Here is a 56,257-nt window from a genome sequence, read left to right on the forward strand (position 1 = left end):
TTGAAGACATCGGGGAGATCCGTTGGGAAGAACGCGATATCCCAACGGGCTGCTGGCTGCTTGTATAGGTGAGGTTGGCGGACGCTTACGCTGCTTCTGCGGTAAGCGCTTTTCCACCAGAACTCGCGGCTGGCGCATCGAGCCCAGTTGGCGCCCGGACCATGCCCGATGCAGTGAGTTCTGCGGATGGCTTGAAGCGTGTTTGCTGTAGTTCCAAACTTACAGCGAATTAGCGTGCGAACGTGACGTTCTTGATCTCTTTCCCAATGCTCTGCGGCGTTGTGAAGATTCCTTTGGGTGCTGCTTGGATAAACTGTGTTTGCACTTCCGGCAGCACTGCACCCACACCACCTTGGGTATACAGCGCCTGCAGCTTCGGAATAGGTTGTCCGCCTAACGAGGTAACATTCGGGTTGTTCAGGACGGCTGGCACTTCTACCTGACCGAAGACACGCTCTAGGTTGGCAGCGGAAGCAACAACTTTGATATCACCGCGCAGGGAACTTGCGAACTCGTGGGAGGCCTCGCCCCAGAGGCACCTCGACAAAGACGTCGGGTTCTGCGATGGGACGTTCGGATCGCCGTATAGGAATGAAGTTGCAGAATTCCTCGCTGTGGCCGCGTCCTGACCAAAATCTTCGAAGATTTCTCTGGCTTTCTTTTCGATTGAACTACGAACTTTTTCATCAGAAAGAAAGTGTGCTCGGGGAGTTTCATTGATGATCGGGAGCCCGGTTTCCTGCGACAGGTTGACTGATATCCTTTCGGAAGAGACATTTCCGATGGGCCTGCTATATAGAATTCCGCCTTCTTTTTCGGCTGTAGCAGCATATTGTCGTGCAATGCTTGCTATTTCTTCCAGGCTATTGGATTGTCTAATGAGTGCGACATCGCTTTTGTAGTCATTCATCTGCACATCCCCTACGAATGAGCCGATGTAACTAGCGCCCAGTCCTGCTCAAAGATCAGTTGCCCGGTGAAAAACGACTTTTTCGACTCCATTAGCACAGCTGGCCTGTCTTCGAATTGCAAACCTGCCGCAATCAACTTATTAATTAGGACCTTGACCCTCTCTAGCTCTTCAAGAGTGAATGTCTTTGTTGAGAAAGAAGGCAGTGGCATTCCGACCTGTAATTGATCTAGATATCCGAAGCGGGTGATATGGACATTGAAGTGGACCTTGTCGTCCATCCACTTTGGTTCTATCTCACCAAAGATCTCAGTTTGATCGACTTCGACCGCGAATGTGTCGTGGCCCATTTCGTCGAATCCACGAATGCCTCCAGAAAACCGTGCCCGGCCTTCTGAGAAGCTGATCCACTCAAAGGTCTCTGACATCTCAATTCCTTCTATATCAGACTATGTTGGCTTGGTAATGACAACACTTATCTAGCTGGGCAGGTGTACGGTTAGGGACTTGCAGGTTCGCCATCACAGCACAAGTAGATATCTAAGCTCGCCAGCCGATTATTTGATAAGATTACCATCTTGCCGGTTTGCCTCAACCAATAATTGCTCGTACGACTGCACACGCATACGTAGGCGAATGAGATGCCATGACGTCGCAAAGGCAAACAGCAGCGAGAAGGCCAGCACGCCCTGGATTAGGGTGATCTTGCTCAAGACCGTCCAGCCACCCCAACGCCAGTCTTTCAGTTGCAGATACAGGGCTAGCAAGACTGGCATGAAGCCCAGCTTCTCCATGCCGCCAGTGAACAACCCCAGACGGTCGTGCATGTTGCTACGACGATCGCGCATGAATGCCTCGCGCCGACGGCGTTGTTCCAGCGGAAATCTGCGAAGTGCTGCCACGATCGATTGATACTGATGGAACTCCCGCTCCATCTGTTCTGCGTGGTCTGCATAGGGGCGGCGGAACCCCCGCCATTCGCGCTTGACGGTGAGCGCTGCCGAAATCAGGAACCCTGTCAGCTCAGTCACAAGTCCGAAAACAGCTAAATAGCTGCCAGCTTTTCCGTCCAATAGAACGCCGGCCAAGATCCCAACGCCCGCACCGATCAAGCCGATCGCCAAGCTCCAGCGCTCGACTGGGCCGGCGCGGCTCTGTTCGGTCACCTGGGTGTAGTGAGCCATTGCCGCAGAGAGCGATAGAAAGCTCGGGTCTGTGAGTGTGATCGCTTCCACATCAATGTCGGCACTATGTCCGGTTACCACTTCATCCATTGAACTCATCTAGATTCCCTCGGCGATCGCGCATCGAACCAACGTCTGTGATCGTCAGTATTCCTCGGCGGCCGGCAGTACGCCACTCAAACACGCCAAGTGTCTTCTTCAGTTGCTACTGACGCGCCGCATTTTGCGTTCGCAATCTAGACTCGAGGAGCTTCGAAACTCCTTACATGGCGGTACCCACCTCCGTCAAACCAGTGGGGTTTTTGTGCCTGCATCCGGCAGGTGCAACCGACACGATGTCTGCGTCGGGAGGGCGGCTAATACAACACCCGCAAGGGGAATACGCCCGCCGGCTGTGTGCGGTTTCGAACCTCCCGACATCCCGTCGCCGTTGGTGACGGTTCTTGGGTTGTTCCAGGAGGGCGTTGCCATGTCTACCGCACCATCCCTGCCGGCATCTGTGCCGGTTGATCTGTTGCCAGCCTTCGCTCACCGCCTGCGGTGGGATATGCGTGAGGTGCTGCGCCGGCTTGCCGCATGCGCTGCGGTTGAGCAGGCGAGCGACACTCCAGCGCATCCGCTGAGTCGCCAGCTCACTGTGTTGCCGCACACCTGCAGCCGCCAGTTCGCACGCAGGACCATGGCATTGCAGCAGTGCGTCGCCGCATCCATCACCTACCGCTACCCGGAGGCGCCATGACACGCCACCGCCCACCCACGGCATCTGCCAGCGCACGGCCCACCCGCACGCGTGCGCGCCCTGCGCCACCCAAGCGGGTGCAGTGGGTGGTTGTGGAGCCCGACCGCACCAAGCTGCCACCGATGCTGCCGCCCGACCCGGACACCCTCCCGCAAGGACCCGGCACGCTACACGCACCCCGCCGCGCCCGCCGCCCGCGCCAATGCACCGTCAGCTACACGCACTATCCCGGCGCCCACGACCACGGCGGCGACCAGCACGTCCCCCACGTCCGCCTCAGCGGCCTGTGGCTAGAACAACTGGGCTTTGCCATCGGCACCAAGCTGCGCATCACCGCCAGCGCGGGGCAGGTGTTGATGGAGGTGTTGCCGCAGCGGGAGATGCCGGCCAAGGCGCGTAGCATGCGGCGGTAGACGGAACAAACAGGGCAGGTTCTTGGATATCCCCATGTCTCACGGGACCATCGTCATCTGCGCGCGCACCGCTGCCGGCGATCTGCGCAAGCGGTCCAACCAGCGCGAATCGGGTTGGATCGGCCGACGCCTGCAACGCCTCGCGGCCGACACGCAGTGTGCAATATGGCGTGCGTATGCTGTTGAAGGACGATAGCCGCTATGCGATGCCGGTGGCTTCGCAGGCCAATCTTGCCCGCCAACTGGCAGACATCGCCAGCATATGAGCAGCCACAACATCTCCGTCGCTCATCCTGCAGTTCCTTGAGTTGGACACCGTCGAGGCGTCCATGCCGCCGAACGCGCTGCGTCATCTGTGGAACGTGACCAAGGATGCCGTGCTGGCCCACACCGCTCGGAAACGGGCACGCCGCCATTGGCCTACGTGGGACGGGCTAGACAAGTTCCCGAAGAGTCACCCGCACAATGCAGCGGTGGTTTTGCGGATGCGAGCGCCGGCCTTGCATGGTGGGCCCAGAAGGATTCGAACCTTCAACCAAAGGATTATGAGTCCTCTGCTCTAACCGTTGAGCTATGGGCCCTGTTGCATCGCACTCCGATCCCGCCTCGCCATGCGTCCGGCTTGAAGGGAGCGGAGCAAGTCTACCTGCGTGCCAGCGAACTTGTCTGCTGGCTTCTGCAGGCGCGTGCGTGGGAATGGGCCGTAGGCGTTGCGAGAGTTTGTGCTGCGGCGATCAACCGCTCGATCCTGGCCCGTAGATGCCTCTCGCTGTCATGTAGACCGCGCGCGATGCAAGGCTGCGCATCAGGCATCGGCTGTTAGGCACTGCCGCTCGATCAGCTGCCGTCCGGCACGGAATCCGTCGGCGATGGCATCCTGGCAGGTGTCCAGTGTGCGGGTGTGGTCGTCGATGCGCGGCAGGCGTGTGTTGCCGCCGTCCGCATAGACATCTACCCACACTGTCCACTTGGCCGTTGGCGAGGCCTGTTCGGCGCGCACGCGAATCTCATGATCGCGGTAGGTAGTGGTCTCGAAGCGGCTTTGCCTGCTCATCGGGCGGTCTCGTTTGCAGTCGTGCGTCACTCTAGATGCCGCAGCGGAACACCGCGTGAGATTGGAAGAAACATCTACTTAATGCGCTGTTGTGGTGCGGTTTTGTCGCCAGGGCGTGAAGCCGCCTCATCCGCTTTGGTGCATTGATCGACACCGAGTCCGCACGCATGGCCGTGCCGTGCCGCAAACGCCACGGCCCCGCGTGTACGGGGCCGTGGTGTCATCACTGCATTGACGCCTAAGCGATCAATCAATGTCCAGGAACGAGCGCAGCTGTTCCGAGCGGCTGGGATGACGCAGTTTGCGCAACGCCTTGGCCTCTATCTGGCGAATGCGCTCGCGGGTGACGTCGAACTGCTTGCCCACTTCCTCCAGCGTGTGGTCGGTGTTCATGTCGATACCGAAGCGCATCCGCAGCACCTTGGCTTCACGCGGGGTCAGGCCGGCCAACACGTCGCGCACCGTCTCGGAGAGATTGATGTTGGTGGTGTTGTCGATCGGAGACTCCACATTGGTGTCCTCGATGAAGTCGCCCAGATGCGAATCCTCGTCGTCGCCGATCGGGGTTTCCATCGAGATCGGCTCCTTGGCGATTTTCATCACCTTGCGGATCTTGTCTTCCGGCATGTCCATTTCCTTGGCCAGTTCTTCCGGCGTGGCCTCGCGGCCGAACTGCTGGAGCATCTGGCGGGAAATGCGGTTCAACTTGTTGATCGTTTCGATCATGTGCACCGGGATACGAATGGTGCGCGCCTGATCGGCGATCGAGCGGGTGATGGCCTGGCGGATCCACCACGTTGCGTACGTGGAGAACTTGTAGCCGCGACGATATTCGAACTTGTCCACGGCCTTCATCAGGCCGATGTTGCCTTCCTGGATCAGGTCCAGGAACTGCAGGCCGCGGTTGGTGTACTTCTTGGCGATGGAGATGACCAGGCGCAGGTTGGCCTCGACCATTTCCTTCTTGGCCTTGCGTGCCTTGGCTTCGCCATAGGCCATCGCGCGGCTGATCTCCTTGATCTCGCCCAGGGTCAGGTAACTGGCCTTTTCCATCTCCATCGAGCCCTGCTGCTCGGAGACGATCTGGTCCTTGACGTCGCGCAGCGCGGACGACCACTTCTGCTTGCGCTTGAGTGCGTCTTCCACCCATTCCAGATTGGTCTGGTTGCCTTCCCAGGAGCGGATGAAGTCCTTGCGCGGCATGCGTGCGACGGTGGTGGCCAGGTGCAGCACCTTGCGCTCGTGGTCCTTGATGCCGTTGACCACGCCACGCAGCTGGGTGACCAGCGCGTCGGTCAGCGGCAGCGGCAGCTTGAGCGTGGTGAAGATGGCGGCCATGTCTTCGCGCGCCTTGACCACCAGCTTGTGCTCGGCGCCGTTCTTGGCATACACCTTCTTGAACTTGGCGTATTCGTTGGCCAGGTTCTCCATGCGCGTTGCCACTTCCACCGGGTCCGGGCCGGTCGGGCCGGCTTCTTCCTCGGCAGCGTCGTCATCGCCGTCTGCTTCGTCGTCGTCTTCAGCAGCGTCGTCTTCGGAGACGGCAACCGGGCCGGCGGCCGCCAGCGCCGCAGCGGCGGCGTCGGCTTCTTCGATCAGGTCGTTGAAGCCGACCACGATTTCAGCCAGGCGCTTCTTGCCTTCCTTGTGCGCTTCGTAATCGGCCAGCAGCAGTTCGGTGGACAGCGGGAATACGCCCAGCGCGGCCTGGACCTGGCTCAGGCCTTCTTCGATGCGCTTGGCGATGGCGATTTCGCCCTCGCGGGTCAGCAGCTCCACCGTGCCCATCTCGCGCATGTACATGCGCACCGGGTCGGTGGTGCGGCCACCTTCGGTATCCAGCGCGGTCAGCGCGGCAGCAGCTTCTTCGGCGGCGGTGTCGTCCACCTCGCGGTTGCCGGTGTTGCCGTCGTTGAGCAACAGGGTTTCGGCATCGGGTGCAACTTCATGGACATCGATGCCCATGCCGTTGATCATGCTGATGATGTCTTCGATCTGCTCCGGGTCGACCAGGTCGTCGGGCAGATGGTCGTTGACTTCGGCGTAGGTCAGATAGCCCTGTTCCAGGCCCTTGCTGATGAGGAGCTTGATGTCGGATTGCTGGGCAGGACGTTCGTTGGCCATGAGTGCTCGCGCCACCGGCTTTGAGATTGGAAAGAGAACCTAGCATTATACCAGCGTGAAGCCCGGTCTGCCGGATTCAAGACAGGACCGCTGGTGGACGTGGGTTTCTAGGGTCTGAGAAGGAAGGTCACCGGGCCATCGTTGACCAGGTCGACAACCATATGGGCGCCGAAATGCCCGGTTTCCACCCTGCCCTGGTGCAATTGACGGCAGATCCCTACCAATTGATTGAACGCCCGTTCAGCCTCCCCGGGCGGCGCGGCCGTACTGAAGCCCGGTCGGTTGCCGGAGCGGGTGTCGGCCGCCAGCGTGAACTGGCTGACCAGCAGCAGCCCGCCACCGGTATCGGCGAGCGAGCGGTTCATCTTGCCGGCGTCGTCGCCGAATACCCGGTAGCCGAGCAGGCGCTGGGCCAGGCGCCGGATCTGCGCATCGCCGTCGCCGGGCTCTACGCCAACCAGCGCCAGCAGCCCGGGGTCGATCTGCCCGACGATCCGGTCATCGACGCTGACCGAGGCCCGGGAGACGCGCTGGATCAAGGCGAGCATGCAGAATCCTGGGTAGCAAAGTGTGCCGCGCAGCATGCCCAGCGCTGCCCGCCCTGTCACCTACGGGCCTTCGCCGCCCACGCTGTTTAGAATTGCGGCGATGACACCTGATCTTCGCGCTCGCCTGCTCTACGCCACCGCTGCCACCGTGGGCCGCCTGCCATGGTCGCTGCTCAAGCGCGTGGCCGATACGCTGGCCTGGAGCTGGCGCAAGCTCGATGCGCGCGAAGCGCGCGTGGCACGCCGCAACCTGGAACTGGCCTACCCGGAGCTGAGCGATGCGCAGCGCGCGCAGCTGCACACGCAGATCCTGCGCTCGACCGCTCGCCAGACCCTGGAGGTGCTGCGCACCTGGACCAGCCCGCCGGCGGAGAACCTGGCGCGCCTGCAACGCAACGGCCAGGCACTCTACGACGCTGCCCTGGCCTCCGGGCGCGGGGTGATCGTGGCGGCGCCGCACTTCGGCAACTGGGAATTGCTCAATCAGTGGCTGTCCGAACGCGGCCCGATCGCCATCGTGTACCGGCCGCCTGCGTCCGAGGCGATGGACGGTTTCCTGCAGCTGGCGCGCGGCGGCGACAACGTGCGCCAGGTGCGTGCCGAAGGCCCGGCGGTGCGCCAGCTGTTCAAGGTCCTCAAAGACGGCGGTGCGGTCGGCATCCTGCCCGACCAGCAACCGAAGATGGGCGATGGCGTGTTTGCGCCGTTCTTCGGCAGGCAGGCGCTGACCATGACCCTGGTCAACCGGCTGGCCGAGCGCACCGGTGCCACCGTGTTGTATGGCTGGTGCGAGCGTGCAGGCGAGGATCTGCAGTTCGCGCTGCATGTGCAGCCGGCCGACCCGGCGGTGGCCGACCCTGACCCTGTACGCGCGGCCAGCGCGCTCAATGCCGAGATCGAGCAGATCGCCCGGCGCGATCCGGCGCAGTACCAGTGGACCTACAAGCGCTACACGCTGCGCCCGCCGGGCAGCGGCGAGGCCAACCCGTACGCGACCGAGCGGCATCCGCACTAGCGCGGCGGCGCTCCGGTCACGGTGGCGCGCACGCGGCCACAGTCTGTAAGCGGCGCGCACGCTGCAACGTTGCGCTTCAAACGTTGCGCTTCAATCGTCGTGCGGGTCGGCGGGCGTGGCCAGGATGCGCTGATAGAACGCCAGGTCCAGCCAGCGCCCGAACTTGAAGCCGGCCTCGCGCACCGTGCCGGCATGGGTGAAGCCGAACTGTTCATGCAAGGCGATGCTGGCCTGGTTGCTGGCGTCGATGCCACCGACCAGCACATGCACGCCGCGCTGCTGCGCCGCCTCGATCAAGGCCTGCAACAGCAGCCGCCCCAGCCCCTTGCCGCGATGATCGTGGTGGACGTAGATCGAGTGCTCGACGCTGTACTTGAACGCCGGCCACGCCCGGAAGGTGCCATAGCTGGCGAAGCCCATCAGGGTGCCGTCGGCGTCTTCCACCCCGATGACCGGGAAACCACCCGCCTGTTTGGTGGCGAACCAGCCGACCATGCTCTCCGGCGGGCGCGGCCGGTAGTCATACAACGCGGTCGATTGCGCGATGGCCTCGTTGAAGATGTCCAGGATGGCCGCGGCATGGCGCGCTTGGCTGCAGTCGACGATACGCATGGGATCCGCGGCGGGGGAAGGTGGTGGAATTAGAAAGCATTGCCGGGTGCTGAACAACGCGAGCGGCACACAACCAATCGGCGCCTGTCCTGCCACTCAGGGGGCAACCGTTTGGATGCAGCGTTCCATCTGCCCGTGCCACTGCCTGACGCGAACCGCGCCACAATGGCGCCGCGCGACCACCTGGCGACCGGCTGCGGCGCGACTGGCCGAGGGGCGTCGCTGTCGCGCGTGCGGTGGCGCGGCGCGCGACCGTGGCATGGCCGCGCCGGGCGCCGCATGAGCGTCTTGAAGCAGCCGTGGCAATCCCCATCTGGAGTCGTGCATGAGCAGCCCCGTCCCCTCCCCCAGCGCACAGGCCTTCGGCGATCCGGCAGCGATCCGCTGCGAGCGCGCCGCCTCCGAACTGCGCGCCGGCCGGCCGGTGCTGCTGACCGCTACCGCTGGGCAGGCGCGCGCGGTGCTGGCGCTGGACAGCAGCACCGCGCCATCGTACGCAGCATTCGCGCGCGCCGCGCAGGGGCGCCACTATCTGTTCGTGACGCCCACACGCGCGCAGGTGCTGGGGCTGACCGCACCGCAGGGCGCACGCGTGGCCTTGCGTGAACTCAGCTACGACCAGCTGGCTGCGCTGGCCTACCTGCGCGATACCCCGGTGCCAGCGCAGTGGAGCGCAGGCGATGCACTGGATGCCGGGAGCGTGGAGATTGCGCGGCTGGGGCTGCTGCTGCCGGCGCTGCTGGCAGTGGATCTGCCCGATGTGCACGACCATGCCGCCTTCGCCGGCTGCCAGTCGCTGGCACTGGACGACCTGGGCAGCGGGTGCGCCAAGTCGGCTGCTGCCGGCTACGAGCTGGTCACCCGCACCCCGGTGCCGCTGCGCGGCCTGGGCATGAGCGAATTCGTGGTGTTCCGTGGCGGCGTGGCGCAGCGCGACCAGGTGGCGATCGTGGTCGGCCAGCCCGACCTATCGGCGGCGGTGCCGGTGCGTGTGCATTCCTCGTGCCTGACCGGCGACCTGTTCGGTTCGCTCAAGTGCGATTGTGGCGACCAGTTGCGGCATGGGCTGGCCAAGCTGAAGGAGCTGGGCGGTGGCGTGCTGCTGTATCTGGACCAGGAAGGTCGCGGCACCGGCATCGCCGCCAAGATGCGCGCCTACGGGTACCAGCATGCCGGCCTGGACACCATCGATGCCGATGCGCAGCTGGGCTTCGGGCCGGACGAGCGCCGTTACGGCGGCGCGGTGGCGATGTTGCACGGACTGGGCATCGACCACATCCGCCTGCTCACCAACAACCCGGCCAAGGTCGAGCGCTTGCGCGCGGCCGGCATCGCGGTGGACGACCGCATTCCGGTCACCGGCGACATCACCCCGGAAAACGAACAGTATCTGCGGACCAAGGCCACGCGCGCCGGCCATGCGCTGGATGTGGATGCGCTGATCCTGGCGGCGCAGTAGCGCGCTTCGGACCCTCGCTCCGGCCTGGCGCGGGCGGCGGCCGCGTCGCGCGGGCGCCCAGCAGCGGCGCCTACCGCTCCCCGCCCGCAAGCGCAGCGGCCAGGCCGGCCTCGCGCTACAGCCCGGGCAGCGCATCGGCGTGCTGCCACCGCAACCTCGGTCCCGCGCGGCTGGCACAGCCCGGCCGGCAGGCTCGCGGCCGCAGCGGCGGCATCGGCGCCGCGTCGGATGCAGAGCGTCCGTGTGCCCGGCTATGCTGGCGAACCGCTTTAGCAGGCCCGCCTCGTGCACGACGCACCACCACCGCACCCCGACATCCTGGTTCGCGCAGAGCCCACGCCGCCGGTCCCGGACCATGCGCAGTGGCAACAGCTGCCGCAACGCGGTGCCTACGTGGCGGCAGTCAATGGTGCGCTGGGCGGCGGCGGCACGGCCTTGATCGCGGCCGGGGTGGCCGCGACGGTGCTGCACGTCTGGCGGTACTGGCCGGCCGTGCTGGGCGTCATGCTGGTGGCTGCGCTGCTGGGTGCCTGGTTGGCGGTCAAACGCCACCGACTCACGCTGTGGAAACTCGACACGCATGGACTGGCGCTGCAGCGCGGCCATCTGTGGCAAAGCGATACCCGGGTTCCGATGTCGCGCGTGCAGCACGTCGACCTACGCCGCGGCCCGATCGAACGCGCCACGCGGCTGACCACGCTGGTGGTACACACCGCCGGTAGCCGGCTCAACGCCGTGGCGCTGTCTGGCCTGGATCAGGCCGATGCCGAACGCTTGCGCGACCGTCTTGCGCGCCAGCTCGATCACCACGACGACGCGCTGTGAGTGCGGTCCAGCACGCCGGCGACGACGACGAGCAGCGCCTGCATCCGCTGTCGTGGGTGTTCGTGCTGCTGCAGCAGATCCGCCAGTTCCTGATCCCGCTGGTGGCCCTGATCGTCTTCGGCAGCCGCGACGGCAACCGCGACTCGGCCGATCACATCGCCACCGGCCTGGTGATCGCGGCGCTGGTGGTCATTTCGGTGCTGCGCTACTTCACCTATCGCTACCGCATCGGCCAAGACAGCGTGGCCATCCGCAGTGGGCTGCTCGAACGCAGCCGGCGCGACATTCCGTTCGCCCGCATCCACAACGTGGTGGTGCATCAATCCTTGCTGCACCGGCTGACGGGAGTGGCCGAGGTGCGGCTGGAATCGGCCGGCGGCCGCAAGCCGGAAGCGCAGATGCGCGTGCTGCGGCTGGACCAGGCACTGGCGCTGGAAGACCTGATCCGGCGCCGCGTGCACCATGCCGCGCCGCTCGCCGCGCCCATGGAAGAGCACAGCACCCTGCTGCGCCTGCCGGTGGCCGAAGTGATCCGCCTGGGCCTGATCTCCAACCGCGGCATGGTGGTGGTGGCTGCCGCCTTCGGCGTGATCTACCAGCTGATTCCGCGCCGCGTGGCGTCCAATTTCATCGAAACCAACGGCGAGCTGGCCTACCGCTATGTCAGCCAGGTGCACCCGGGCGCTGCGGTGACCGCCACGCTGGTGACGATCGCCTGCCTGGCGGTGCTGCTGGCGATGCGCGCATTGTCGGTGGCCCTGGCCGTGGCGCAGTACCACGGCTTCCACCTGAGCGAATCGGAACGCCGCCTCACCGTGGAACGCGGCCTGCTGACCCGCATCCGCAGCAGCGTGGCATTGCGGCGCATCCAGGCGTGGACCGTGTACGAAAGCCGGCTGCATCGGCTGTTCGGTCGCCGTCAGTTGCGCGTGGATACCGCGGTGGCCGGCGCGGGCGACAACCAGGACAGCGCATTGAAGGAGCTGGCACCGATCGCCGACCCACACCGCTGCGATGCCCTGTTGCAGCGCTTGTTGCCCGGTATCGCCTGGCCGCCGGCGCAGTGGCAGGCCATCGCCACCCATTGCTGGTGGCGCCTGAGCCTGCCGACGGCGTTGCTGTTGCTGCCACTGGTGGCCGCGCTGGCGTGGCAATTTGGCCATCAGGCGGCCTGGTTGCTGCTGTGGCTACCGTGGAGTGCGTTCAAGGCCTACCGGCAGGTGCAGCGCATGGGCTATGCCGTGGATGCGCGTTACGTGGCCGTGCGCGGTGGCTGGTGGAAGCGCTGGTGGCGGCTGGCCGAACTGGACAAGTTGCAGGCACTGCAGTTGCAACGCTCACCGCTGGATCGCCTGACCGGCACCGCCACGCTGTGGCTGGACACCGCCGGTGCCAGCGCCACCGGCCCGGCCTTGCGGTTGCGCTTCGTGCCCTTGGCGCAGGCGCAGGCGCTGCAGGCGCAACTTGGCGCCGCGCTGGCCCGTCGCAAGCTGCGCTGGTGATCGGGAATCGGGAATCGGGATTGGGGAATCGGGATCGGGTGGACGTTGCTGTTGGCAGCGTTATCTCGGCAGCGATCGACCAGTGGCCATCAATGCTGCGCCGGACCCCAATAGCCAAGTTCGCGCCGGATCTGTAGTCCTCGCCATCGCGCGCCCAGCGGCTTGCTGCGCAATGTGCCGAGCCTGCCGGCGATGAAGTCCTCGGTGGCGGCAATCACCCGCTCCGACGAATGCCCGTCGCGATACGGGTGGATCGCATCGGCATAGGCGGCCAGTGCGCTACGCAACTCGGCATCCGGTGCCAGCGCGCGCGCCAGCTGTTGCGGCAGTTGCTCGGGCTGCGCGAAGTTGAGCATATGCGGCTGCGGCACGCGGTTGCGAAAGGTCACCACCGGTTTGTGCTGCACCACGAACTCGGACACGATCGACGAGGTGTCCGACACCAGCACGTCGGCCGCACGCTGCGCGGCCATCACCTCTTCCGGCTCGACGAAGCGTGCATTGGCGCCGGCCAGCGCGCGATAACGATCGAACAATTCCGATGCGCACTTGGGGTGCAGTGTCAGCAACCAGTAATGCGTGCCGCGCGCGATGTCGGCGGCAATCTCATCAAAGAGCACCGGTGCCGCGCTCAACCGCTCGGTGAAGGTGGAACCGAACAGGATCGTCGGGCGTCCGTTGGCCGGGGCGCGCAGTGCGGCACTGTGTCCGCCATCGTCGCGGAACACCGGGTCGAGCTTGGGCCAGCCGGTCTCGGCCACCGCAAAATGCCCTTCGCGCGCGGCCAGCGCACGGAACGGTGCGGTGGTGGCCGGGCCTTGCGTGCAGTACAGATCGAACAGCCCACGCACGCGGAAATGCCCACGGTTGTCTTCGCGCTTTTGCACGTTGAAGCCATGGAACAGCTGCACCTTGGCGCCGGACACGAACGGTGCCACCCAGTTGGCCGCGCTGAACACCGCACGCGGACGCAAGGCCAGTGCGTCGCGCAAGCCCACTTCGCGCACGCCCGGCAGCGTCAGGCCGCGCGCGCCGCCTTCGTACCAGGCGGACACCGCATCGCCACGGGCCTGTAATGCCTGCGCCAATGGCGCCAGAATAGGCAAGGCGTAACGTTCCGTTGCGAACAGCAGGTAATCGGCCATCACATGTCCTCTTCGACCGCACCCGACCAACGGCCGCGCATCAGCGCCTGCATTATCGCGTTCAACGAGGCCGATCGCCTACGCGACTGCCTGACCTCGCTGGCATTTTGCGACGAGATCGTGGTGGTGGACTCCGGCTCCACCGATGCCACCGCCGCCATCGCCGGCGCGCAGGGCGCGCGCGTGCTGCAACGCGCCTTCGACGGCTACCGCAGCCAGAAGGCCTACTGCGTCCAGCAGGCCAGCCACGATTGGGTGCTGTGCCTGGATGCGGACGAACGCATCAGCGACACCCTGCGCGATGCCATCCTCGCGGCGCGCGATGCCGGCTTCGCCGGCGCCGCCGGCTACCGATTTGCGCGGCTGTCGGATTACTTCGGTCGCTTCCTGCGCCACGGCAACGCGTATCCGGACCGCGTGCTGCGCCTGTTCGACCGACGCCGTGGCGGCTGGCGCGGCAAGCGCGAGATCCACGAAGCGGCCAGCGTGGATGGCGCGGTCATCACCCTGGCCGGCGACCTGATCCACTACCCCTACCGCTCGCTGGCACAACAACTGGCCAAGACCCAGCGCTATGCGCAGATGATGGCCGAACACGATCACGCACGCGGCAAGCGCGCCACCTGGAGCAAGCTGGTGCTGGCGCCGGCCTGGCGCTTCTGGCGCGGCTACCTGCTGCGTGGCGGGTTTCGCGATGGCTGGCACGGTCTGATCTATGCCTACGTGCGCGCCAACTACGTGCGCCAGAAGACCATCATGCTGTGGCTGTTGCAGCACGACCAGCCCGTGCAGGACCCACCGCGCACATCGGATCGGCGTGACGATTGAATGCGGCGTGCGCGGCGGCCGGTGCCGTGGGCAATCGGCCGCCGACACTTCGGCATGCCAGGCGCCATTGGCACGCGCAGCTCAGGCAGTGCCCAGCGCTTGCCTGGCCTGCTCCGCCTGACGCACCGCAAGGCCGGTCAGCACGCCCACCATGGCCGTGTAGAAGCTGGCCGAGATCTGGTGCGCAAACATCGATTGCGTCAGCCCGCACAAGGCGTAACCGATCACGATCATCACCCCGGCCGCCGCCGGGCCGCGGAACTGCGCCTGCCCGCTGCGCCGATGCAGACGCACGAACATCCACAGCGGAATCCCATAGACCGCCAGCAGCAGGAACACCCCCGGCACGCCCTGGGTGGCGCCCCATTCGGCCAGGTCGTTGTGCGCATGGCCCAGGTGGCACCGCAGCATCCAGGTATCGCCGGCGCAGACCGGCAACTCGCGCATCGCATCGTCGAAACGGCCCACGCCCACGCCGGTCAGCGGGTGCGCCAGCAGCGTGTCCCAGGCCACATGCAGACGCTCGATGCGCGCCCCGGCCGACGAATCGGCATCGCCAACCTCATAACGCTGCAGATCGCTCTGCAATTCTCCAAGACGCATCTGCTCGGTCAGTGCCGGCACGCTGAAGACCACCGCCACCGCCACCGCCGCGCTGCCCACGAAACTCAACAACCGCAGCCGCGCGCTCTGCCAGGGTGCCTCCCAAATCAGCACGCCCAGCGTCAGCAACGCGGCCAGCCACACCCCGCGGCTACCGCTGAGCACAATCACCACCACCGCGGCGATGGCCGCACCCAGCAACCAACGCATGCCGCCGACCGGCCGACAGAACGCCACCACCACCAGCAACAGCACCGTCAGGTCGGCGAACACGATGGCGTTGGTCCATCCCTCGGCACGGTCGGCGCCGTTACCGACCTGCACCACGGCGATCAACGTGGCCGCGAACACGCCAACCAGCGCTCCACGCCATAGCCAGACCTGGCGCGGCTGCAGGGCGTAGGCCCACAGCGCCGCCCACGGCAGCACCAGGAAGCGCGAGCGGTTGTCGACATCGCGTAACGCCGGCTCGAACAAGGCGATCGACAGCAGCGACATCGCGATCACCGCCACCGTCAGCCAGCACAGCGTCCGCAACGGCCAGCGGCGCGCGCCGATACCGGCACCCAACGCGCGCCACCCAACCAGCGTACCGAGCAACAAGCACAGGCCAAACGGCAGCAGGCCACCGGGGATGCTGACCACCAACGCGGTCAGGCAGAACAGACCCAGCTCGGCGATGCCCCGTCCCGCCCGCGACGATGCGATGGAGCCAAGCGGTGTGGGCGAAGTGGACGGGGGACAAGAGAAAGTCATCGGCACTTCGATGGCAAGGAATGAAGGGAAGCGCCCATGCCCAGCAGCGGCGACGCCGGCCAAGCTAACGCTGCGCCGCATGAATCGTTGCTAGACAGCGGCAGGCGGCGACGTTTCGGGTCGGGTGGACGATTGCGCTGCGGCCGACTCATTCGGTGTCCAGGTTGCCTTGCTCGCGTGCCTCCACGGCTTTCTCCGTGGCGCTGGCCACGCAGTCGCCCTGCACGGCGTCGGCGGGCACCAGCCACCAGCGGCGCCGGTTCGCCACCCCCACCAGCACGCTACGGCTGCGGTCCACGCAACCCAGCAGTGCGGTTTCCTGCACCATCAGCCAACGACGCTGCGGGCGGGCGGCCTGCCACGCCACGCCGTCGCGCAACTGCACGTCCCAGGGCACCTTGAAGCCGAAGGTGCGTGCCGGGCGATCGGCCATCAGCAGGTTCTGTTCCTTCCAGGCCACCAGGCCAAGTTCTGCCTCCGGGCCGACGCAGCGCCCGGCCTCGCGCATCACCGCGCCGGCCGAGCTGGAGTCGTTGAAGATGGGATAGCAGACCAGGCCGAACGCCACCCACCACGCCCCCAGCAACGAGGCCACCGCCAGCGCGGAGCGCCGGACCCGCAGCAACAGCACGCTGGCCACGCCCCAGCTGCCCACTGCCAACAAGAGCCAGCCCAGTGGGTCGGTGGCTTCGCTGCCCACCCCGCGGCTGTCCATGATCTTCTGCTCGAACCCCGGGTGCCCGATCAGCATCGCTGCCCCAGCCGCGGTGAACGCCACGGTCAGCAGCACCACGAAACCGAACAGCAACCGCTGCACGCCCACCCGGCGCAGCAGGCCCGCCGCCAGGGGTGCCAGCGCCAGGCAGAACATCGGCAGCGCCGGCAGGATGTAGACATCGCGCTTGCCGCTGGGAATGGTGAAGAACACCAGCACCAGCAGCCACCACGCCAGCGGCAGCAGGTAGCGCGCATCGCGCCGCCGCAACCGCCGCCGCCACGCCGGGATCGCCCACGGCAGCAGCAGGATGGGCGGCAGCCACATCGTGGCCATGCTCTGCAGGTGGTACCACACCGGCTGCGCATGATCCCAGGAACTGGCATAGCGCTTGGCGGTCTGGCGCAGCAGGATGTCGTTGAGGTACACGCGGTACTCAGGCTGACCGGCGGTCAGCGCGGTCACCATCATCGGCACGAACCACAGCGCGATGGCGACGAAGAAGAGCAGCGGCCCCAGCCAGAACCGGCGGTCGCGCACATGCACGCGCACGCCCGGCCAGCCGCGCGCCGCGGCGATCCCGGCCGGGATCAGCATCAGCAGCGCAATGATGCCCACGCCCTTGGTGATGACCCCCAGCCCGGCGGCGAACCAGCCCAGCGCCCACCAACGCCACGCCGGCCCCATCAGCAAGTGACGCAGCAGCCCGTAATTGGCCAGGGTGATCCAGAACACCACCAGCGGATCGATCTGCGCTTTCTTGGCCTGGAAGGTGAAGTGCAGGGTGAACAGCAGCATCCATGCCGCATAAGCGCCCACGCGCCGGGTCCATAGCCGCCGCCCCAGGTCGTAGACGCAGACCAGCGTGCCCAGTGCCGCCAGCAGCGAGGGCAGCAGGAAGGCCACCCGCCAGTTGCCCAAGACCGTGTAGAACAGCGCCTGCAGCCACATCAGCATCGGCGGCTTGTCCGAATACAGCTCGTTGCCGCGATGCGGGAACAGCCAGTCTCCGCTGAGCACCATCTGCTTGGCGACCAGGGCAAAGCGCGGCTCGTCCGAGGGCCAGGGATCGCGCAGCCCCAGGCCGGCACCGATCACCAGCACTGCGGTGATCGTCAGTAACCAGAAATCCAGGGAAGGGCGGGGTTTTGACATGGTGGCCACGGGCTGGGGAGCGCTGCGGTCAGCGCACGGACGATCAGGACGTTTTTAGCAGACGCGCATAGAAAAAACCGTCGCAGGACTGCTCGCCGGGGAAGCGCTGCCGCCCCGGCCCTGCCACATGCCCGAACGGCGCACCCAGCGGTTGCGCCTGCGCACCGGGCGTGCGCTGCAGGAATGCGGCGATCTGGCCCTGGTTTTCGCGCGCGAGCAGCGAGCAGGTGGTGTAGAGCAACTGCCCGCCGGGCCGCAAGGTACGCCAGGTGGCATCCAGCAGGCGCGCCTGCAGGGCGCACAACGCATCGATGTCGTCGGCGCGGCGGTGCAGCAGCACGTCCGGTTGCCGACGCACCACCCCGGTGGCCGAACACGGTGCATCCAGCAGCACCGCATCGAAGGGCTGGCCGTCCCACCACGCCGCCAGGTCGGCGGCGTCGGCGGCGTGCAAGGCCACCAGCACATCCGGCACGGTGCGCTGCAAGGTCTGCCGCACGCGCTCCAGGCGGCGCGCATCCACGTCCAGCGCGGTGAGCTGCACGCCGGGATGGCGTTCCAGCAGATGCGCCGCCTTGCCGCCGGGCGCAGCGCAGGCGTCGAGCACGCGGGCCGAGGGATCCAGTACCAGCGCATCGGCCACCTGCTGCGCGGAGCCGTCCTGCACCGAGACCACGCCCTCCGCGAAGCCCGGCAACTGGCTCACCGGCACCGCGCCCTCCAGCCGCAACGCATCCGGCAATGCCGGGTCGGTGTGTGCAGCGATACCGGCCTCGGCCAGCCGCGCCGCATAGGCCGCCGGGTCGGTGCGCCCGCGATGCACGCGCAGCCACATCGGCGCCATCTGCGCACTCGCCACGAAGATGGCTTCGGCGCGCGCGCCCCAATCCGCACGCAGCTGCTTGCGCAGCCACGATGGCCAGCCGGCATCGTCGGCCACCGCCGGGAATCCTTCGCGCTGCGCGCGTCGCAGGAGTGCATTGACCATGCCGGCCTGACGCGGCCGGCCCAGCGCACGGCAGGCCTCCACGGTGGCCGACAAGGCCGCGTGCGCGGGCAGTTGCAGGACATCGAGCTGGGCGAAGCCGGCCATCAGCAAGGCCTTGAGTTCGGCGTCGCGCGGGGGCAGCGGGCGCTCCAGCCATTGCCGCAGCGCCACGTCGTAGGCAGGTCGGCGCCGCAATGCCGCGAAACAGATCGCCTCCACCAGCGCGCGGTCGCGCGGATCGGCCAGGCCGGGCAGCGCCGTGGCCAGCTCGGCCTTCAGCGAACGGCCCTGATCGCCTACCGCCGCCAGCACCCGCGCCGCCACCAGGCGCGAGGCGACGCCGGCCGCCCCCGTGTCGGTCGTCATCAGCGCAGCGCCGGCAGGTCGCGACGCGCGTTGAGGTAGTCGGCGGCGGTGATCGCCTTGCCGCCCTCACGCTGCAACACGCGCACCCGCAACGCGCCCTGCCCGCAGGCGATGTCGATGCCCTGCTTGCTGGCGGCCAGCAAGGTGCCCGGAGGCTGTTGATGCGCCAGCTCCAGCGCCACGGCGCCATGCAGGCGCACGCGCTCGCCGGCCAGGATCGCCTCGGCGACCGGCCAGGGATTGAACGCCCGCACGCGCCGCGCCAGCTCCTGCGCCGGCTGCGCCCAGTCCAGCCGTGCCTGCGCCTTGTCCAGCTTGTGCGCATAGGTCACGCCTTCGGCTGGCTGCGGTTGCGCCACCGGGCGGATACCGGCGCGCAGCAGCCCCAGGCCGTCGGACAGCACCTGCGCACCCAGCGCGGCCAGGCGGTCGTGCAGTTGGCCGCCGGTTTCCTGTTCGCCGATCTCGATGCGCTGCGACAGCAGCACCGGGCCGGTATCCAGCCCGGCTTCCATCTGCATCAGGCACACCCCGGTGTCGCGATCGCCGGCTTCGATCGCGCGCTGGATCGGCGCGGCGCCACGCCAGCGCGGCAGCAGCGAGGCATGCACGTTCCAGCAGCCGTGGGTCGGCGCGGCCAGCACCGCCTTGGGCAGGATCAAGCCGTAGGCCACCACCACCATCAGGTCGGCCTTAAGACCGCGCAGCGTGGCCAGCGCCTCGGGCGAACGCAGGGTCTGCGGCTGGTAGACCGGAATGCCGCGTGCGATCGCTTCCAGCTTGACCGGCGACGGCGTCAGCCCGCGCCCGCGCCCGGCCGGGCGATCGGGCTGGGTGTAGACCGCCACCACTTCATGCCGCTGCGCGGCGGCGCGCAACGAAGCGACAGCGAAGTCCGGGGTACCGGCGAAGACGATTCTCATAAGGGGATTCGGGATTCGGGAGTGGGGATTGGCAACGGCGGGAGCCGGATGACCGAGGCGGAACCGGGGCCGGTGCAGTGGGAGGCGTCAGCGCTTGAGTGGCGACAGCGGTGGCGGTGAGTGCCCCAGGGCCGGAAAGGCGGTGCAGCGGGATTCGGATGGACAACCGTGGCTCACCGGCGCGGCGTGTCCGTGCAAGCGGGCAGACGGCGCCGCATCAAAGCGCGATACCACCCTGGCATCCCGGCCCAGCGGCCCCATCCTTCCGCCTGCGCGCAATGGGGTGACCAAGTTCGGGCAATCAGCAGCGCGCGCAGAACCGCCGTTGCCAATCCCCAATCCCGACTCCCCAATCCCCGCCCTCAAGCCACATGCTTACGCAGTTTGGCCAGCTTCTTGCGCACCATTTCACGCTTGAGCGGCGACAGATAGTCCACGAACAACTTGCCGTCCAGGTGGTCCATCTCGTGCTGGATGCAGACCGCCAGCAGGCCATCGGTGTTCAGCTCCTGGGCCTGCCCCTGGCGGTCGAGATAGCGCACGGTGATCGTCTCGGCGCGGCTGACGTCGGCAAAGATGCCCGGCACCGACAGGCAGCCTTCCTGGTAGACCTGCTCGCCCTGCCGGGTGAGGATCTTGGGGTTGACGAACACCTGCGGGGCGTTCTTCTCCTCGCTGACGTCGATCACCATGAAACGCTTGTGCACGTCCACCTGACTGGCAGCCAGGCCGATGCCGGGCGCCTCGTACATGGTCTGGAACATGTCGTCGAGCAGCGTCTGGAACGCCGGGCTGACCACCTCGGCGGCGTCGACCGGCACGGCCTTGGTGCGCAGCCGCGGGTCGGGAAATTCAACGATAGGAAGCACAGCCATGCGATTACCCGTCTGGGAACACCGGCCCAGCGCCGGCAAGACAGTGTCATTCTAGCGCAATGCTTGCGTAGCGCCCCGGTTTCTGGACTATAGTGCGCGGACCTGTTGGGGAATCAGGCAAGAAGGCACTCATGTTGAACCGACTTCGTACGGTCGTCGCTGCGGCGATGCTGACCGTCGCGACCTACGCTGCCGCGCAAGCGGTGGGCGAACATCCAGACACCTATGTGGTCCGCAAGGGCGATACCTTGTGGGACATTGCCGGGCGTTTCCTGCAAAAACCGTGGCTGTGGCCGGAGATCTGGCAGGCCAACCCGCAGATCCAGAACCCGCACCTGATCTACCCGGGCGACGTCATCAGCCTGGCCTACCTGGACCGCGTCGGCAAAGGCACGGTCCAGCCCGGCCCGCGCCAGGAAGCGCCGATCAACGCCATTCCACTGGCCGACGTCGAGCCGTTCCTGAAGAACCTGCGCGTGGTCGAGGACTTCGACGAGCTGCCCTACGTGGTCGGCCTGGAAGGCGGCCGCTCGCGTGCCACCTCCGGACAGGTGGCCTATGTGGTCGGCCTGGAGGACGCGCAGCCGGGCCAGCGCTTTGCGGTGGTGCGCCCAACCGTGAAGTTCACCCTGCCCAAGCACAACGAAGACCTGGACATGGCGGGCAATACCACCGCTGGCGCCGGCAATATCTGGAAGAACTTCATCGCGCCGAGCACGCGCCGCGAGTTCCTCGGCTACGAACTGGCCCAGGTGAACGTCGGCACCATCACCCGCAGCGCGGCCGGCGGCAACTCCAAGGCAGCGACCCTGCTATTGCAGGACAGCGGCCGCGAAGTGCGTGCCGGCGACCGCATCGTGGCGGTGGAAGCGCAGCCCTACGACCTGCAGTTCATTCCGCACCCGCCGTCCGAACAGGCGCTGCAGACCGAATTGCGCGTGCTGGCCGTCTCCGACGCCTTCATCGTGGGTGGCACCCGCGATGTGATCGCCATTTCCGGCGGCGCCCGCGAAGGCATCAACAACGGCACGGTGTTCTCGATCTGGCGCAAGGGCCGCACGGTCAGCGACCGCGTCAAGCACGCGCGCTTCTCGCGCACCGATGACGACTTCGACGGCCCGTCCGGGTCCACCGTTGGCCTGCCCGACGAATACGCCTCGCACGCGATGGTGTTCCGCACCTACGACAAGGTCAGCTACGCGCTGGTGATGGAAAGCGCCAAGCCGACCGGCCTGGGGTATTTCGTCAAGCATCCTGACGCGCAGTAAGCGTCAATTCCGATGCGATCACGCGACGGCGCCTGAGGGCGCCGTCGTCGTTTGCGGCCCAGGCTATGCACATGGCCCACACCGACTCCGATCTCCGCGCATTGCTGACCTTGCTGCTGGCCGGTGGCCGCAGCCCGCCACGGCGCGCCTTGCTGGGCGACTTCGCCAGCCCCGCCGGCGTACTGGCGGCCGGGCCGGATGCCTGGCGCGCAGCCGGTTGCGATGCACTGCAGACAGCCCGCTTGCAGGCACCTGACGCGCCCGCCCTGGAAGCCGCCCTGCACTGGTGCGCGCAGCCCGGGCATCATCTGGTCGGCTGGCAGGATCCGGATTACCCCGCGCTGCTGCGTCACATCGCCAATCCACCACTGGCCCTGTTCGTGGATGGCGACCCGGCCGCGCTCTGGCATCCCGGCGTGGCCGTGGTCGGTAGCCGCTCGGCCACCGCTGGCGGGCGCGACCATGCCCGCGCGTTTGCCTCCAGCCTGGCCGGCGCCGGGCTGGGCATCGTCAGCGGCATGGCCGCCGGCGTGGATGCAAACGCGCACGAGGCCGCGCTGGCCCACGCCGACGGCATGACCGTGGCAGTGGTCGGCACGGGCGTGGATGTGGCCTATCCCGCCCATCACCAACGCCTGCGTGAGCGTATCGCCGCACGCGGCGCGGTGGTCAGCGAATACCTGCCGGGTACCGGCGCGGTGGCGGCGCACTTCCCGGCCCGCAACCGGATCATCGCCGGACTGGCGCTGGGCACCCTGGTGGTCGAGGCCGCGATGCGCTCGGGCGCACTGATTACCGCGCGCCTGGCCGCCGAGGCCGGGCGCGAGGTGTTCGCCCTGCCCGGCTCGCTGCACAACCCGCTCGCGCGCGGCTGTCATCACCTGATCCGGCAAGGCGCCACCCTGGCGCAGGAACCTGCCCAGGTCCTCGATGGGCTGCAACTGCTTTCGGGCGAATTGGCTGCGGCCTTGCGCGAGCGCCTGGCCGCCCCCACTCCTGTTTCCGCCAGATCGTCCGGCTCCGCCCCGGCACGCCGGGACCCCGACTACCAGCGCTTGTGGCAGGCACTGGGCCACGACCCCACCCCTATGGATTCACTGATCCAACGCACTGGATTGACGGCCGCAGCGCTGTCCTCCATGCTGCTCATCATGGAACTGGAGGGAGACGTGGTTGTCGAGCACGGTCGCTATACCCGCAATCCCTAGTTTCTTCACCTCCACAGCGTCGCGCGACGCAGGCCGAGGGCAATGAAAGAGAGCATTCTCGATGTACTGCTGTACCTGTTCGAACACTATTTCAGCGAAGACGCGGACCTGGTCCGCGACCGTGATTCGCTCCAGAATGGCCTGATCCAGGCCGGTTTCAGCCCCGCAGAAATCAGCAAGGCGTTCGACTGGCTGGACGCGCTCTCCGAGCAGCGGCCCAGTGTGGCGAGCCCGCATGTCGATGGACCAGTGCGCATCTACCACGGCCCGGAGCTGGACAAGCTCGATGTGGATTGCCGTGGTTTCCTGCTGTTTCTCGAACAGCAGCGCATACTCGACGCCGACCAGCGCGAGCTGGTGCTGGACCGCGCCATGGCGCTGGACCAGGACGAGCTGGACCTGGACGACCTCAAGTGGGTGGTGCTGATGGTGTTGTTCAACCAACCGGGCGCAGAGGCGGCCTATGCCTGGATGGAAACCCAGATGTTCCTGGACGAGCCTGAACCCGTACACTAAAGATTGAAGCCGCCATGGACGTGCGCGCGAGGGGACGGGGATGAGCAGTTGGTATTACGCCGGAGGCAACCACCAGCGGCGTGGCCCGGTGACCGACGAGGTCCTGCGCGGCCTGTATCGCGATCGCCAGATCGCCCTGGACACGCCGGTCTGGCGCGACGGGATGGACCAGTGGCGGCCGCTCTCTGCTTGCGCCGCCGAACTCGGCCCGCCGGTGTCCAGCGACCTGCACGCTGCACCAGCGCCACCGCCGCTACCGATGGCGGTACCTGATGCCTGGCATGCCCGCCCCGCTGCGACGACGCCCCACCCGTCGAGAAGCTCGGGCTGGCCGCTGGTGTTGACGCTGATCGCGATCATTGGCGGCTTTGTCGTCGTGGTCGCAGCCAGGATGCTGGCCGCGATCGCCGTGCCCGCCTACAAGGACTACCTGGCCCGCGCCGAGGTCACCCAGGCAGTTACCGCATTGGCACCGCTGAAGCCGCAGATTGCCGCCTTCCGTGCCCGCGAAGGCCGCTGTCCGGTCAATGCCGACGCCGGCTTCCAGCCGCCGGAACACTACGCGACCGATGTGCTGGCCAGCGTGCAGATCGGCCGCTTCGATACCGCCAACTGCGGTATCGAAGCGCTGCTGCAGTCACCGGACTCGCCCAGGATCGACGGCAAGGTCCTGTGGCTGGACTTCGATGCCGATGCCGGTCGCTGGCACTGCAGTTCCGAGATCGACGACCACCAACTTCCGCAGCAGTGCCGCGGCTGAGCGGCTGCTGCACGCACATCGCACCATCAAGGGGACATTCATGACGCAGTGGTATTACGCCGACGCACAGCGGCAACGCCAGGGGCCGGTGGACACGGACACGCTGGTCGCACGCCTGTCGCAGGGCCTGGTCGACCGTCGCAGCCTGGTCTGGCGCGAAGGCCTGCCACAGTGGGTGACGCTGGGCGATGTCGCGGCCGAATTGGGGCTGGATGCGCCGCTAGCGGCCTCCGCGCCGCCGGCCGCCGATCCCGCTGCGGTCGGCTTGGCGAAGGAGGGGGCGCCAGTGGCGGGCACATCGACCGCCGATGCCACAGAGCAGGACTGGTCGCAGCAGGCAACCCCTGTCGTGGCCAAGCCGGACGCGCCGGCCGAGCCAGCGCCAGCTGCCGCCAGCGCGCCCGTGGCGCCCGCAACTGCCTCACCGCTGCCCGGCTCACGCGCAGAAGACCCGCTGCAGACTGCCTTGCACCCGGACGCCGCGCAGCCCCTGTCCGGCGCCAGCGGCCCGGCGGGGTCGCAAAGCGATGCATCTTGGTCCAGTGCAGCGGATGCCACAGCGCCACTCCCGACCTCGGCAGCGGCATCCCCACGTCAACCGCCATCGACCACCACGCCGCTGCCAACCGCCTGGGATACCCCGGCCGGCTCCGCACCGTTCGCCGGCAGCGCAGCACCTGACGCAGCGGTCGTCTACGCCGGCCTGTGGCGCCGCGTGGCGGCCAGCATCCTGGACAGCCTGGTCACCACCTTTGCGGTCTACCTGATCGTGATCCCGCTGGTGTTCCTGCTGGCCTTCAGTGCCGGGATGAGCGATGCCGGCGCTGCGCTGGACGATGGCAGCGCGTTCAGCATTGCGCTGTTGGTGCTGGCCTACGGCATCGGCCTGGCCATCCCCACGCTGTACTTCGCCTGGATGCAGTCCAGCCGGCTCCAGGCCAGCCTGGGCAAGCTCGCCTGCGGCATCAAGGTGGTGCGCGCCGACAGCCATGGCGCCCGGGTCGGCTTCTGGCGCAACCTGCTGCGCTACGTGGCCTACATGCTAATCAGCGTGCTCACCCTGGGCATCGGCGTGATCGTGGCCGCCTTCATGGCCGGCATGAGCGCGCGCAAGCAGGCCCCGCACGACAAGGTGTGCAAGACCCTGGTGGTGGACCGCTGGGCCTTCACCGACCATCCGGAGCGGCAGTCCAAGGGACTGGATACGGTCTCGATCGTGGTGCTGGTCATTTATGCGGTGCTGCTGGTGCTGTCCATCGTGGTCGGCGCGCTCGTGATGGCGACGATCGGAATGAGCCGGAGCTAGCAGTTCGCGGTGCCGGCCGCTTGACACGGCGGCGTCCGCCGTGATCTTTCTAATCGGCCAACTGAACGCCCGGGAGCACTCCCCGGGCGTTAACGTGTGGGAAACGGCCGATCTGCTTCCCTCGACCGGCCAATTAGGCCACGCTACCCGCCCCCCGGGCTCTGCCCCAAGAAGTTGCCACCATGCCCAAGCACCTGCTCATCGTCGAATCGCCCGCCAAGGCCAAGACGATCAATAAATACCTCGGCAAGGACTTCACCGTCCTGGCCTCGTATGGGCACGTGCGCGACCTCGTCCCGAAGGAGGGCGCGGTCGACCCGGACAATGGCTTCGCGATGCGCTACGACCTGATCGAGAAGAACGAAAAGCACGTCGAAGCCATCGCGCGTGCCGCCAAGGGCGCCGACGACATCTTCCTGGCGACCGACCCGGACCGCGAGGGCGAGGCGATCAGCTGGCACATCGCCGAGATCCTGAAAGAGCGCGGCCTGCTCAAGGACAAGCCGATGCAGCGGGTGGTGTTCACCGAAATCACCCCGCGCGCGATCAAGGAGGCCATGCTCAAGCCGCGCGCAATCGCCGCCGACCTGGTGGATGCGCAGCAGGCGCGCCGTGCGCTCGACTACCTGGTGGGCTTCAACCTGTCGCCGGTGCTGTGGCGCAAGGTGCAGCGCGGGCTGTCGGCCGGCCGCGTGCAATCGCCGGCGCTGCGCATGATCGTCGAGCGCGAGGAAGAGATCGAAGCCTTCATCGCGCGCGAATACTGGTCCATCGACGCGCATTGCCGGCATCCCTCGCAGGCCTTCAATGCACGGCTCATCAAGCTGGACGGGCAGAAGTTCGAGCAGTTCACCGTCACCGACGGCGATACCGCCGAAGCGGCGCGGTTGCGCATCCAGCAGGCCGCGCAGGGCGTACTGCACGTCACCGACGTGGCCAGCAAGGAGCGCAAGCGCCGCCCGGCCCCGCCGTTCACCACCTCCACGCTGCAGCAGGAAGCCTCGCGCAAGCTGGGCTTCACCACCCGCAAGACCATGCAGGTGGCGCAGAAGTTGTACGAAGGCGTGGCGCTGGGCGATGAAGGCTCGGTCGGCCTCATCAGCTACATGCGTACCGACTCGGTGAACCTGTCGCAGGACGCGCTGGCGGAAATCCGCGACGTGATCGCGCGTGACTTCGGCACCGCCTCGCTGCCCGACCAGCCCAACGCCTACACCACCAAATCCAAGAACGCGCAGGAAGCCCACGAAGCGGTGCGCCCGACCTCGGCACTGCGCACCCCTGCACAGGTGGCGCGCTTCTTGTCCGACGACGAGCGCCGCCTGTACGAGTTGATCTGGCGCCGCGCGGTGGCCTGCCAGATGATCCCGGCCACGCTCAACACCGTCAGCGTGGACCTGTCGGCCGGCAGCCAACACGTGTTCCGCGCCAGCGGCACCACCGTGGTGGTCCCAGGTTTCCTGGCCGTCTACGAAGAAGGCAAGGACACCAAGAGCAGCGAGGACGAGGATGAAGGCCGCAAGCTGCCGCTGATGAAGGCCGGCGACAATATCCCGCTGGACCGCATCGTCACCGACCAGCATTTCACCCAGCCGCCGCCGCGCTTCACTGAAGCAGCACTGGTCAAGGCGCTGGAGGAATACGGCATCGGCCGGCCGTCCACCTATGCCTCGATCATCCAGACCCTGCAGTTCCGCAAGTACGTGGAGATGGAAGGCCGCAGCTTCCGTCCCACCGATGTGGGCCGTGCGGTATCCAAGTTCCTGTCCGGGCACTTCACCCGCTACGTGGATTACGACTTCACCGCCAATCTGGAAGACGACCTGGATGCAGTGTCGCGCGGCGAAGCCGAGTGGATCCCGCTGATGGAGAAGTTCTGGGGCCCGTTCAAGGAACTGGTGGAGGACAAGAAGGATTCACTGGACAAGACCGATGCCGGTAGCGTGCGCGTGCTCGGCGCCGACCCGGTCAGCGGCAAGGAAGTGAGCGCACGCATCGGCCGCTTCGGCCCGATGGTACAGATCGGCACCGTGGAAGACGAAGAAAAGCCGACCTTCGCCTCGTTGCGTCCGGGCCAGAGCATCTATTCGATCTCCATCGAAGATGCGCTGGAACTGTTCAAGATGCCGCGCGCACTCGGTCAAGACAAGGATCAGGACGTCAGCGTCGGCATCGGCCGCTTCGGTCCGTTCGCGCGCCGTGGCAGCGTGTACGCCTCGCTCAAGAAGGAAGACGACCCGTACACCATCGACCTGGCGCGGGCGGTGTTCCTGATCGAAGAGAAGGAAGAGATCGCACGCAACCGCGTCATCAAGGAATTCGACGGCAGCGACATCCAGGTGCTCAACGGCCGCTTCGGCCCGTACATCAGCGATGGCAAGCTCAATGGCAAGATCCCCAAGGACCGCGAGCCGGCCTCGCTGACCTTCGAGGAAGTGCAGCAACTGCTGGCCGACACCGGCAAGCCGGTGCGCAAGGGCTTCGGTGCCAAGAAGGCCACGCTCAAGAAGACTGCGGTGAAGGATTCGGCGCCAAAGAAGACGGCCGTCAAGAAGACCGCGACCAAGACCGCGGCCACCAAGACGGCGGCGAAGAAGGCACCGGCCAAGAAGGCCGCCGCCAAGAAGGCGACCAAGCGCGTGGTCAAGAAGGCCGCGAGCAAGGCCGCAGGCTGAGCCACGCCATGGATCACGCACTCCGCCTGGATGGCGCTGTCGCCGCCTTGCGCCAGGGCGGCGTGATCGCCTACCCCACCGAAGCGGTGTGGGGGCTGGGCTGCGACCCGGCCCAGGAAGCGGCGGTGCTGCGGCTGCTGCAGATCAAGCGGCGGCCGGTGGACAAGGGTGTGATCGTGGTGGCCTCCGATGTGGCGCTGTTGCGCGACTGGGTCGACCTGGACGCACTGGAACCGGCCCGCAGACAGGCCGTGCTGGCCAGCTGGCCCGGGCCGAACACCTGGATCCTGCCGATCACCGGCCGCGCCCCGCGCTGGGTCACCGGCACGCATGACGGGCTGGCGGTACGCATCAGCGCCCATCCACTGGTGGCGGCGCTGTGCGCGGCCTGGGGTGCGCCGCTGGTATCCACCAGCGCCAACCTCGCCGGGCAGCCGCCGGCGCGCAGCCGCGACGCGCTGGACCCGGCCCTGCTGACCGCCATCGACGGCGTGCTGGCCGGCGACGTCGGCGGGCACGCCCAGCCCACCACCATCCGCGATGCGCGTAGCGGCCAGGTCCTGCGCGACTAGCTCACCAGCCGGCCTGCTGCATCGCCAGCGGTGGCCGCGCACTTTGCGGCGCGGCCACCGAGCGCGCACACTCAGGCCATGCGGACTTCCCTGACCCTTCTGTTGTTGGCCGGCGCGCTGCCTGCAGCGGCGGCGAGCACAGCCACCAAGCCCGACCCGAACGTACGGGTCTACCGCTGCGTCAGCAGCACCGGTACGGTAGCCCTGCAGGACGCGCCCTGCAGCAGCGGTCGCCAGCAGGTGCTGGACATGCAACGCCCGCAGGACCCGCCCCCGCGCCCCCGCGCCGTGCAGGCACCTGCGGCAGCGGCACCGCCCGCGCGCGAGGTCCGCATCGTCACCGTGCAACCGCCGCAGCCGATGTACGAATGCACCACCGAGGATGGCACCCGCTACACCAGCGACAGCCCGGAAGGAAACCCGCGCTGGGTGCCGACCTGGGGGCCGGCCTATGTGGGCAATGGCATCGCCTCGCCTGCGCCACCGGCCGGCACCCTGCGCCCGCCTGTACCGATCAACCCGCGCCCAGCACTCTCGGTGCAGGGCGGCCCCGGACGCGGCGGCGGCATCCGCGGCAGTGCCAGCTTCGGCAGCGACGGGTATCAGGGTCGCTATCAAGGCAATTATCAAGGCGGTTATGGCGGCACGGTGATCGTGCCCTACGGCAATGTGCAGATCCGCGACGAATGCCATGCGCTGCCCGAGCAGGAAGTGTGCGCGCGCCTGGCCGACCGTCGTTGGGAGCTGATCCGTCGCTACAACAGCGCCCTGCAAAGCGAGCGCGTGGACCTCAGCCGCGAACAACGCGGCATCGAAGCGCGCCAGCAACGCGATTGCGGTGGCGCATGACGTGCATGCGCCTGGCCGTTTTACTGCTGCTGGCCTGGGTGTCGGGTAGCGATGCCCAGCCGGTGGCCATCTATCGCTGCACCGACCCCGCTGGCGCGCTCACGGTGCAGAACATGCCGTGCCCGAAGGGCATGCAGCAGCAGAAAAAACTGATGACCGCACCGGCGGCGGTGCCATTCACGCCGGGCGGCGCGCCTGCACCGGCTGTGACGCGTCCCGCACCGGTGTCGCCCACCCCGCCGGCCGCTCCCGCGTCAACAGCGGCCACGGCGCCGCCACCGGCCCTGTCTCCCACCTCGACGTTGCCCCCGCCGCCATTGTTCGAATGCACCGCACACGACAATGGCCGCTACTTCACCGAAGACCGCGAACCGGCCACGCGCTGCCTGCCGATGCAGACCACCAACCTGGCTGGCGGCCCGGCCACCGGTGGTGGCAGTGCCTGCGAAGTGGTCACCGACCGTTGCGCCCCGGTGCCGGACCAGCGCCTGTGCGAGGCCTGGCGCGCACGTGCCGAGCAAGCCGAATCGACCTGGCGCTTTTCCGACGAGGCGCAATCGGCCGAGCGCAAACAGCGCTACGACCAGATGCGGCGCGTGCTGGACGAAAGCCGCTGCGCCACCCCCGCCGCCACGCCGTAAGTACCCGGCCCGATCACGGGCGGCGCTGCGTCGCTGCAACGACCCTTGCACGGAATGTGGCGACAGCGCTCGCAGTGACGCCTCAGCAAGCGAATGCGCCAGCACGATGCTGCGCGCTCGCCTGCTGTTGCGCTGACGCGCACCTCGCGGGACCGTGTCGTCGCACTCAGAACCCGTACCGCAGGAAGCCACCATCCACCGCGATGCATTCGCCGGTGATGTAGCTGGCGGCCGGCAGGCACAGGAAACCGACTGCCGCGGCAACTTCCTCCGGCTCGCCGATGCGGCGCATCGGCGTGCGTTCGATCACCTGTTCGTAGTAGTCCGGATCCGACAACGGCCCGGAGGTGCGCCGCGTACGGATGTACCACGGCGCCACCGCGTTGACGCGGATGCCGTCCTGCGCCCATTCCACTGCCAGGTTGCGCGTCATCTGCTGCAACGCGGCCTTGGTCATGCCATACGGTGTGCCGCTGCGTACATGGGTGATGCCCGAGACGCTGCCGACATTGACGATCGCCGAGGCCGCGTGCCGGGTCAGCAGCGGATGTGCGTAACGCGAGAGTTCGAAGGCGGAAAACACGTTGGTTTCGAAGATGCCGCGCCACTGGTCCTCGGTGTAGTCGATCGCCGCTCGGGTGATGTTGCCGCCAGCGTTGTTGATGAGCAGGTGCAGGCCATCGGCGTGGTCTTCCACCCAGTCCAGGATCGCGCGACGCTCTTCGTCGTCGGAGACATCGGCCGCCAGGCCGTGCAACTCGCGCTGCGGAAACTCGTCGGCCAGTTCGTCGCGCGCCTGCGCCAATGCATCGGCGTCGCGTGCCACCATCAACAGGTCCGCACCGAAGCCGAGCAGTTCGCGGGCGATGGCCAGGCCAATACCGGCACTGGCGCCGGTGATGAGCGCGGTCTGTCCATCCAGCCGCCAGCGGTGCGTAGTCATGGGGGGTGATCCTCTTTCAAGACGCAGAAATCGGCCGCAGCAATGCGTTGACGCACCGCTGCGGCAGCGGCGTTAGGATACCGTCACACCGCGCGAGGTCACGACGATGAAATTGCCCTGGATGCTTGCCGCCGTTGTGGCGCTGCTGTTGGCCGCCTGCCAGCGCCCGCAACCCGCCCCCACCGAGCAGAAACCCGAGCCGCAGGCGACCGCGTTGCGCGACCGCATCCAGCAACCCCTGAACACCGCGCATGCGGTGCAGGCGGCCACCGATCAGGCCGCGGAAGATCAACGCAAGGCCATCGATGCCGCCGCGCAATAAGCCCGCCCCGCTCCTGTAGGAGCGCCCCCGGGCGCGACAGGACAGCGTGCACTCCAAGGCACCGCACTGGATGCACATCCCACGCGCGCCGCCTGCGCGCTGCGCCCATTGCGCAACACCGCCGCCCCGCTCCACAACAACGACAACGCCGGCACGGGGCCGGCGTCATCGCGTGATGCAGCAGCAGAACCTGCCGGGTCAGAACCCGCAGAAACAGTACGCCAGCGCCTTGACCGGGGTACCGCCGGCCTTGCTGTCGTGCACCGCGTCCTCGACGAAACGTAGCTGTGTGTCCACTTCCGGCAACGAGCGCGCCAGCAACGCGCGGGCCATGCCCGAGTCGCCCAGCATCCACGCCCCCATGCGGCTGCCGGCAAAGCCGCTCATGAACTGCGAGAACGGGGTGGCCGGCTTTTCGACGTAGCGTACGCGGAACTTGCCCTTGCCCAGCTTGGCGCGGTTGGCCGCATCGGCCAGCGCTTCGGACATGCCGCCGAAGGCATCCACCAGACCATGCTGCTTGGCCTGCGCACCGCTCCACACGCGACCGCGCGCCACCTTGTCGATGGCCTCCACCGACTGGTGCCGTGCCTGCGCCACCTTGCCGGTGAAGTCGGCATAGCCCTTGTTGATGATCGCCTGGATCACCTGGCCGGCGGCCGGGTCCAGCGGGCGCGAGATGTCGAAGGCGCCCGCAAAACGGGTGGTGCCCACGCCATCGGTGTGCACGCCGATCTTGTCCAGCGCGCGGGTCAGGTTCGGCACCATGCCGAAGATGCCGATCGAGCCGCTGATGGTCGATGGGTCGGCGTAGATGCGATCGGCGTTCATGCTGATCCAATAGCCACCGGAGGCCGCCAGGTCGCCCATCGACACCACCACCGGCTTGCCGGCCTGCTTGAGCGCGACCACCTCGCGGCGGATCTGCTCGGAGGCAAACACCTCGCCACCGGGCGAATCCACCCGCAGCACCACCGCCTTGACCTCGTCGTCGTCGTGCGCCTGGCGCAGCAACGCGGCGGTGGACTCGCCACCGATGCGGCCGGCCGGCTGCTCGCCGCCGGTGATCTCGCCGGCGGCCACCACCACGGCCACCTGCGGGCGACTGTCCATCGGCGAGCGCTGGGCCTGCAGCAGGCCCAGGTAATCATCGAAGCCGATATTGCGGAAGCCGCTGTCGGCATCGCTGTCGGCCACGCCACGCTTGGTCAGCAAGGCATCGACTTCGCTACGCGTCTTGAGCCCGTCGACCAACTTCTGCTGCAGCGCGAAGCGGGCCAGGTCGCCGCCGGCCGCCACCACGCCCTCGGGCAAGGTATCGATACCGGCGGTCAGCTGCGCGGGGCTGAGCTTGCGCGCGGTGCCCACGTCGGCCAGATAGCGCTGCCACACATCGTTCATCCAGAACAGGTCCGCTTCCTTGGCATCGGCCGAGGCCGCGTCGAGGATGTAGGGTTCGGCTGCGGACTTGTATTCGCCCACGCGGAACAGGTGCACGTCCACGCCCAGCTTGTCCTGCAGGCCCTCGCGGAAGTACTGGCGGTAGCGACCAAGCCCTTCCAGCATCACGCTGCCCATCGGATCCAGGTAGACCTCGTTGGCCTGCGCAGCCAGCAGGTACTGGCTCTGGCTCATGCTTTCGCTGAAGGCCACGACCTGCTTGCCGGAGGCGCGCAGCGTCTGCAATGCAGAAGCCACTTCGCGCTGCGAGGCGAAACCGGCCGGCTGCAGCTTGTCCAGGTTCAACATCACCCGCTCGATCTTGCGGTCCTTGCCCGCCGCCTCGATCACCCGTAGCAAGTCGCGCAGCTGCACTTCTCCGGCGCTCTTGTCGCCCACCGCCTTGGCCAGCGACCGGCTCACCGGGTCGGCGCTGAACTGCTCGACCAGGGTGCCCTCCGGATTGATGACCAGCGTGGTGCGCTCGGCCAGCGGCTTGGTGCCGTCGCCGCGCGCGATGGCCACCACCAACAACAGCAGCAACAGGAACAGAAAGCCGAAGAACACCAGGTTGAAGATCAGGCGCCGGGTGAAATTCATCACGTCCCACAGGCCGACGAAGAAGCTGGCGATGGGATTGCGACGCACGGGGTGGTTCATGGAAAACTCCGTCGAAAAGACGCTGCGGATCGAGATTGACGTCCAGCATACCGGCTGCGCGGCGCGCGCGGCATGCGCTGAAAGTCAGGGTGCCAGGCCGGCAGTCAGCCGTCGGCTGCTATGCCGGAATCGCAGGCCCATCAGGATCGACGCCACGGTCAGCCCCAGGATCAGCCCGATCCACATGCCGCGCGGCCCCCAGCCCAGGCCCAGGCCAAGCCCGGCGCCAACCGGCATGCCCACCCCCCAATACGAGAACGTGGCCAGGAACATAGGCACCTGGGTGTCCTTGAGCCCGCGCAGCGCGCCGGCCGACAGTACCTGGATGCCATCGGGGAACTGGAAGGTGGCAGCGAACAGCAGCAGCGCCGAGGCCAACGTCGCCACCGCCACATCCTCGGTATACACGCCCACGATGGCGTCGTGCCCGAGCAACAGCGTCGCAGCCGACAGCGCCTGCGTTCCCAGCACGATCGCATAACCGGCCCAGGCGGCACGCCGCACGCCCAGCGGGTCGCCGCGGCCGACCGCGTGGCCCACGCGCACGGTGGTGGCCTCGGCCACACCCATCGGCACCATGAAGCACAGCTGCGCGACGTTGATGGCGATCTGGTGCGCGGCCGCCTCGGTCGAGCCCAGCCGGCCGATCAGCAGCGCGGTGACGATGAACAGCCCGCCTTCCATCAACACGGTGATGCCGATCGGAAGGCCCGTGCGCAGCAGATCGCCGATCGCCCGCCAGCGCGGCCCTTCCAGGTGAGTGAACAGTTCCAAATGGGTGAACCGGCGCGCGCGCCACAGATACAGCGCAAACACGCTGGCCTGCACCCACATGGTGATGGCCGAGGCCATGCCCAGCCCTTCGGCCCCGTGCTCGGCAAAGCCGAACCGGCCGTAGGTGAGCGCGTACCCCAGCGGCGCCAGCACCAGCAGGCCGCCGAACCCCAGCAGCATGGTCGGCAGTGTCCAGTGCATGCCTTCGCACAGATACCGCATGCAGAAGTAGAACGTCAGCGCCGGCACCCCCCAGCGCACCGCGTGCAGGAAGTCGGTGGCACCGGGCACGATGTCCGGCGCGATGCCGAAGGTGGGCAGCAATGGCGGCACCACGCTCAGGAACGCGAACATCAGCGCGCTCAGCACCAGCGACAGCCACAGCGCCTGGCGGAACAACGGCCCAATCTCGCGCTCGCGCCCGGCGCCCAGCAGTTGCGAGACCGAGGCGGTCAACGAAATCAGGGTGCCGATCGGCACCAGCATCGGCAGCCACAGCAGCGAGGTGCCGATGGTCACTGCCGCCAGCGTGGCGGTGCCGTGGTGGCCGGCGATGACGTTATCGACGAAGCCGATCAAGCCGGTGGAGACGTGACCGAGCACCAAGGGCAAGGCCAGCAGGCCGGTGGTGCGCACTTCCGAGGCGAAGCGTGGCGTCGCGGGAGTAGACGCGGGGGAGACTGACATGGGCAACCGATCGCTGCGCGGACTACGGCCGTGCCGGGAGGCGCTGGCACCGGGTCGCACGGGGCCGCCATCTTACGCGGACCGCCACGCCGGGGGGCGCGGCTGTCGGCCGCGGTGACGGGCGCGGCCGTATGCCGATGTGGGGCTATCTGCCTGGCGCCTGGCAGTCCTCTCCCACCAGCCGGCGCTAGCGGCCACTGCGCGGGCCTGATGTGGCAGGCGATGGCGCGACCGCCGCCCGGCCTGGCCGGTGACCTGGCGGCAGGCGATCAGCGCGCCAGCTGGCGCTTCAGCCAGGCGCTGCGCGTGGCCGGCGGCTGCGCCAGCAGGTCTGCGCGCAGGCCATCGCGCTGCGTCGGCGGGGTGCGTTGCGCCAGCACCGCCAGCTGCGCCAGCTGACCGGCATCCAGGCGACGCAGCAGCGTCAGCAGGCGCTCGCGTTCGGACGCCGGCACATACCCCACCAGCGGCTGCAGCTGCGGATAGAACGCTCCCAGCTGCGAGCCCAGGCGCCAGCCGTCGCGATACAGGCGATCCATGGCGGTGAACTGGGTGCGCAGGGCGCGTTGCTGGTCCTCGGGCAGGCCATGCAGACGCTCGCGTGCCTGCCGCAGCACCACCCGGTCGGTGGCGGTGAGACCGTTCCACGCCGCATAGCGGGCACGCAGCTCAGCCTGCTGGGCCGGCGTCAACGCGGCCCAGCGCGCGCGTTGCTGGGCGGCGCTGGGGATGGTCGGCGTCGCCGCGCCGGGCGAAGGCGCCGTGGCGCCACCTTCATCCAGCGCCGCCGGCAGGGCCTGGGCCGAGGCGCTGCCGAGCGCGGCGTACAGCAGCAGCCCGGTCCACTTAGTTCGCATCATCGACGGTCTCCAACGGCGCGGACGGCTGTTCGGCGGCGGTGGCATGCGCGCCGGATTCGTCTGTCGGAACCGGGTGCCCGGCCGCATACCAGGCATAGAAATCGGCCGAACGGGCCAGCTCCAGGTCCGGATCGGCCAGCATCGCCTGGTCGCGTGAATCCAGCGCGGGGGCGGTGGCCGGCTCCGGCAGGTCGGCCGCGGGCAATTCTTCCACCAACACCGGGGCGGCATCGGTCACATGCAGCACGCCGGCGGGCGCCTGCGACACCGGCTCCGGCGGCAAGGCCGGCCGGCGATGCGTCCACCACCAGGCCAGCACCGCCAACAGCAGTGCCAGCGCCAGGACGCCCAGCACGATGCCGGCCTGGCGGCGATCGACCCGAGGCCATTGCCATTGCCGGGTGCTGCGCACGCGGGCGGGACGCTGGCGCGCCGGGGCCGGCGACGGCGCTGCCGGGGCGGCCGGCTGCAGCGGCATGCCGGCCAGCGCCGCATCGCGCAGCTGGCTCAACCGGCTGAGCTGGGATGGGCTGAGGTCGCGCAATTCCTGTTGCGCCGCCTCGGCCAGCACCCGCCACGCCTGGGCATCCGGGTTGCCGGCCGCATCGCGCGGACAGGCGCGGGCCAGCGCCTGGCGATAGTCCGCCACGGCCACCCCCTGTACCTGGCTGGCGGCGTCCTCCTCCAGCCCGGCCACGATCCGCAGCAGCAGCGCCAGCCGGTCGGAAGTCTGCAGCCGACCCACTGCCGTGAAGGGCGGCAACCAGGTGCCCGGCATGGGGTCGCGGCGCAGCGGTGGAGCGGCCGCCAGCAGGCTCCAGAAGCGCGTTGGCCAACCCGCCATCGGCCGCCCGGCGGCCTGGCTGCCGAAGGCGCGCAACGCCGCTGCCAGGGCGCGCTCGGCCGCCGCCACGTCACCGCACTGCAACTGTGCCAGCACCAGACCCCGGCGTTCGACACCGCGCAGGAACGCAGACAGCGCAGCGGGAGTCGCGGGGGTATCGGGAACAACGGTCATGGGAACTCCAGCATCGGCCGGCATGATACCGACGCAGATCCTTGACGCGACGGCTTGACAGATCGCACCACTGTTGCTCCGCTCGCGACCGCTGCCTGCGCAGGTTGTGCACAGCAGGCGCGATGCCGATACGCGGCCGTCTGTCAACTCCGGGTTTTTCTTTATTGCATTCGTGTTTCACGCCTAACATACTGATTTTATTTATCTTTATCCATGTGGCTAAAAAATGTCCAAGAGGTTGGGAAGGCCTGTGATGCCGCCTTCACGGCGTGGAGCATGCGACTAATTCACAGCCTTATCCACAGGCGGTGTGGATAAACCTGTTTTCTCAGTCCTCGTATAGGTTTACGTCGTGTTTATTACCCAGGTCACAGAAATGCGTCGCAACGCATCACGCCGGACTCACGCGCAGGAATCGTGTCCGTCGGTGGTGGCCGGCGGGGTCGGTAGACTGCGTGGATGCCTTCGACCGTCCCTACCTTGCGCATCGCCCTGCCGGTGCCATTGCCGCAGTTATTCGATTACCTGCCCCCCGCTGCTGCTCCGCTGACCGACCCGGCAAGGATCGGCTGCCGGGTGCGGGTGCCGTTCGGCCCGCGCGAGCTGGTCGGGGTGGTCGTGGAGATCGGCCAGCTGCCGTCGGCCGAGGGGCTGCGCCTGGCGCTGGACTGGTGCGACGAGGCGCCGCTGCTGGTGGAGGAACTGGCCCGCTCGCTGCAATGGCTGGCCCGTTACACCCATGCGCCGCTCGGCGAGGCCCAGGCCAGCGCCCTGCCTGGCCCGCTGCGTCGCGGCGAACCGCTGGCCGATACCCACGCCTGGGCCTGGCAGCTCACCGAAGCCGGGCACACCGGGGCGAGCAGCCTGCGTGCCGGCAGCCGGCCAGCCTTGCTGGCAACCCTGCTGCAAGCCGGCGCGGTGAGCGAAGACCAGTTGGAACCGCTGCTGCCGCAGTGGCGTCAGGCCGCGCGCAGCCTGGCCAAGCGTGGCCACGCCGAACGCGTAGCAGTCGCAGCCGACACCCTCCCGCCCCGTCCCGGTCACGGCCCGGCGCTCAACGACGAGCAACAGGCCGCCGCTGCGGCGATCCGCGCGCGCAGCGGCTTTGCCACCTATCTGCTCGATGGCGTCACCGGCAGCGGCAAGACCGAGGTCTATCTGCAGGCGATCGCCGACTGCCTGGCCGCCGGCCGCCAGGCGCTGGTGCTGGTGCCGGAGATCGGCCTGACCCCGCAGACGCTGGGCCGCTTCCGCGCGCGCCTGGGCGTGCCGGTGCATGCACTGCACTCGGGCCTGTCCGATGGCGAGCGCGCCCGCGTCTGGGCCGCGGCCTGGCGCGGCGAAGCCCAGCTGATCGTCGGCACCCGCTCGGCGGTGTTCACCCCGCTGCCCAAGGCCGGGCTGATCGTGATCGACGAGGAGCACGACGGCAGCTACAAGCAACAGGATGGCATCCGCTATCACGCCCGCGACTTCGCCTTGGTGCGTGGCAAGGCACTGGACGTGCCGGTGATCCTGGGCAGCGCCACGCCCTCGCTGGAAAGCCTGCACAACGCCTACGCCGGCCGCTACCAGCACCTGCGCCTGTCGCGCCGTGCCGGCGAAGCACGCCCGCCGCGCGTGCGCGTGCTGGATGTGCGCAAGCGCCCGCTCAAGGACGGGCTCTCGCCGGAGGTGCTGGCCGGCATCGGCGCCACCCTGGCGCGTGGCGAGCAGGTGCTGGTGTTCAAGAACCGCCGCGGCTACGCCCCGGTGCTGCTATGCCACGACTGCGGCTGGACCGCCGCCTGCCACCGCTGCAGCACGCCGCTGCACCAGACCCCGATGACCGTGCATGCCGGCGGCCGCCGCCTGCAATGCCATCACTGCGGCGCGCGCCAGCCCGCACCGCTGGCCTGTCCGGCCTGCGCCAGCCTGGCGCTGCAACCGCAGGGCATCGGCACCGAACGCCTGGAAGAACGCCTCAGCGAGGCCTTCCCGGACGTGCCGGTGGTGCGCATCGACCGCAGCACCACCCAACGCCGCGACGCCCTGGAAACCCAACTCGCCCGGCTCGGCAACGCGGCCGGCATCCTGGTCGGCACCCAGATCCTGGCCAAGGGACACGACCTGCCACGGCTGACCATGGTGGTGGTGGTGGGCATCGACGAGGGCCTGTTCTCTGCAGACTTCCGCGCGGCCGAAAAACTCTCCCAGCAGCTGATCCAGGTGGCAGGGCGCGCCGGGCGCGCCGAACGCCCGGGCGAGGTGTGGCTGCAAACGCACCATCCCGATCATCCCCTGCTGCAGACCCTGGTCAACGGCGGCTATCACGCCTTTGCCGATGCCGAACTGCAGCAACGCGAGGCCGCCGGCTTTCCGCCGTTCGCCCACCTGGCACTGTTCCGCGCCGAGGCCAAGGACGTGGCGGCAGCCAACCAGTTCCTGCAGGCGGTGCGCGGGCTGACTGTAGACGCGGCCTCCACGCCATCACCCGCGTTGACGGCCGTGGAATGCTATGGCCCGATGCCTGCACCGATGCCGCGCCGCGCCGGATTCCAGCGCACCCAACTGTTGCTCTCCGCCCAGCAGCGCCCGGCGCTGCACCGCCTGCTCGATGCCCAATTGCCGGCAATCTACGCGCTACCGCAGGCACGCCGCGTGCGCTGGTCGCTGGATGTGGATCCGATCGATTTGTATTAGCTGGATAAACAGTCTCGTCGTAGGAGCGCGCCTGAGCGCGACGGGCTTGGTGCGCGAGGCGCAACGCGTCCTCACACTGGTGGTACTTGACGCATAGTCGTAGGAGCGCGCCTGAGCGCGATGAGGCGTTATCGGTAACGCCTCATTGCGCTCAGGCGCGCTCCTACGACACACGTGATCTTCGACGGTGCGGTCATGCGCATTGCAGGGGTGGTTTTCATTTGCCTGGAGCAGGCTTGGCGGGTGCACGCACGGTTGGCTTGCTCTCCGATGCGACAGGTGGTGCGGTCTTCGCGCCTTTAGGCGTGTCGCGCACCCACAGTGCCTGCTCGTCCTGCTTGATCTCGAACACGCCGATCGCACGCACCAGATCGCTGAGCTTGCGGTAACCGTAATTGCGCGGGTCGAACGAGGCCTGGTTGGCCACCTGCTTGCCCACCGCGCTCAGCAACGCCCAGCCATCGTCTTCGCAGGCGCTGACGATGGCGTTGCGCAGCATCTGCACCAGCCGCGTGTCGCCGCGCAGCGCGGTGGCATCCTTGCGCCCGGCGGCAGTGTCGCTGGCTGCGGCGGCCTGTTCGCCCAGGGCTTCCACGTAGGTGAATTTGGAGCAGGCATTGACGAACGGTGCCGGTGTCTTTTTCTCGCCAAAGCCATAGACCTTCATGCCATCGGTCAGCAGGCGCATCACCAACGGGGTGAAGTCTGCATCGCTGGAGACGATGGCAAAGCCATCCAGATTGCGCGCGTACAACAGGTCCATCGCATCGATCACCATGGCCATGTCCGAGGCGTTCTTGCCGGAACTGTAGGCAAATTGCTGGATCGGCCGGATTGCATAATCGTGCAGCGCCGCTTCCCAGCCCTTCAGGTGCGGGCTCTTCCAGTTGCCATAGGCGCGGCGCACATTGGCCACGCCGTAGCGCGCCACTTCCGCCAGCACCACGTCGATCTTGCCGGCGGGCGCGTTGTCGGCGTCGATCAGCAGGGCGATCCGCTTGTCGGGATGATCGGTCATGCTCAATGCTCCATTGCAGTGTCGGTGGCGCTACCAATTGCCGATTCCGGTTCTGCGTCGGTCTCGAACGTCGTCGCTGCAGCCGGCAAGGTGTACTCGGTGCCATCGCGCAGTGTCAGCACGCCATCGCTCAGGATCTCCCGATCGGCGCCGGCAGTGACCCAGGTCGCCTTGACGCGGCCGGCGCCGCGGTCGCCTTCCACGTCGAACACGAACTCTTCCCCGCTTGAGGTCATTCCCGTGCGCAGCAGATCCAGCCGCATGCTGCGGATCTGACCAATATGTTCCTGCACCAGCGCATCGTCCTGCATGGCGCTGCGCGCCTGGTCGGCCAACAGCGACCAACCCATATTGACCAGCCACAGGGCCGCAGCCAGCACCACCACCCCGAACACGCTGGCGCAGGCCAGGATGCCGATCAGGCCAATGGCCACGCCGCTGCGCTTCTGCTCGGCGGCCGGGGCACGCGGTGCTGCGGTGTGCGCTGGCGCCGTTGGCAGCGGGGGCAAGGGCGGTGGGAGCGAGGACATGCAAAGACCGTTGAAGGTGGATGCCACAGGATGCTGCAGGCGCGCCGTGCCCCAGGCGTCATGTTCATTGGCACCTTGGCATGCTGTAAAGCCCGCGTCGCGTTCCATCGGACTTCTACGATGACCTCTTCCCCCTCCTCCGCTCCGCTGCATCTGGTCGTGGTAGGTGGTGGTTTTGCCGGTTTGTGGGCGACCCGCGCGCTCGACGATCCCGGCATCCGCATCACCCTGATCGATCGCCAGAATCACCACCTGTTCCAGCCGCTGCTGTACCAGGTGGCCACCGCCGGCCTGTCGGCGCCGGACATCGCCGCACCCTTGCGACACATCCTGCGCGCGCAGCGCAATGTCGAAGTACTGCTCGGCGATGTGGCCGACATCGCACCTGGCCGCCGCGAGGTGGTGCTGGCCGACGGCAAGACGGTCGGTTACGACCTGCTGCTGCTCGCCACCGGCGCCACCCATGCCTACTTCGGCAACGACCAGTGGGCCGAGCACGCACCCGGGTTGAAGACGCTACACGACGCGCTGGTCCTGCGCCGCAAGCTCCTGCTGGCCTTCGAGCGTGCCGAAGCCGAGACCGACCCTGCCGCACGCGCCGCCTGGCTGAGCTTTGCGGTGGTCGGCGGCGGCCCCACCGGCGTGGAACTGGCCGGCACGCTGGCCGAGATCGCCCGCCACACGCTCAAGAACGAATTCCGCCACATCGACCCGCGCCAGGCACGCGTCCGCCTGGTCGAAGCCGGCCCGCGCGTATTGCCGTCGTTCCCGGAAGATTTGACCGACAAGGCACGCAAGCAGCTGGAGCGGCTGGGCGTGGAAGTACACACCGGCACCCCGGTGACGCAGATCGATGCGCTGGGCTACCAGCTCGGCCAGACCTTCGTGCCCGCGCGCACGGTGGTGTGGGCCGCCGGCGTGGCGGCCTCGCCGCTGGCGCGCACGCTGGGCGTGCCGCTGGACCGCGCCGGCCGGGTGCTGGTGGACCCGGACCTGAGCGTGCCCGGCCACCCGCAGATCTTCGTCGGCGGCGATCTGGCCTCGGTGCAGCAGAACGGCCGGCCGGTCCCGGGCGTGGCGCCAGCGGCCAAGCAGATGGGCAAGCACATCGCCAAGGCGATCCGTGCGCGTCAGCGCGGCCAGCCCGCGCCGGCTTTCCGGTACCAGGACTACGGCAACCTGGCCACCATCGGCCGCATGGCGGCCATCGTGCACGTGGGCAAGCTCAAGTTGTCCGGCATCGTGGCGTGGTGGTTCTGGCTGGCCGCGCATGTCTATTTCCTCATCGGCTTCCGCAACCGTTTCGTGGTGCTGGTGAACTGGGCGATGGCGTACTGGAGCTACCAGCGCGCCGCGCGCATCATCTTCGGCGGCGCCAGCGACGACCCGCCACCCAGCAGCAAGGACGGATGACAGCGGCGCGTGCGGTACGCGATGCTGTGCGGCCCGATTCGATGGCCTGACCGTGGCGACTGCCTTGTTTCTGCTGGATCTGCTCGGCACCTTCGTGTTCGCCTTGAGTGGTGCGACGGTGGCGGTGCGCAATCGCCTGGACCTGTTCGGCGTGCTGGTGCTCTCGTGCGCGGCGGCGGTTTCCGGCGGCATCGTGCGCGATGTGCTGATCGGCGCTACCCCACCGGCCGCGTTGGTGCAGCCGCACTACCTGCTCACTGCCTGCCTGGCCGGCGTGGCCGGTTTCTACTGGCATGCGGCAGTGGAGCGGCTGCGCAACCCGGTGCAACTCTTCGATGCGGCGGGGCTGGCGCTGTTCGCGGTGTACGGCACCAGCAAGGCGCTGGACTATCACCTCAGCCCGCTCAGCGCGACCTTGCTGGGCATGCTCAGCGGCATCGGCGGTGGCATCGCGCGCGACCTGCTGGTGGCACGCACACCGGTAGTGTTACAGGCCGAACTGTATGCCGTGGCGGCGCTCGCCGGTGGCGGCCTGGTGGCGATCGGGCATGTGCTGGACGTACCGCAGGCCTGGTCGCTGGCCATCGGCGCCGGGGTCTGTTTCGGCCTGCGTTTCATGGCCATCCGCTATGGCTGGCATCTGCCGGTGGCGCGCTTGCCGGAGTGAGGTGCCGGCCAGCGCTTCGGGGCCAGGCGCCGCCCTCGCGCGCAATGCGCCGCAACGCAAAACGGCCCGGATCGCCCGGGCCGTTTGTGCAGGGGTTACCGCCTATCGACTGGATCAGGCGACGAACAGCGCCTTCATCTTCTTCAGCGCATTCGCCTCGATCTGGCGGATGCGCTCGGCCGACACACCGTACTCATCGGCCAGTTCCTGCAGCGTCACCTTGGACTCCGCATCCAGCCAGCGACGCTTGACGATATCGCGCGAACGCGTGTCCAGGCCGGCCATGCCTTCGCGAAGCAACTGCAGCTGGTTGTCTTCGCTGTCGTGCCGCTCGTAGGCCTGCGAGGGATCTTCCTCGTTGGCCACCAGGTAGCTCACCGGCGACGGCGGACCATGGTCGTCGTCCTCGTCCGAGGAGGCATCGAACCCGATATCCCGGCCGGACAGGCGCGACTCCATCTCCATCACTTCACGCTCGGAGACGTTCAGGTCCTTGGCGACCGCGGTCACTTCGGAGGCATTGAGCCAGCCCAGGCGGGTCTTGGACTTGCGCAGGTTGAAGAACAGCTTGCGCTGCGCCTTGGTCGTGGCGACCTTGACGATGCGCCAGTTCTTCAGGATGAACTCGTGCATTTCCGCACGGATCCAATGCACCGCGAAGCTGACCAGGCGCACGCCCATGTCCGGATCGAAGCGCTTGACCGCCTTCATCAGGCCGATATTGCCTTCCTGGATCAGGTCGCCCAGCGGCAGGCCGTAGCCGTTGTAGCCGCGGGCCACATGCACCACGAAGCGCAGGTGGGAATGGACCAGTTCGCGCGCGGCGTCCAGATCCAGCTCGTCGCGAAAGCGGCGGGCCAGAGTCTGCTCCTCATCGACCGACAGCACCGGGATCTGGTGCACGGCACCGATGTAGGCGTCCAGCGAACCGAGCGCACTGGGAATCGGGAGATTGTTTGCCACGAGGGCAGTGGAAGTCGTCTGGTTCATAGGCACCATCTTAGCAGTCGAACTATTGGACTGCCGGGTATAGAAAGAGTTCCCAGCGTTCCATTCATAGGACATTCGGGCTTGAGATCCCCACGGCGTTCCACCGTAGAACTCCCCGATTTCAAGGCCTACGCTACCACCGCCGCCCTGCGCAGACCGTGACAAAACGGCCGCCAATGCGCCCGGCGCTGGCGCCGTTCAGCCGGCGGCCGAGGTTGTGTCCAGCGCGTTGCGGGGCGGCAGCGACCAGTCGATCAGGCCCAGACCACGGCGCTGCAGATGCTCGTTGGTCCTGGAGAAATGCGTGCACCCCAGGAAACCGCGATGCGCCGACAGCGGCGAAGGATGCGGCGCCTTGAACACCCGGTGCCGGGCCTGGTCGATGACCTTGCCCTTGGACTGTGCATAGCTGCCCCACAGCAGGAACACCAGGCCCTCGCGCTCGCGGTTGAGGGTCTCCACCACATGGTCGGTGAAGCCTTCCCAGCCCTTGTTCTGGTGCGCGCCGGCACGGCCCTGCTCCACCGTCAGCACCGCGTTGAGCAGCAACACGCCCTGCCGCGCCCACGGCATCAGATAGCCATGATCGGGACGCGGGATGCCCAGATCGGCCTGGATTTCCTTGTAGATATTGAGCAACGACGGCGGCACCGGCACGCCCGGCAGCACCGAAAAGCACAGCCCATGCGCCTGGTCTTCGCCGTGATACGGGTCCTGCCCGAGGATCACCACCTTGACCTGATCGAACGGGGTGGCATCGAAGGCGGCGAAGATCTGCGGGCCGGGCGGAAATACCCGCGCGCCGGCCGCCTTGCGCTGACGCAGGAAAGCGGAGAGCTCCTGCATTTCCGGGCGCAGCAACCAATCGCCCACCTTTGCCTTCCACGACGGTTCCAGCTGGATGCGCCCTTCCACTTCGCTCATAGCGTGACAGCCTGATCCTCAAGACGGGCCAGCCGCAGCTGGAACAGCACCTTGGTCACCAGCAGGCGTTCTTCGATGGGCTTTTGCACCAGATCGTTGGCACCGGCACGCAGCAGCTCGGATTGGTTGCGCGGGTTGGTGTCGCCGGTCATCACCAGCACCGGCAGGCGGCGCTTGCCGTAGGCGAAGTCGATCCGGATGCGCTCGACCACATCGCGCCCGTTGAGCTCGCCCTTGAGGGTGACGTCGGTCAGCACCACGTCGATGCGGCGCTCGGTGCGGCCCAGCGATTCGGCGGTGAGCAGCGCGAACGCATCTTCGGCGGTGAGCACGTGCACCACTTTCAGGCTCTGCCGTTCGAGCATGCGCTTGGTCGCCTCGGCCACCACGCGGCTGTCCTCGATGTACAACACGGTGGCACCCACCACCGGCTCGGGCTGCACGTAGCCGCGGATGAAGGTGGCCAGCGCTTCGTGGCCCAACGCCTTGTCGAAATAGTCGGTGACGTATTCGGTGAAGCGGCGTTCGACCAGATGCTGTTGCGCATCGCCAGACACCACGATCACCGGCACATAGGCCTGGCCGGCCGCTTCGCGCACGCTGCGCGCCAGCGCCAGGCCATCGCCATCGGGCAGGGACAGCGAGGTGGTGACCAGATCCATGGCGCCGGCTTCCAGCGCATCGCGCGCGTCGGCGATGCTGGCGCAGCCGATCACCTGCACATTGGGCAGGTCGCGCTTGAGCACGTCGGCAATGAGCTTGCGCACCAGCTTCGAGCCATCGACGACCATCACGCGCGGTGCATCGCTGATGAGGTGCTTGAGATCTGGTGGGTGCATGGCAGGCCTCAGGTCTCGGTGGGACGGGTCTGGCGGAGGAAGTGGCCGGTGACCAGCCAGGCCCCCAGCCAACCCAGGACCAGGGTACCGACAAGCACCGTCACAGAATGCAGCAGATCCAGCCCGTGCAGCGTAAAGGAGCTGCCGTAGCTATCGGCCAACGTGGCCAGTGGCGCACGCAATGCCAGGCCCGATGCGGCGATCAAGGCGAGCGCGACCGCGCCAGCACCCAGGCCATACCACGCGCCCAGATACAGGAACGGGCGGCGGATGAAGCCGTCGCTGGCGCCGAGCAGCTGCAGCACGCCGATCTCTTCGCGCCGCGACTGGATGTCCAGCCGCACGGTGTTGCCAACCACCAGCACCGCGCCGATGCCGAGCAGCGCCGACAGCACCTGCACCAGGCGCTCGCCGAAGTGCAGCCAGCCATCCAGCCGCTTGCGCCACAGCGCATCGTGCTGCACCTGGTCGGCCTGCGGCAGCGCCTGCAAGGCGCCGGCCAGTTGCGCATCGTCGGTGGCGTCGGCCGGGGTCACGACCAGCAGCGTGGGCAGCGGGTTGTCGCCCAGCACGTCGATCGCCTCGTCCAGCTTGGCGCTCTCGCGCAGCTCGGCCAGCCCCTGCGCCGGCGTGCGCACGGTGACCTGTGCCACGTCCGGGCGCGCACGCAGCTGGCCGGCCAGCGCCTGCGCCGCATCGGCAGCCACATCCACCTTCAGGAACAGATTGATCTCGCGCGACTGCTGCACGCTGCCGGCCAGCAGCTTGACGTTGTCCAGCGCGATCGACAGCCCCAGCGGCAGTGCCAACGCCAAGGCCATCACCACGATGGTCAGCAAGGTGGCCCATGGCTTGCGCATCGCGCGGCCCAGGCTGAAGGCGATGCTGTGCAGATGGTGGTCGACCCAAACGCCAACGCGCGAGGGTGCCACCGCTTCGGTATTGGCAAGCTTGCTCATTCGGCCAGATCCTGCGGCGAGATGTCGTCGACCAGGCGACCGTGGTCCAGGATCAGCACACGCTTGCGCATCTGCTTGAGCAGCGCCAGGTCGTGGCTGACCACCAGCACGCTGGTGCCGCGGGCAGGCAGTTCGGCGAACAGCTGCATGATCTCCGCGGCCAGGGCCGGGTCGAGGTTGCCGGTGGGTTCGTCGGCCACCAGCAGGCGCGGCTCGCCGACGATGGCACGGGCGATGCCCACGCGTTGCTGTTCGCCGGCGGAGAGTTGCGATGGCAAGGCTTTCTCACGATGGGCCAGGCCGATGCGTTCCAGCGCCGAGCGCACGCGCTTGCCGATCTCGGCGCGGCGGGTGCCACGCAGGATCAGCGGCAGCGCCACGTTCTCGGCAATGCTGCGGTCGTTGAGCAGACGGTGGTCCTGATACACCGCACCCACCTGCCGGCGATGCAGCGGAATCTGCCGGCCACGCACCTTGAGCAGGTTGCGCTCGCCCAGCAGCACCGTGCCGTGGCTGGGCCGCTCGCTGAGGTGGATCAATTTGAGCAAGGTACTTTTGCCGGCGCCGGAGTGGCCGGTCACGAACAGCATCTCGCCATCGGCCACTTCGAAGCTGACCTCGGTCAGCGCCTGGTGGCCACCGGCGTAGTGCTTGCTGACGTTGTCGAAACGCAGAACGGTCATTCAGCGATTATGCCGGAGCGCCAGCGCTTGCGTCGCATCGCCGACCACCGGCGATGCGATTGCTTCGCCCGGACGTCAGTTGCCCGACACCAGCGAGCGCAGGCGGCGTCCGATCCGGCTCAGCAACGACGGGCTGCCGGCCGGCTTGGCTGCGGCACGCACCGGCTTGGCGACCACCTGGGTGGGCTTGCGCGGCGCGGCGGGTGCCGGCACGGGCGTGGATGCCACGACCGGCTCGCCCCCTTCGACCGGCCGGCCGTTGCGACGACGACGGCGCTTGCGCGGCGCGCGCTCGGCGTCGCTGACGATCGTCGAGGGTGCCTGTTCGGCCGCTGCCGCTACCACGGGTGCGGCGGCGGGCGTTGCAGCCGCCTCGCCTTCCACCCGCGGCTTGCGGCGCGGACGCGGCTTGCCATCGGCACTGCCGCCTTCACGACGACCGCCACCACTGCGCGAACCGCCACCGCCCGGACCGCTGCGACCGCCGCCACGGCGGGCTTCATCGGCCGCACGCTGTTCGCGTGCCTCGCGGAAGATGGTGCCCACGCTGTCGCCAGCGTCGGCGTCGGCGTCTTCGCCTTCCACCGGCGTGCGCGGCGCGCGCGGCAGCGGGGTCAGCAATTCGGAGGTCACCGGCTCGACCGGGATCTTCTGCTCGATGTAGGCCTCGATGTCCGGCAGGCTCATTGCGTAGCGCTCGCAGGCGAAGCTGATCGCATCGCCCTCCTCGCCCAGGCGCGCGGTGCGGCCGATGCGGTGCACGTAGTCTTCCGCATCGAACGGCAGGTCGTAGTTGTAGACGTACTTGACCCCGTCGATATGCAGGCCGCGCGCGGCCACGTCGGTGGCCACCAGGATCTCCAGCTGGCCCTTCTGGAAGCGGTTGAGCAGCGACTCGCGCTTTTTCTGCGGCACGTCGCCCGACAGCACGCCCACCCGGTAGCCATGACGCTCCAGGGTGCGCGCCACCCGCTCCACGAACGCCTTGGTGTTGACGAACACCATGGTGCGCGCGCCTTCGCTGCGCGAGAGCAGGCCCAGCAGCAGCGTCTGCTTCTCTTCGTCGGAGGGGAAGTAAATGCGCTGGCGCACCCGTGCGGCGGTGATGGTCTCGGTCTCCACCACCAGCTTTTCCGGCTCGTTCATGTGCTCGTAGGCCAGCTCCAGCACGCGGTGGCTGAGGGTGGCCGAGAACAGCAGGGTCTGGCGGGTGCCGCGCTCGGGCATGCGCCGTAGCAGGAAGCGGATGTCCTTGATGAAGCCCAGGTCGAACATGCGGTCGGCTTCGTCCAGCACGCAGATCTCGCAGGCGTGCAGCGAGACAACCTTGTGCTGCTTGACGTAGTCGATCAGCCGGCCCGGCGTGGCGATGATGACGTCCACGCCCTGTTGCAGCAGCTCGCGCTGCTTGTCGTAGTCCACCCCGCCGTAGACCAGCGCAAAGCGCAGCCCCAGCTCGGCGCCGAACTTGACCGCATCCTTGTGGATCTGGATGGCCAGCTCGCGGGTGGGCGCCAGGATCAGCGCGCGCGGGTCCTCCGGCTTGCGGTCGGCCAGCGCCGGGCGGCTCAGCAGGCGGTTCATCACCGCCACCAGGAACGCCAGCGTCTTGCCGGTGCCGGTCTGCGCCTGGCCGGCGACGTCACCGCCGGGCAGGGCCACCGGCAGGGTGAGCGCCTGGATCGGGGTACAGCGGGTGAACCCGGCGCTCTCCAGCCCGGCGACCAGCGCCGGATGCAGCTCGAACGAGGAAAAAGTCAAATCAGTCAGCGGTTTGTCGCTCATTATTCCGTCTTCATAAGGCGCCCTGGGCAGCCCGGGCGCGGCTTGCATCAATGCCGACAGCGTCGCAAACTGCGGCTCTTGTGGCGGACAGCGCGGCTTCAGAAGTGACTCTTGATTCAGTCGCGCAATGCCCCAGTTTAACGCAATGTGGCGGCCTGCCCGATCGGGTGGGCCGTTTGGTTTCCAGGAGACCCAACGTGAGCGACAAGGTTCAACATGTCGGCGATGCCGACTTCGAGACAGCGGTACTGCAATCGGGCGAACCGGTTCTGGTGGATTTCTGGGCCGAATGGTGCGGCCCGTGCAAGATGATTGCCCCGGTGCTGGACGATCTGGCCGACACCTACCAGGGCAGGCTCAAGGTTGCCAAGGTCAATGTAGACCAGAACCGCGCCCTGGCCATCAAATATCATGTGCGCTCCATTCCGATGCTGCTGCTGTTCAAGGATGGTCAGGTGCAGGCCACCCAGATCGGGGCGGTCGGCAAGGGCCAGTTGACCCAGATGATCGACAAGACCCTCGGCGGTGCCGTCGCCTGAGTGGCCGGGCGCCCGGCGTTGGGCGCCCGGCGCGGTTCGCCGGCGGTTAAATCCGGCCTGAGCCAGTGCTTGCGCGGTTGCGCGCAGCGGTGATAGTGTCAGTGGGTCCGGCACACGTTCGTGCGCCGCCGCACCCCTCTAGAAGCTCTTCTAGACTCCCATCTACCAATAGTTCGCCCCCTAGCTGGGCGCTCGCACCTTAGCGAGGAATCACGCACTTGTCCGATCATCCTTCCTCCGATACCGGGAGCAGCGTCGACGCTCCCGTCGAGAAGCGCGTGCGCAAGCCGCGCGCGAGCAAGACCGCCGTCGCCCACGACGATGCCGGCACGCAGCAACCCAACCTGCCCTTGCCCGCCAGCCCCGCACCCGACGCGCCCCGCGCCCCGCAAGCACCGTCGCGCGCTGCCGAATCGGCGCAGACGTCCGGCGATGGCGCAGCGACCAGCAGCAGTGCGCCCAGCACCCACCAGGGCGGCGAACAGGGCGAGCCCCGCGAGGGCGGCCAGTCGCAGCAGCAGCGCTTCAATCAGGCGCAGCAACAGCAGAACCAGAATCAGGCGCAAAGCCAGGGCCAGGGCCAGGGCCAGAACCAGGGCCAGAACCAGGGCCAGAACGGCGGCCAGCACCAGCAGGGCCAGGGCCAGAACCAGCAGGGCAATCGCCGCGACCGCTTCCGCAACCGCCGCGACCGCGGCCCGCGCGACCGTTTCGGCAATGACGGCGGTGGCATGCCGTCCTCCGACGGCAGCAACGAGCCGTTCGTGGCGCGCCCGCACCCGGCCGTGCCCGAGGGCTTCCCGGTCTATTCGCTGAGCGACCTCAAGCGCATGCCGGCGCAGAAGCTGCTGGATATCGCCGACCAGCTCAACATCCAGGAAGGCGTGGCCCGCGCGCGCAAGCAGGACGTGATCTTCGCCCTGCTGAAAGTGCTGACCCGTCATGGCGAAGGCGTGGCCGCCGACGGTGTGCTGGAAATCCTGCCCGACGGCTTCGGCTTCCTGCGCGCTGCAGAAGCCAGCTACCTGGCCGGCCCGGACGATACCTATATCTCGCCCAGCCAGATCCGCCGTTTCAACCTGCGTACCGGCGATCACCTGTCCGGCCGCATCCGCTTCCCCAAGGACGGCGAGCGCTATTTCGCGCTGTCGATCGTGGACACCATCAACGGTGAGCCGCTGGAAGCCAGCAAGAACAAGGTGCTGTTCGAGAACCTGACCCCGCTGTTCCCGCGTCGCCGCTTCCGGCTGGAACGTGGCGATGGGTCCACCGAGGACATCACCGGCCGCATCCTGGATCTGATGGCGCCGCAGGGCAAGGGTCAGCGTGCGCTGATCGTCTCCCCGCCCAAGGCCGGCAAGACGATGATGATGCAGCAGGTGGCCACGGCCATCACCACCAATCATCCCGAAGTGCACATGATCGTGCTGCTCATCGACGAGCGCCCGGAAGAAGTGACCGAAATGCAGCGCACCGTGCGCGGCGAGGTCATCTCCTCCACGTTCGACGAGCCGGCTGCGCGCCACGTGCAGGTGGCCGAGATGGTGATCGAGCGGGCCAAGCGCCTGGTCGAGCACAAGAAGGACGTGGTGATCCTGCTCGACTCCATCACCCGCCTGGCGCGCGCCTACAACAACGTGGTGCCCAGTTCCGGCAAGGTGCTCACCGGTGGTGTGGACGCCAACGCCCTGCATCGCCCGAAGCGTTTCTTCGGTGCGGCGCGTAACGTGGAAGAAGGCGGCTCGCTGACCATCATCGCCACGGCGCTGGTGGAAACCGGCAGCAAGATGGACGAGGTGATCTACGAAGAGTTCAAGGGCACCGGCAACAGCGAAGTGCATCTGAACCGTCGCATCACCGAAAAGCGCGTGTATCCGGCGATCGACATCAACCGTTCGGGCACCCGCCGCGAAGATCTGTTGATCGAGCCGGAGCTGCTGCAGAAGATCTGGATCCTGCGCAAGCTGCTGCACCCGATGGACGAGATCGCCGCGATGGAATTCCTGCTGGACAAGATGAAGACCACCAAGTCCAACGACGAGTTCTTCAGTTCGATGAAGCGCTGATTCGGTTCTGCGTCATCGTTGCAGGAAAGCCCCGCATCGCGGGGCTTTCTTATGTACGCAACTGCCGATTACTGGCGCAGGTCGCGGAAGATCGATAGCGGCAAGGGCACGCCGGGCGAGCTGCGCAACGGATTGATATCCAATCCGCCGCGACGGGTGTAACGCGCCTCGACCACCAGCCATTCGGGCGCACACCGCTGCAGTAGGTCGTTGAAGATGCGCTCCACGCACTGCTCGTGGAATTCGGCGTGGTCGCGGAAACTGACCAGGTAGCGCAGCAAGCCCTCCCGGTCGATCGGCGCACCGCGATAACGCAGGCTCAGGCTGGCCCAATCCGGCTGGCCGGTGACCGGGCAGTTGGATTTGAGCAAGGCAGAGGTGAGCACTTCCTCCACCGCCGCCCCGGCGTGGGCATGCAGATACGCAGCATTGGGCGGGCCGTAATCGTCGATGCTGATATCCAGCGCATCGATGGACTCGCCCTCGCCCACCGCGTCGATCGGCGGCAGGCCGAATTCCACCACCACATCGGCACCAGCCCGCGTGGACAGGTCGGTGGCGATGCGGGTCCGCACGGCTTCGGCGCTATTGAAGCGGGTGGCGTTGAGCGAATTCAGATACAACTTGAGCGACTTGGATTCGATCAGCGAAGGCGAGTCGCAGGGCACATGCAAGGTCGCCGTGGCGACACAGGGCTTGCCGTGCGCATCGAGCCAGCTCAGCTCGTAGGCATGCCAACGGTCACGCCCGATGAAGGGCAGCGCGCCGGCCAGACCGATCGCCGCGCGCCCGGCCGCGCGCGGAATCGGAAACAGCAGCGACAGATCGTAGCCACTGGGATAAGCGACCTCACGACCAAGGGTGGACTCTTCAGGGGTATTCATCCGGCCATTTTAGGCCGTTCGTGCTGGCCGTGAGGTGTATGGCGAGGTCGGATAGACGGGACCGACGGACACCTCGCCACCTGGCTCATCACCTAGCCGCACATCTCAACCGAAAGCGGGAATCGTCCAGCCGCAGACGATTCCCGATTCCCGATTAACCCTGCTGCAGATAATCCAGCGACACCTGCAACAACGCGCGCAAACCCACATCCAGCGAGGACTCGTCCAGCAGGAACTGCGGCGAGTGATTGCTGGGCGCGGTGGCCGGGTCGATGCCCTTGGCAGTGGAGCCGACGAAGAAGAACATCGACGGCACCTGCTGGGCGTAGAACGAGAAGTCTTCCGCGCCCATCTGCAACGGCGGCTCGTAGACATTGTCCGCGCCCACCACCGCCTGCAGGCTGGGCAGCATCCGGGCGGTCAATGCGGGGTCGTTCACGGTGGCCGGGTTGCCGGGCTGGTCCGGTACCTGTGCCTGCACCTTGGCGCCGTGCGCGGCGGCGGTGTGCTCGGCCACGTTCTTCAAGTCAGCGAAGATCTGCTGGCGCATGCCCTCATCGAAGGTGCGGATGGTGCCGACCATGTCCACATCGTCGGGAATGATGTTGTAGCGGATGCCGCCCTTGATCGCACCGAAGCTGAGCACCGCCGGCTGCTTGGACAGGTTGGCGCGGCGGCTAATCACCGTCTGCGCGGTGGAGATCATGTCGGCGCTGGCCACGATCGGGTCGATGCCGTTCCACGGGGCCGAGCCATGGGTCTGGCGGCCAATCATCTTGATCGCAAAGCGATCCGACGCGGCCATCAGCGGGCCGCTGCGCACCGCGATCTTGCCAGCCTGCACGCTGGAGAACACATGCAGGCCGAACACCGCCTGCGGCTTGAAGTCGGCGAACAGGCCTTCCTTCAACATCAGCGAGGCACCGCCCTCCTCGTTGCCCGGTGCGCCCTCTTCGGAGGGTTGAAAGATCAGCATCACTTCGCCGGGCAACTGGTCGCGCATGCCCACCAGCGCTTCGGCCACGCCGAGCAGGATGGCAGTGTGGGCGTCGTGGCCGCAGGCATGCATCACCCCGACCTGCTCGCCGCGGTACTCGGCGGTGGCCTTGGAGGCGAACGGCAGGCCGGTCTGTTCGGTCACCGGCAGTGCGTCCATGTCCGCGCGCAGGGCGATCTTCGGGCCAGGCTTGCCCCCCTTGATGATCGCCACCACGCCATGGTGCGCGATGCCGGTGCGCGGCTTGAGGCCCAGCTTGCGCAACTGCGCGGCCACGGTGGCGGCGGTGCGCTCTTCGCGGTTGGACAGTTCCGGATGCTGGTGGAAGTCGCGCCGCCACTGCACCACCTTGGGCTGCAGCGTGGCGGCGACGGTGGCCACCTCCGGGCGTGGCGCGGTCTGCGCAGGGGCAAGCAGGGGCAGGGCGAGCAACAGCACGCCGGACAACAGGCAGGAGTGGCGCATCGACGATCCTTAAATGAACTCCTTGCACTGTAGTGTACCTGGGCAACCAGGTCTCGCCATGCGACGCAGGCCACGTCCCGGGTAACCAGACCCAGGCTGGCCCACTTGGGCGCGACCGGGGCGGCGATGGCGCGCCGGCGTGTCGGGGCCGGCAGTTGCCGGGCACCTACGCGAAGTCGGCGCTGACCGGGACCCGACTGCCGAGCCGGTTCAATTGGCGGCAGTCGGCGGGCGCGTGGCCGCTGCTGCGCCCCCCCTCTGTGGGCGGGTAGTGGGTCCGGATTCAGCACGCTGGTCAACCGTTGCCACCGCCGCGCGTTCCCGCCCCGTCGCAGAAGTGAACGTTGTGGCGGTCTCGCAAGGCAAGCCGTTACTTCAGTAACGCTCAATCTCCCGGGCGCAACGATATGCTTCGCAACGCCGCCCCACGGTCGCTCCCAGCGCCCGGCCCGCCATCAGGAGTTGTCGCATGTCGCGTTTTTGGAAGATCGCACTGTTGGTGCTCGCAGTGCTCGTGGTTGTGTTCGTCGCCGTGCGGATGGTGGGCGGAAATAGCCGGGGCAAGCCGGCAGGTGCAGCAGACGGCAATGGCAACGAAGACGCCGGCCCGGTTCCGGTGACGGTGGTGGCCACGACCAGCCAGGATGTGCCTGTCTACGCCAGCGCGCTGGGCACGGTGACCGCGCTCAATACGGTCACGGTCAGCCCGCAGGTCGGTGGCCAACTGATGAGCCTGAACTTCAAGGAAGGCCAGGAAGTGAAGAAGGGCCAGGTGCTGGCGCAGATCGACCCGCGCACGCTGCAGGCCAGCTACGACCAGGCGCTGGCGGCCAAGCGCCAGAACCAGGCGCTGCTGGCGACGGCGCGGGTGAACTACCAGCGCTCCAACGACCCGGCCTACAAGCAATACGTTTCGCGCACCGATCTGGACACCCAGCGCAACCAGGTGGCGCAGTACGAGGCCGCGGTGGCCGCCAACGATGCGCAGATGCGCTCGGCGCAGGTGCAGTTGCAGTTCACCCGCGTCACCGCGCCGATCGACGGCATCGCCGGCATCCGCGGCGTGGACGTGGGCAATATCGTCACTACCACCTCCACCATCGTGACGCTGACCCAGGTCCGCCCGATCTACGTGTCCTTCAACCTGCCCGAACGCGAGCTGCAGGCGGTGCGCAGCGGCCAGGCGGCGGCGCCGTTGGGCGTGGCGGCGCTGGACCGCGGCGATGCACATGTCATCAGCGGCGGCGGCAAGCTGGAGGTGATCGACAACCGCATCGCCGCCGACAGCGGCACCTTCGGCGCGCGTGCGATCTTCGACAACACCGACAACGCCTTGTGGCCGGGCCAGTTCGTCAACGTGCGGCTGCAGCTGCGCACCATCTCCAACGGTACCGTGGTGCCGACCCAGGCCGTGCAGCGCGGTCCGGACGGCGATTACGTCTACGTGGTGGGCAGCGACAGCACCGCGCAGATGCGCACCGTGGTGCAGGGTGTGGAACTGGACGACAGCCATGTGCAGGTCACCAAAGGCCTCAAGCCGGGCGAGCGCGTGGTCACCGAAGGCCAGTTCCGGCTCAA

At 67.3% G+C, this 56,257-nt stretch carries 50 protein-coding genes, 1 tRNA gene and 2 pseudogenes (1 of these 53 cut by a window edge); 23 read left to right on the forward strand and 30 right to left on the reverse strand.

Going from position 1 to position 56,257, the window contains the following annotated elements; translation table 11 throughout:
* Nucleotides 1-229: 229 nt before the first annotated feature.
* From XcuCFBP2542_RS19370 to XcuCFBP2542_RS11715, 3 genes are all read right to left on the reverse strand, one after another.
* Nucleotides 230-910, reverse strand: a complete 681-nt coding sequence (locus tag XcuCFBP2542_RS19370; RefSeq protein WP_146090327.1) for a hypothetical protein — start codon at nt 908-910, stop codon at nt 230-232.
* An 11-nt stretch (nt 911-921) separates the two neighbouring features.
* Nucleotides 922-1,338 carry a hypothetical protein gene (locus XcuCFBP2542_RS11710; RefSeq protein WP_146090328.1) on the reverse strand — a complete coding sequence of 139 codons (417 nt, stop codon included), beginning with the start codon at nt 1,336-1,338 and terminating at the stop codon, nt 922-924.
* Between the two features lie 129 nt (nt 1,339-1,467).
* Nucleotides 1,468-2,193 carry a hypothetical protein gene (locus tag XcuCFBP2542_RS11715; RefSeq protein ID WP_167526963.1) on the reverse strand — a complete coding sequence of 242 codons (726 nt, stop codon included), beginning with the start codon at nt 2,191-2,193 and terminating at the stop codon, nt 1,468-1,470.
* Between the two features lie 334 nt (nt 2,194-2,527).
* Between XcuCFBP2542_RS11715 and XcuCFBP2542_RS11725 the strand changes: the two genes are divergently transcribed.
* Both XcuCFBP2542_RS11725 and XcuCFBP2542_RS11730 read left to right on the forward strand, forming a co-directional pair.
* The gene (locus tag XcuCFBP2542_RS11725; RefSeq protein ID WP_249027646.1) at nt 2,528-2,833 is read left to right on the forward strand and encodes a hypothetical protein; all 306 of its coding nucleotides are present in this window, start codon (nt 2,528-2,530) and stop codon (nt 2,831-2,833) included.
* On the forward strand, nt 2,830-3,246 hold the full coding sequence (locus tag XcuCFBP2542_RS11730) for a SymE family type I addiction module toxin (protein ID WP_104603743.1): 417 nt from the start codon (nt 2,830-2,832) through the stop codon (nt 3,244-3,246). The genes XcuCFBP2542_RS11725 and XcuCFBP2542_RS11730 overlap by 4 nt, the downstream gene beginning before the upstream one ends.
* A 39-nt stretch (nt 3,247-3,285) precedes the next feature.
* Here XcuCFBP2542_RS11730 and XcuCFBP2542_RS20305 read toward each other — a convergent pair.
* From XcuCFBP2542_RS20305 to dtd, 5 genes and pseudogenes are all read right to left on the reverse strand, one after another.
* A pseudogene (locus tag XcuCFBP2542_RS20305) lies at nt 3,286-3,505 on the reverse strand (IS4 family transposase); the annotation flags it as partial.
* Nucleotides 3,506-3,751: 246 nt separating this feature from the next.
* Nucleotides 3,752-3,827, reverse strand: a tRNA-Ile gene (locus XcuCFBP2542_RS11735).
* Between the two features lie 224 nt (nt 3,828-4,051).
* Nucleotides 4,052-4,374: pseudogene (locus tag XcuCFBP2542_RS11740) on the reverse strand (hypothetical protein).
* Between the two features lie 172 nt (nt 4,375-4,546).
* Entirely contained in the window at nt 4,547-6,424 is a 1,878-nt protein-coding gene (gene rpoD, locus XcuCFBP2542_RS11745; protein WP_104603745.1) for an RNA polymerase sigma factor RpoD, read from the reverse strand.
* Nucleotides 6,425-6,531: 107 nt separating this feature from the next.
* The gene (gene dtd / locus XcuCFBP2542_RS11750) at nt 6,532-6,972 is read right to left on the reverse strand and encodes a D-aminoacyl-tRNA deacylase (RefSeq protein ID WP_104603746.1); all 441 of its coding nucleotides are present in this window, start codon (nt 6,970-6,972) and stop codon (nt 6,532-6,534) included.
* 100 nt (nt 6,973-7,072) lie between these two features.
* Between dtd and XcuCFBP2542_RS11755 the strand changes: the two genes are divergently transcribed.
* Entirely contained in the window at nt 7,073-7,987 is a 915-nt protein-coding gene (locus tag XcuCFBP2542_RS11755; RefSeq protein ID WP_104603747.1) for a lauroyl acyltransferase, read from the forward strand.
* 90 nt (nt 7,988-8,077) lie between these two features.
* Here XcuCFBP2542_RS11755 and XcuCFBP2542_RS11760 read toward each other — a convergent pair whose 3' ends face one another.
* Nucleotides 8,078-8,599, reverse strand: coding sequence for a GNAT family N-acetyltransferase (locus tag XcuCFBP2542_RS11760; RefSeq protein ID WP_104603748.1), 522 nt, complete (start codon nt 8,597-8,599; stop codon nt 8,078-8,080).
* Between the two features lie 325 nt (nt 8,600-8,924).
* Between XcuCFBP2542_RS11760 and ribA the strand changes: the two genes are divergently transcribed.
* From ribA to XcuCFBP2542_RS11775, 3 genes are all read left to right on the forward strand, one after another.
* Entirely contained in the window at nt 8,925-10,058 is a 1,134-nt protein-coding gene (gene ribA / locus XcuCFBP2542_RS11765; protein WP_104603749.1) for a GTP cyclohydrolase II RibA, read from the forward strand.
* 285 nt (nt 10,059-10,343) lie between these two features.
* Nucleotides 10,344-10,883, forward strand: coding sequence for a PH domain-containing protein (locus tag XcuCFBP2542_RS11770; protein WP_104603750.1), 540 nt, complete (start codon nt 10,344-10,346; stop codon nt 10,881-10,883).
* Nucleotides 10,880-12,385: a PH domain-containing protein gene (locus tag XcuCFBP2542_RS11775; protein WP_104603751.1), complete on the forward strand. Its 1,506-nt coding sequence runs from the start codon at nt 10,880-10,882 to the stop codon at nt 12,383-12,385. Before XcuCFBP2542_RS11770 ends, XcuCFBP2542_RS11775 begins: the two co-directional genes overlap by 4 nt.
* A gap of 89 nt (nt 12,386-12,474) precedes the next feature.
* Here XcuCFBP2542_RS11775 and XcuCFBP2542_RS11780 read toward each other — a convergent pair whose 3' ends face one another.
* A complete protein-coding gene (locus XcuCFBP2542_RS11780) occupies nt 12,475-13,533 on the reverse strand; it encodes a CDP-glycerol glycerophosphotransferase family protein (protein ID WP_104603752.1) in 1,059 nt (352 codons plus the stop codon).
* Here XcuCFBP2542_RS11780 and XcuCFBP2542_RS11785 point away from each other — a divergent pair, their 5' ends adjacent.
* Nucleotides 13,534-14,358 (forward strand): glycosyltransferase family 2 protein, encoded by an 825-nt coding sequence (locus XcuCFBP2542_RS11785; RefSeq protein ID WP_104603753.1) that lies wholly within the window; start codon nt 13,534-13,536, stop codon nt 14,356-14,358.
* An 81-nt stretch (nt 14,359-14,439) separates the two neighbouring features.
* Here the strand turns inward: XcuCFBP2542_RS11785 and XcuCFBP2542_RS11790 are convergent, their stop codons facing one another.
* From XcuCFBP2542_RS11790 to def, 5 genes are all read right to left on the reverse strand, one after another.
* Nucleotides 14,440-15,717: an O-antigen ligase family protein gene (locus XcuCFBP2542_RS11790; RefSeq protein WP_104603754.1), complete on the reverse strand. Its 1,278-nt coding sequence runs from the start codon at nt 15,715-15,717 to the stop codon at nt 14,440-14,442.
* A gap of 148 nt (nt 15,718-15,865) precedes the next feature.
* Nucleotides 15,866-17,587 (reverse strand): ArnT family glycosyltransferase, encoded by a 1,722-nt coding sequence (locus XcuCFBP2542_RS11795; protein ID WP_104603755.1) that lies wholly within the window; start codon nt 17,585-17,587, stop codon nt 15,866-15,868.
* Nucleotides 17,588-17,630: 43 nt separating this feature from the next.
* A complete protein-coding gene (gene rsmB / locus XcuCFBP2542_RS11800) occupies nt 17,631-18,941 on the reverse strand; it encodes a 16S rRNA (cytosine(967)-C(5))-methyltransferase RsmB (RefSeq protein ID WP_170066986.1) in 1,311 nt (436 codons plus the stop codon).
* Entirely contained in the window at nt 18,941-19,864 is a 924-nt protein-coding gene (fmt, locus tag XcuCFBP2542_RS11805; protein WP_104603757.1) for a methionyl-tRNA formyltransferase, read from the reverse strand. Before fmt ends, rsmB begins: the two co-directional genes overlap by 1 nt.
* A 362-nt stretch (nt 19,865-20,226) precedes the next feature.
* A complete protein-coding gene (gene def / locus XcuCFBP2542_RS11810) occupies nt 20,227-20,739 on the reverse strand; it encodes a peptide deformylase (protein ID WP_104603758.1) in 513 nt (170 codons plus the stop codon).
* 131 nt (nt 20,740-20,870) lie between these two features.
* Here def and XcuCFBP2542_RS11815 point away from each other — a divergent pair, with 131 nt between their 5' ends.
* From XcuCFBP2542_RS11815 to XcuCFBP2542_RS11855, 9 genes are all read left to right on the forward strand, one after another.
* Nucleotides 20,871-22,007: a LysM peptidoglycan-binding domain-containing protein gene (locus tag XcuCFBP2542_RS11815; protein ID WP_104603759.1), complete on the forward strand. Its 1,137-nt coding sequence runs from the start codon at nt 20,871-20,873 to the stop codon at nt 22,005-22,007.
* 71 nt (nt 22,008-22,078) lie between these two features.
* Nucleotides 22,079-23,215 carry a DNA-processing protein DprA gene (gene dprA / locus XcuCFBP2542_RS11820; protein WP_104603809.1) on the forward strand — a complete coding sequence of 379 codons (1,137 nt, stop codon included), beginning with the start codon at nt 22,079-22,081 and terminating at the stop codon, nt 23,213-23,215.
* A 42-nt stretch (nt 23,216-23,257) separates the two neighbouring features.
* Entirely contained in the window at nt 23,258-23,731 is a 474-nt protein-coding gene (locus tag XcuCFBP2542_RS11825; protein ID WP_104603760.1) for a DUF494 family protein, read from the forward strand.
* A 40-nt stretch (nt 23,732-23,771) separates the two neighbouring features.
* Nucleotides 23,772-24,491 carry a pilin gene (locus XcuCFBP2542_RS11830; protein ID WP_104603761.1) on the forward strand — a complete coding sequence of 240 codons (720 nt, stop codon included), beginning with the start codon at nt 23,772-23,774 and terminating at the stop codon, nt 24,489-24,491.
* Between the two features lie 40 nt (nt 24,492-24,531).
* Nucleotides 24,532-25,797 (forward strand): RDD family protein, encoded by a 1,266-nt coding sequence (locus XcuCFBP2542_RS11835; protein ID WP_104603762.1) that lies wholly within the window; start codon nt 24,532-24,534, stop codon nt 25,795-25,797.
* Between the two features lie 182 nt (nt 25,798-25,979).
* Nucleotides 25,980-28,472, forward strand: a complete 2,493-nt coding sequence (locus XcuCFBP2542_RS11840) for a DNA topoisomerase I (RefSeq protein WP_104603763.1) — start codon at nt 25,980-25,982, stop codon at nt 28,470-28,472.
* A gap of 8 nt (nt 28,473-28,480) precedes the next feature.
* Complete coding sequence (gene tsaC, locus XcuCFBP2542_RS11845; protein ID WP_104603764.1) at nt 28,481-29,044, forward strand: L-threonylcarbamoyladenylate synthase type 1 TsaC; 564 nt, start codon at nt 28,481-28,483, stop codon at nt 29,042-29,044.
* A gap of 78 nt (nt 29,045-29,122) precedes the next feature.
* Complete coding sequence (locus XcuCFBP2542_RS11850; protein ID WP_104603765.1) at nt 29,123-29,893, forward strand: hypothetical protein; 771 nt, start codon at nt 29,123-29,125, stop codon at nt 29,891-29,893.
* A gap of 5 nt (nt 29,894-29,898) precedes the next feature.
* Nucleotides 29,899-30,534, forward strand: coding sequence for a hypothetical protein (locus XcuCFBP2542_RS11855; RefSeq protein WP_104603766.1), 636 nt, complete (start codon nt 29,899-29,901; stop codon nt 30,532-30,534).
* A gap of 166 nt (nt 30,535-30,700) precedes the next feature.
* Here the strand turns inward: XcuCFBP2542_RS11855 and XcuCFBP2542_RS11860 are convergent, their stop codons facing one another.
* Entirely contained in the window at nt 30,701-31,477 is a 777-nt protein-coding gene (locus XcuCFBP2542_RS11860) for an SDR family oxidoreductase (RefSeq protein WP_104603767.1), read from the reverse strand.
* A gap of 106 nt (nt 31,478-31,583) precedes the next feature.
* On the opposite strand from XcuCFBP2542_RS11860, the gene XcuCFBP2542_RS11865 reads away from it, so the two are divergent.
* Entirely contained in the window at nt 31,584-31,799 is a 216-nt protein-coding gene (locus XcuCFBP2542_RS11865) for a hypothetical protein (protein WP_104603768.1), read from the forward strand.
* Between the two features lie 198 nt (nt 31,800-31,997).
* Here XcuCFBP2542_RS11865 and sppA read toward each other — a convergent pair whose 3' ends face one another.
* The 4 genes from sppA to XcuCFBP2542_RS11885 all read right to left on the reverse strand — a co-directional run bounded on the left by sppA (nt 31,998) and on the right by XcuCFBP2542_RS11885 (nt 37,238).
* The gene (gene sppA, locus XcuCFBP2542_RS11870) at nt 31,998-33,899 is read right to left on the reverse strand and encodes a signal peptide peptidase SppA (RefSeq protein ID WP_104603769.1); all 1,902 of its coding nucleotides are present in this window, start codon (nt 33,897-33,899) and stop codon (nt 31,998-32,000) included.
* An 84-nt stretch (nt 33,900-33,983) separates the two neighbouring features.
* Nucleotides 33,984-35,360 (reverse strand): MATE family efflux transporter, encoded by a 1,377-nt coding sequence (locus XcuCFBP2542_RS11875; protein ID WP_104603770.1) that lies wholly within the window; start codon nt 35,358-35,360, stop codon nt 33,984-33,986.
* A 269-nt stretch (nt 35,361-35,629) separates the two neighbouring features.
* Nucleotides 35,630-36,220 carry a DUF3106 domain-containing protein gene (locus XcuCFBP2542_RS11880; RefSeq protein ID WP_104603771.1) on the reverse strand — a complete coding sequence of 197 codons (591 nt, stop codon included), beginning with the start codon at nt 36,218-36,220 and terminating at the stop codon, nt 35,630-35,632.
* Nucleotides 36,207-37,238, reverse strand: a complete 1,032-nt coding sequence (locus XcuCFBP2542_RS11885) for a hypothetical protein (RefSeq protein ID WP_104603772.1) — start codon at nt 37,236-37,238, stop codon at nt 36,207-36,209. Before XcuCFBP2542_RS11885 ends, XcuCFBP2542_RS11880 begins: the two co-directional genes overlap by 14 nt.
* Nucleotides 37,239-37,697: 459 nt before the next feature.
* Here XcuCFBP2542_RS11885 and XcuCFBP2542_RS11890 point away from each other — a divergent pair, with 459 nt between their 5' ends.
* Nucleotides 37,698-39,920, forward strand: coding sequence for a primosomal protein N' (locus tag XcuCFBP2542_RS11890; protein WP_104603773.1), 2,223 nt, complete (start codon nt 37,698-37,700; stop codon nt 39,918-39,920).
* Between the two features lie 217 nt (nt 39,921-40,137).
* Here XcuCFBP2542_RS11890 and XcuCFBP2542_RS11895 read toward each other — a convergent pair whose 3' ends face one another.
* Both XcuCFBP2542_RS11895 and XcuCFBP2542_RS11900 read right to left on the reverse strand, forming a co-directional pair.
* On the reverse strand, nt 40,138-40,944 hold the full coding sequence (locus XcuCFBP2542_RS11895; protein WP_104603774.1) for an NYN domain-containing protein: 807 nt from the start codon (nt 40,942-40,944) through the stop codon (nt 40,138-40,140).
* Entirely contained in the window at nt 40,941-41,468 is a 528-nt protein-coding gene (locus tag XcuCFBP2542_RS11900; RefSeq protein WP_104603810.1) for a hypothetical protein, read from the reverse strand. The genes XcuCFBP2542_RS11895 and XcuCFBP2542_RS11900 overlap by 4 nt, the downstream gene beginning before the upstream one ends.
* 120 nt (nt 41,469-41,588) lie before the next feature.
* Here XcuCFBP2542_RS11900 and XcuCFBP2542_RS11905 point away from each other — a divergent pair, with 120 nt between their 5' ends.
* Both XcuCFBP2542_RS11905 and XcuCFBP2542_RS11910 read left to right on the forward strand, forming a co-directional pair.
* The gene (locus tag XcuCFBP2542_RS11905; protein ID WP_104603775.1) at nt 41,589-42,881 is read left to right on the forward strand and encodes an NAD(P)/FAD-dependent oxidoreductase; all 1,293 of its coding nucleotides are present in this window, start codon (nt 41,589-41,591) and stop codon (nt 42,879-42,881) included.
* Nucleotides 42,882-42,933: 52 nt separating this feature from the next.
* Nucleotides 42,934-43,548: a trimeric intracellular cation channel family protein gene (locus tag XcuCFBP2542_RS11910; protein ID WP_104603776.1), complete on the forward strand. Its 615-nt coding sequence runs from the start codon at nt 42,934-42,936 to the stop codon at nt 43,546-43,548.
* Nucleotides 43,549-43,662: 114 nt separating this feature from the next.
* Here XcuCFBP2542_RS11910 and rpoH read toward each other — a convergent pair whose 3' ends face one another.
* The 6 genes from rpoH to rhlB all read right to left on the reverse strand — a co-directional run bounded on the left by rpoH (nt 43,663) and on the right by rhlB (nt 49,728).
* Nucleotides 43,663-44,538 carry an RNA polymerase sigma factor RpoH gene (gene rpoH, locus XcuCFBP2542_RS11915; RefSeq protein ID WP_104603777.1) on the reverse strand — a complete coding sequence of 292 codons (876 nt, stop codon included), beginning with the start codon at nt 44,536-44,538 and terminating at the stop codon, nt 43,663-43,665.
* A 198-nt stretch (nt 44,539-44,736) separates the two neighbouring features.
* Entirely contained in the window at nt 44,737-45,462 is a 726-nt protein-coding gene (gene ung / locus XcuCFBP2542_RS11920) for a uracil-DNA glycosylase (protein ID WP_104603778.1), read from the reverse strand.
* Nucleotides 45,459-46,301 (reverse strand): response regulator, encoded by an 843-nt coding sequence (locus XcuCFBP2542_RS11925; protein WP_167526965.1) that lies wholly within the window; start codon nt 46,299-46,301, stop codon nt 45,459-45,461. The genes ung and XcuCFBP2542_RS11925 overlap by 4 nt, the downstream gene beginning before the upstream one ends.
* 8 nt (nt 46,302-46,309) lie before the next feature.
* Nucleotides 46,310-47,260 carry a permease-like cell division protein FtsX gene (ftsX, locus tag XcuCFBP2542_RS11930; protein ID WP_104603779.1) on the reverse strand — a complete coding sequence of 317 codons (951 nt, stop codon included), beginning with the start codon at nt 47,258-47,260 and terminating at the stop codon, nt 46,310-46,312.
* Complete coding sequence (ftsE, locus tag XcuCFBP2542_RS11935) at nt 47,257-47,943, reverse strand: cell division ATP-binding protein FtsE (protein WP_104603780.1); 687 nt, start codon at nt 47,941-47,943, stop codon at nt 47,257-47,259. The genes ftsX and ftsE overlap by 4 nt, the downstream gene beginning before the upstream one ends.
* A gap of 75 nt (nt 47,944-48,018) precedes the next feature.
* On the reverse strand, nt 48,019-49,728 hold the full coding sequence (gene rhlB, locus XcuCFBP2542_RS11940) for an ATP-dependent RNA helicase RhlB (RefSeq protein ID WP_104603781.1): 1,710 nt from the start codon (nt 49,726-49,728) through the stop codon (nt 48,019-48,021).
* 197 nt (nt 49,729-49,925) lie between these two features.
* Between rhlB and trxA the strand changes: the two genes are divergently transcribed.
* The gene (gene trxA, locus XcuCFBP2542_RS11945; RefSeq protein ID WP_104603782.1) at nt 49,926-50,267 is read left to right on the forward strand and encodes a thioredoxin TrxA; all 342 of its coding nucleotides are present in this window, start codon (nt 49,926-49,928) and stop codon (nt 50,265-50,267) included.
* Nucleotides 50,268-50,485: 218 nt separating this feature from the next.
* Complete coding sequence (gene rho, locus XcuCFBP2542_RS11950) at nt 50,486-52,333, forward strand: transcription termination factor Rho (protein ID WP_104603783.1); 1,848 nt, start codon at nt 50,486-50,488, stop codon at nt 52,331-52,333.
* Between the two features lie 68 nt (nt 52,334-52,401).
* Here rho and queF read toward each other — a convergent pair whose 3' ends face one another.
* Both queF and XcuCFBP2542_RS11960 read right to left on the reverse strand, forming a co-directional pair.
* Complete coding sequence (queF, locus tag XcuCFBP2542_RS11955; protein WP_104603784.1) at nt 52,402-53,217, reverse strand: NADPH-dependent 7-cyano-7-deazaguanine reductase QueF; 816 nt, start codon at nt 53,215-53,217, stop codon at nt 52,402-52,404.
* Nucleotides 53,218-53,371: 154 nt separating this feature from the next.
* The gene (locus XcuCFBP2542_RS11960) at nt 53,372-54,679 is read right to left on the reverse strand and encodes a M20 family metallopeptidase (RefSeq protein ID WP_104603785.1); all 1,308 of its coding nucleotides are present in this window, start codon (nt 54,677-54,679) and stop codon (nt 53,372-53,374) included.
* A 469-nt stretch (nt 54,680-55,148) separates the two neighbouring features.
* On the opposite strand from XcuCFBP2542_RS11960, the gene XcuCFBP2542_RS11965 reads away from it, so the two are divergent.
* A protein-coding gene (locus XcuCFBP2542_RS11965) for an efflux RND transporter periplasmic adaptor subunit (protein ID WP_104603786.1) crosses the window boundary here: on the forward strand, nt 55,149-56,257 show its 5' portion. Its footprint extends 130 nt past the window's final position; only the first 1,109 of its 1,239 coding nucleotides appear in the window; it begins with the start codon at nt 55,149-55,151; its stop codon lies off the right edge, out of view.

This window comes from Xanthomonas cucurbitae, from assembly GCF_002939885.1.
GTDB classification, from domain to species: Bacteria; Pseudomonadota; Gammaproteobacteria; order Xanthomonadales; family Xanthomonadaceae; genus Xanthomonas; species Xanthomonas cucurbitae.

Coding starts and splice junctions, on each gene's coding strand:
- XcuCFBP2542_RS11860 (WP_104603767.1), bottom strand. CDS start 31,477: ATGACTACGCACCGCTGGCGGCTGGATGGACAGACCGCGCTCATCACC.
- rhlB (WP_104603781.1), bottom strand. CDS start 49,728: ATGAGCGACAAACCGCTGACTGATTTGACTTTTTCCTCGTTCGAGCTG.
- XcuCFBP2542_RS11900 (WP_104603810.1), bottom strand. CDS start 41,468: ATGTCCTCGCTCCCACCGCCCTTGCCCCCGCTGCCAACGGCGCCAGCG.
- ribA (WP_104603749.1), top strand. CDS start 8,925: ATGAGCAGCCCCGTCCCCTCCCCCAGCGCACAGGCCTTCGGCGATCCG.
- XcuCFBP2542_RS11925 (WP_167526965.1), bottom strand. CDS start 46,301: ATGCACCCACCAGATCTCAAGCACCTCATCAGCGATGCACCGCGCGTG.
- rpoH (WP_104603777.1), bottom strand. CDS start 44,538: ATGAACCAGACGACTTCCACTGCCCTCGTGGCAAACAATCTCCCGATT.
- rpoD (WP_104603745.1), bottom strand. CDS start 6,424: ATGGCCAACGAACGTCCTGCCCAGCAATCCGACATCAAGCTCCTCATC.
- dtd (WP_104603746.1), bottom strand. CDS start 6,972: ATGCTCGCCTTGATCCAGCGCGTCTCCCGGGCCTCGGTCAGCGTCGAT.
- fmt (WP_104603757.1), bottom strand. CDS start 19,864: ATGAGAATCGTCTTCGCCGGTACCCCGGACTTCGCTGTCGCTTCGTTG.
- ftsX (WP_104603779.1), bottom strand. CDS start 47,260: ATGAGCAAGCTTGCCAATACCGAAGCGGTGGCACCCTCGCGCGTTGGC.
- XcuCFBP2542_RS11760 (WP_104603748.1), bottom strand. CDS start 8,599: ATGCGTATCGTCGACTGCAGCCAAGCGCGCCATGCCGCGGCCATCCTG.
- XcuCFBP2542_RS11755 (WP_104603747.1), top strand. CDS start 7,073: ATGACACCTGATCTTCGCGCTCGCCTGCTCTACGCCACCGCTGCCACC.
- XcuCFBP2542_RS11785 (WP_104603753.1), top strand. CDS start 13,534: ATGTCCTCTTCGACCGCACCCGACCAACGGCCGCGCATCAGCGCCTGC.
- XcuCFBP2542_RS11835 (WP_104603762.1), top strand. CDS start 24,532: ATGACGCAGTGGTATTACGCCGACGCACAGCGGCAACGCCAGGGGCCG.
- XcuCFBP2542_RS11840 (WP_104603763.1), top strand. CDS start 25,980: ATGCCCAAGCACCTGCTCATCGTCGAATCGCCCGCCAAGGCCAAGACG.
- XcuCFBP2542_RS19370 (WP_146090327.1), bottom strand. CDS start 910: ATGAATGACTACAAAAGCGATGTCGCACTCATTAGACAATCCAATAGC.
- XcuCFBP2542_RS11905 (WP_104603775.1), top strand. CDS start 41,589: ATGACCTCTTCCCCCTCCTCCGCTCCGCTGCATCTGGTCGTGGTAGGT.
- rsmB (WP_170066986.1), bottom strand. CDS start 18,941: ATGACGACCGACACGGGGGCGGCCGGCGTCGCCTCGCGCCTGGTGGCG.
- sppA (WP_104603769.1), bottom strand. CDS start 33,899: ATGAACCACCCCGTGCGTCGCAATCCCATCGCCAGCTTCTTCGTCGGC.
- def (WP_104603758.1), bottom strand. CDS start 20,739: ATGGCTGTGCTTCCTATCGTTGAATTTCCCGACCCGCGGCTGCGCACC.
- XcuCFBP2542_RS11715 (WP_167526963.1), bottom strand. CDS start 2,193: ATGAGTTCAATGGATGAAGTGGTAACCGGACATAGTGCCGACATTGAT.
- tsaC (WP_104603764.1), top strand. CDS start 28,481: ATGGATCACGCACTCCGCCTGGATGGCGCTGTCGCCGCCTTGCGCCAG.
- ftsE (WP_104603780.1), bottom strand. CDS start 47,943: ATGACCGTTCTGCGTTTCGACAACGTCAGCAAGCACTACGCCGGTGGC.
- ung (WP_104603778.1), bottom strand. CDS start 45,462: ATGAGCGAAGTGGAAGGGCGCATCCAGCTGGAACCGTCGTGGAAGGCA.
- XcuCFBP2542_RS11830 (WP_104603761.1), top strand. CDS start 23,772: ATGAGCAGTTGGTATTACGCCGGAGGCAACCACCAGCGGCGTGGCCCG.
- queF (WP_104603784.1), bottom strand. CDS start 53,217: ATGAATACCCCTGAAGAGTCCACCCTTGGTCGTGAGGTCGCTTATCCC.
- XcuCFBP2542_RS11880 (WP_104603771.1), bottom strand. CDS start 36,220: ATGATGCGAACTAAGTGGACCGGGCTGCTGCTGTACGCCGCGCTCGGC.
- XcuCFBP2542_RS11865 (WP_104603768.1), top strand. CDS start 31,584: ATGAAATTGCCCTGGATGCTTGCCGCCGTTGTGGCGCTGCTGTTGGCC.
- XcuCFBP2542_RS11710 (WP_146090328.1), bottom strand. CDS start 1,338: ATGTCAGAGACCTTTGAGTGGATCAGCTTCTCAGAAGGCCGGGCACGG.
- XcuCFBP2542_RS11825 (WP_104603760.1), top strand. CDS start 23,258: ATGAAAGAGAGCATTCTCGATGTACTGCTGTACCTGTTCGAACACTAT.
- XcuCFBP2542_RS11885 (WP_104603772.1), bottom strand. CDS start 37,238: ATGACCGTTGTTCCCGATACCCCCGCGACTCCCGCTGCGCTGTCTGCG.
- XcuCFBP2542_RS11960 (WP_104603785.1), bottom strand. CDS start 54,679: ATGCGCCACTCCTGCCTGTTGTCCGGCGTGCTGTTGCTCGCCCTGCCC.
- XcuCFBP2542_RS11795 (WP_104603755.1), bottom strand. CDS start 17,587: ATGTCAAAACCCCGCCCTTCCCTGGATTTCTGGTTACTGACGATCACC.
- dprA (WP_104603809.1), top strand. CDS start 22,079: ATGGCCCACACCGACTCCGATCTCCGCGCATTGCTGACCTTGCTGCTG.
- XcuCFBP2542_RS11730 (WP_104603743.1), top strand. CDS start 2,830: ATGACACGCCACCGCCCACCCACGGCATCTGCCAGCGCACGGCCCACC.
- XcuCFBP2542_RS11875 (WP_104603770.1), bottom strand. CDS start 35,360: ATGTCAGTCTCCCCCGCGTCTACTCCCGCGACGCCACGCTTCGCCTCG.
- XcuCFBP2542_RS11850 (WP_104603765.1), top strand. CDS start 29,123: ATGCGGACTTCCCTGACCCTTCTGTTGTTGGCCGGCGCGCTGCCTGCA.
- XcuCFBP2542_RS11855 (WP_104603766.1), top strand. CDS start 29,899: ATGCGCCTGGCCGTTTTACTGCTGCTGGCCTGGGTGTCGGGTAGCGAT.
- XcuCFBP2542_RS11890 (WP_104603773.1), top strand. CDS start 37,698: ATGCCTTCGACCGTCCCTACCTTGCGCATCGCCCTGCCGGTGCCATTG.
- XcuCFBP2542_RS11790 (WP_104603754.1), bottom strand. CDS start 15,717: ATGACTTTCTCTTGTCCCCCGTCCACTTCGCCCACACCGCTTGGCTCC.
- XcuCFBP2542_RS11815 (WP_104603759.1), top strand. CDS start 20,871: ATGTTGAACCGACTTCGTACGGTCGTCGCTGCGGCGATGCTGACCGTC.